At 63.5% G+C, this 55,904-nt stretch carries 53 protein-coding genes (2 of these 53 running past the window's edge); 28 read left to right on the forward strand and 25 right to left on the reverse strand.

Going from position 1 to position 55,904, the window contains the following annotated elements:
- The 3 genes in view from ACNFIC_RS09900 to ACNFIC_RS09910 are tightly spaced (at most 34 nt apart) and all read right to left on the reverse strand, a layout consistent with a single transcriptional unit that may run on beyond the window.
- Positions 1–161: the 5' end (the start) of a GMC family oxidoreductase N-terminal domain-containing protein gene (locus tag ACNFIC_RS09900; protein ID WP_416780909.1), read on the reverse strand. Its footprint begins 1,438 nt before the window's first position; the window shows 161 of its 1,599 coding nt (coding positions 1–161); its start codon is at positions 159–161; the stop codon falls past the left edge of the window.
- Between the two features lie 34 nt (positions 162–195).
- Positions 196–681, reverse strand: coding sequence for a twin-arginine translocation pathway signal protein (locus tag ACNFIC_RS09905; protein ID WP_138220493.1), 486 nt, complete (start codon positions 679–681; stop codon positions 196–198).
- Positions 682–694: 13 nt separating this feature from the next.
- On the reverse strand, positions 695–2,125 hold the full coding sequence (locus ACNFIC_RS09910) for a coniferyl aldehyde dehydrogenase (protein ID WP_416780910.1): 1,431 nt from the start codon (positions 2,123–2,125) through the stop codon (positions 695–697).
- A 169-nt stretch (positions 2,126–2,294) separates the two neighbouring features.
- On the opposite strand from ACNFIC_RS09910, the gene ACNFIC_RS09915 reads away from it, so the two are divergent.
- Positions 2,295–2,960, forward strand: coding sequence for a TetR/AcrR family transcriptional regulator (locus tag ACNFIC_RS09915; RefSeq protein WP_138220491.1), 666 nt, complete (start codon positions 2,295–2,297; stop codon positions 2,958–2,960).
- Positions 2,961–2,996: 36 nt separating this feature from the next.
- Entirely contained in the window at positions 2,997–3,851 is an 855-nt protein-coding gene (locus ACNFIC_RS09920) for a sulfurtransferase (protein WP_416780911.1), read from the forward strand.
- A gap of 21 nt (positions 3,852–3,872) precedes the next feature.
- On the opposite strand, the gene ACNFIC_RS09925 is transcribed toward ACNFIC_RS09920, so the two are convergent.
- From ACNFIC_RS09925 to ACNFIC_RS09950, 6 genes are all read right to left on the reverse strand, one after another.
- Positions 3,873–4,865 carry a hydrolase gene (locus ACNFIC_RS09925; RefSeq protein WP_138220489.1) on the reverse strand — a complete coding sequence of 331 codons (993 nt, stop codon included), beginning with the start codon at positions 4,863–4,865 and terminating at the stop codon, positions 3,873–3,875.
- A 62-nt stretch (positions 4,866–4,927) separates the two neighbouring features.
- Positions 4,928–6,265 (reverse strand): M16 family metallopeptidase, encoded by a 1,338-nt coding sequence (locus ACNFIC_RS09930; RefSeq protein WP_416780912.1) that lies wholly within the window; start codon positions 6,263–6,265, stop codon positions 4,928–4,930.
- Entirely contained in the window at positions 6,258–7,541 is a 1,284-nt protein-coding gene (locus ACNFIC_RS09935; RefSeq protein WP_416780913.1) for a M16 family metallopeptidase, read from the reverse strand. Before ACNFIC_RS09935 ends, ACNFIC_RS09930 begins: the two co-directional genes overlap by 8 nt.
- A gap of 95 nt (positions 7,542–7,636) precedes the next feature.
- Positions 7,637–8,230: a 16S rRNA (guanine(966)-N(2))-methyltransferase RsmD gene (gene rsmD, locus ACNFIC_RS09940; RefSeq protein WP_138220486.1), complete on the reverse strand. Its 594-nt coding sequence runs from the start codon at positions 8,228–8,230 to the stop codon at positions 7,637–7,639.
- A complete protein-coding gene (locus ACNFIC_RS09945) occupies positions 8,230–9,705 on the reverse strand; it encodes a M16 family metallopeptidase (RefSeq protein ID WP_416780914.1) in 1,476 nt (491 codons plus the stop codon). Before ACNFIC_RS09945 ends, rsmD begins: the two co-directional genes overlap by 1 nt.
- The gene (locus ACNFIC_RS09950) at positions 9,698–11,053 is read right to left on the reverse strand and encodes a M16 family metallopeptidase (protein WP_416780915.1); all 1,356 of its coding nucleotides are present in this window, start codon (positions 11,051–11,053) and stop codon (positions 9,698–9,700) included. Before ACNFIC_RS09950 ends, ACNFIC_RS09945 begins: the two co-directional genes overlap by 8 nt.
- Positions 11,054–11,287: 234 nt before the next feature.
- Here ACNFIC_RS09950 and ftsY point away from each other — a divergent pair, with 234 nt between their 5' ends.
- The 4 genes from ftsY (at position 11,288) to rpoH (ending at position 15,404) form a co-directional block, all read left to right on the forward strand.
- Positions 11,288–12,748, forward strand: coding sequence for a signal recognition particle-docking protein FtsY (ftsY, locus tag ACNFIC_RS09955; RefSeq protein WP_416780916.1), 1,461 nt, complete (start codon positions 11,288–11,290; stop codon positions 12,746–12,748).
- Complete coding sequence (ftsE, locus tag ACNFIC_RS09960) at positions 12,745–13,416, forward strand: cell division ATP-binding protein FtsE (RefSeq protein WP_011531723.1); 672 nt, start codon at positions 12,745–12,747, stop codon at positions 13,414–13,416. Before ftsY ends, ftsE begins: the two co-directional genes overlap by 4 nt.
- The gene (ftsX, locus tag ACNFIC_RS09965) at positions 13,413–14,441 is read left to right on the forward strand and encodes a permease-like cell division protein FtsX (protein WP_138220482.1); all 1,029 of its coding nucleotides are present in this window, start codon (positions 13,413–13,415) and stop codon (positions 14,439–14,441) included. Before ftsE ends, ftsX begins: the two co-directional genes overlap by 4 nt.
- 108 nt (positions 14,442–14,549) lie before the next feature.
- Positions 14,550–15,404 (forward strand): RNA polymerase sigma factor RpoH, encoded by an 855-nt coding sequence (rpoH, locus tag ACNFIC_RS09970; protein ID WP_138220481.1) that lies wholly within the window; start codon positions 14,550–14,552, stop codon positions 15,402–15,404.
- A gap of 122 nt (positions 15,405–15,526) precedes the next feature.
- On the opposite strand, the gene mtgA is transcribed toward rpoH, so the two are convergent.
- A complete protein-coding gene (gene mtgA, locus ACNFIC_RS09975; protein WP_138220480.1) occupies positions 15,527–16,237 on the reverse strand; it encodes a monofunctional biosynthetic peptidoglycan transglycosylase in 711 nt (236 codons plus the stop codon).
- 64 nt (positions 16,238–16,301) lie between these two features.
- Here mtgA and ACNFIC_RS09980 point away from each other — a divergent pair, with 64 nt between their 5' ends.
- The 4 genes from ACNFIC_RS09980 (at position 16,302) to trmB (ending at position 18,575) form a co-directional block, all read left to right on the forward strand.
- Positions 16,302–16,673, forward strand: coding sequence for a DUF423 domain-containing protein (locus ACNFIC_RS09980; RefSeq protein ID WP_138220479.1), 372 nt, complete (start codon positions 16,302–16,304; stop codon positions 16,671–16,673).
- Between the two features lie 103 nt (positions 16,674–16,776).
- Positions 16,777–16,977, forward strand: a complete 201-nt coding sequence (gene thiS / locus ACNFIC_RS09985) for a sulfur carrier protein ThiS (protein ID WP_138220478.1) — start codon at positions 16,777–16,779, stop codon at positions 16,975–16,977.
- A gap of 53 nt (positions 16,978–17,030) precedes the next feature.
- Positions 17,031–17,843: a thiazole synthase gene (locus ACNFIC_RS09990; protein WP_138220477.1), complete on the forward strand. Its 813-nt coding sequence runs from the start codon at positions 17,031–17,033 to the stop codon at positions 17,841–17,843.
- 9 nt (positions 17,844–17,852) lie between these two features.
- A complete protein-coding gene (trmB, locus tag ACNFIC_RS09995) occupies positions 17,853–18,575 on the forward strand; it encodes a tRNA (guanosine(46)-N7)-methyltransferase TrmB (protein ID WP_138220476.1) in 723 nt (240 codons plus the stop codon).
- 255 nt (positions 18,576–18,830) lie between these two features.
- On the opposite strand, the gene ACNFIC_RS10000 is transcribed toward trmB, so the two are convergent.
- From ACNFIC_RS10000 to ACNFIC_RS10040, 9 genes are all read right to left on the reverse strand, one after another.
- Positions 18,831–19,157, reverse strand: coding sequence for a DUF3392 family protein (locus ACNFIC_RS10000; protein WP_138220475.1), 327 nt, complete (start codon positions 19,155–19,157; stop codon positions 18,831–18,833).
- Between the two features lie 9 nt (positions 19,158–19,166).
- Positions 19,167–20,342 carry a radical SAM family heme chaperone HemW gene (gene hemW / locus ACNFIC_RS10005; RefSeq protein WP_416780917.1) on the reverse strand — a complete coding sequence of 392 codons (1,176 nt, stop codon included), beginning with the start codon at positions 20,340–20,342 and terminating at the stop codon, positions 19,167–19,169.
- Positions 20,339–20,935, reverse strand: a complete 597-nt coding sequence (gene rdgB, locus ACNFIC_RS10010; RefSeq protein ID WP_416780918.1) for an RdgB/HAM1 family non-canonical purine NTP pyrophosphatase — start codon at positions 20,933–20,935, stop codon at positions 20,339–20,341. The genes hemW and rdgB overlap by 4 nt, the downstream gene beginning before the upstream one ends.
- The gene (locus ACNFIC_RS10015) at positions 20,932–21,366 is read right to left on the reverse strand and encodes a DUF4426 domain-containing protein (RefSeq protein ID WP_138220472.1); all 435 of its coding nucleotides are present in this window, start codon (positions 21,364–21,366) and stop codon (positions 20,932–20,934) included. Before ACNFIC_RS10015 ends, rdgB begins: the two co-directional genes overlap by 4 nt.
- 25 nt (positions 21,367–21,391) lie before the next feature.
- Positions 21,392–22,012 (reverse strand): methionine biosynthesis protein MetW, encoded by a 621-nt coding sequence (gene metW, locus ACNFIC_RS10020; protein ID WP_138220471.1) that lies wholly within the window; start codon positions 22,010–22,012, stop codon positions 21,392–21,394.
- Between the two features lie 7 nt (positions 22,013–22,019).
- Positions 22,020–23,159, reverse strand: coding sequence for a homoserine O-succinyltransferase MetX (gene metX, locus ACNFIC_RS10025; protein ID WP_416780919.1), 1,140 nt, complete (start codon positions 23,157–23,159; stop codon positions 22,020–22,022).
- Between the two features lie 87 nt (positions 23,160–23,246).
- On the reverse strand, positions 23,247–23,837 hold the full coding sequence (locus ACNFIC_RS10030; protein ID WP_138220469.1) for a YggT family protein: 591 nt from the start codon (positions 23,835–23,837) through the stop codon (positions 23,247–23,249).
- Between the two features lie 11 nt (positions 23,838–23,848).
- Positions 23,849–24,667 (reverse strand): pyrroline-5-carboxylate reductase, encoded by an 819-nt coding sequence (gene proC, locus ACNFIC_RS10035; RefSeq protein WP_416780920.1) that lies wholly within the window; start codon positions 24,665–24,667, stop codon positions 23,849–23,851.
- 38 nt (positions 24,668–24,705) lie between these two features.
- On the reverse strand, positions 24,706–25,392 hold the full coding sequence (locus ACNFIC_RS10040; RefSeq protein ID WP_138220467.1) for a YggS family pyridoxal phosphate-dependent enzyme: 687 nt from the start codon (positions 25,390–25,392) through the stop codon (positions 24,706–24,708).
- Positions 25,393–25,457: 65 nt separating this feature from the next.
- On the opposite strand from ACNFIC_RS10040, the gene ACNFIC_RS10045 reads away from it, so the two are divergent.
- Positions 25,458–26,450, forward strand: coding sequence for a type IV pilus twitching motility protein PilT (locus ACNFIC_RS10045; RefSeq protein WP_416780921.1), 993 nt, complete (start codon positions 25,458–25,460; stop codon positions 26,448–26,450).
- 24 nt (positions 26,451–26,474) lie between these two features.
- Here the strand turns inward: ACNFIC_RS10045 and ACNFIC_RS10050 are convergent, their stop codons facing one another.
- On the reverse strand, positions 26,475–27,113 hold the full coding sequence (locus ACNFIC_RS10050) for a C40 family peptidase (RefSeq protein WP_138220465.1): 639 nt from the start codon (positions 27,111–27,113) through the stop codon (positions 26,475–26,477).
- A gap of 157 nt (positions 27,114–27,270) precedes the next feature.
- Here ACNFIC_RS10050 and ACNFIC_RS10055 point away from each other — a divergent pair, with 157 nt between their 5' ends.
- Entirely contained in the window at positions 27,271–27,696 is a 426-nt protein-coding gene (locus ACNFIC_RS10055; protein WP_416780922.1) for an NINE protein, read from the forward strand.
- 195 nt (positions 27,697–27,891) lie between these two features.
- Here ACNFIC_RS10055 and ACNFIC_RS10060 read toward each other — a convergent pair whose 3' ends face one another.
- The 3 genes from ACNFIC_RS10060 to ACNFIC_RS10070 all read right to left on the reverse strand — a co-directional run bounded on the left by ACNFIC_RS10060 (position 27,892) and on the right by ACNFIC_RS10070 (position 32,731).
- Positions 27,892–28,584: an SPOR domain-containing protein gene (locus ACNFIC_RS10060; protein ID WP_138220463.1), complete on the reverse strand. Its 693-nt coding sequence runs from the start codon at positions 28,582–28,584 to the stop codon at positions 27,892–27,894.
- Position 28,585: 1 nt separating this feature from the next.
- Positions 28,586–30,322, reverse strand: a complete 1,737-nt coding sequence (argS, locus tag ACNFIC_RS10065) for an arginine--tRNA ligase (RefSeq protein WP_138220462.1) — start codon at positions 30,320–30,322, stop codon at positions 28,586–28,588.
- 189 nt (positions 30,323–30,511) lie between these two features.
- Positions 30,512–32,731 (reverse strand): primosomal protein N', encoded by a 2,220-nt coding sequence (locus ACNFIC_RS10070; protein ID WP_416780923.1) that lies wholly within the window; start codon positions 32,729–32,731, stop codon positions 30,512–30,514.
- Positions 32,732–32,899: 168 nt separating this feature from the next.
- Between ACNFIC_RS10070 and rpmE the strand changes: the two genes are divergently transcribed.
- The 3 genes from rpmE to ACNFIC_RS10085 all read left to right on the forward strand — a co-directional run bounded on the left by rpmE (position 32,900) and on the right by ACNFIC_RS10085 (position 35,387).
- Positions 32,900–33,115: a 50S ribosomal protein L31 gene (gene rpmE / locus ACNFIC_RS10075; RefSeq protein WP_023378219.1), complete on the forward strand. Its 216-nt coding sequence runs from the start codon at positions 32,900–32,902 to the stop codon at positions 33,113–33,115.
- A gap of 2 nt (positions 33,116–33,117) precedes the next feature.
- On the forward strand, positions 33,118–33,939 hold the full coding sequence (locus ACNFIC_RS10080) for a thermonuclease family protein (RefSeq protein WP_416780924.1): 822 nt from the start codon (positions 33,118–33,120) through the stop codon (positions 33,937–33,939).
- A 179-nt stretch (positions 33,940–34,118) separates the two neighbouring features.
- Entirely contained in the window at positions 34,119–35,387 is a 1,269-nt protein-coding gene (locus ACNFIC_RS10085) for a malic enzyme-like NAD(P)-binding protein (RefSeq protein ID WP_138220458.1), read from the forward strand.
- 145 nt (positions 35,388–35,532) lie between these two features.
- Here ACNFIC_RS10085 and ACNFIC_RS10090 read toward each other — a convergent pair whose 3' ends face one another.
- Positions 35,533–37,983 (reverse strand): penicillin-binding protein 1A, encoded by a 2,451-nt coding sequence (locus ACNFIC_RS10090; RefSeq protein ID WP_416780984.1) that lies wholly within the window; start codon positions 37,981–37,983, stop codon positions 35,533–35,535.
- Positions 37,984–38,154: 171 nt separating this feature from the next.
- On the opposite strand from ACNFIC_RS10090, the gene pilM reads away from it, so the two are divergent.
- The 11 genes from pilM (at position 38,155) to ACNFIC_RS10145 (ending at position 53,211) form a co-directional block, all read left to right on the forward strand.
- Entirely contained in the window at positions 38,155–39,036 is an 882-nt protein-coding gene (gene pilM / locus ACNFIC_RS10095; protein ID WP_138220456.1) for a type IV pilus biogenesis protein PilM, read from the forward strand.
- Positions 39,033–39,572 (forward strand): PilN domain-containing protein, encoded by a 540-nt coding sequence (locus tag ACNFIC_RS10100; RefSeq protein ID WP_138220454.1) that lies wholly within the window; start codon positions 39,033–39,035, stop codon positions 39,570–39,572. Before pilM ends, ACNFIC_RS10100 begins: the two co-directional genes overlap by 4 nt.
- The gene (locus tag ACNFIC_RS10105; RefSeq protein WP_416780925.1) at positions 39,569–40,591 is read left to right on the forward strand and encodes a pilus assembly protein PilP; all 1,023 of its coding nucleotides are present in this window, start codon (positions 39,569–39,571) and stop codon (positions 40,589–40,591) included. Before ACNFIC_RS10100 ends, ACNFIC_RS10105 begins: the two co-directional genes overlap by 4 nt.
- Positions 40,551–41,759 (forward strand): type IV pilus secretin PilQ, encoded by a 1,209-nt coding sequence (locus tag ACNFIC_RS10110; protein WP_416780926.1) that lies wholly within the window; start codon positions 40,551–40,553, stop codon positions 41,757–41,759. Before ACNFIC_RS10105 ends, ACNFIC_RS10110 begins: the two co-directional genes overlap by 41 nt.
- Positions 41,760–41,763: 4 nt before the next feature.
- Entirely contained in the window at positions 41,764–42,282 is a 519-nt protein-coding gene (aroK, locus tag ACNFIC_RS10115) for a shikimate kinase AroK (protein ID WP_138220451.1), read from the forward strand.
- A 98-nt stretch (positions 42,283–42,380) separates the two neighbouring features.
- Positions 42,381–43,478: a 3-dehydroquinate synthase gene (gene aroB, locus ACNFIC_RS10120; protein WP_416780927.1), complete on the forward strand. Its 1,098-nt coding sequence runs from the start codon at positions 42,381–42,383 to the stop codon at positions 43,476–43,478.
- Positions 43,479–43,493: 15 nt separating this feature from the next.
- On the forward strand, positions 43,494–45,095 hold the full coding sequence (locus tag ACNFIC_RS10125) for an AAA family ATPase (protein ID WP_138220449.1): 1,602 nt from the start codon (positions 43,494–43,496) through the stop codon (positions 45,093–45,095).
- A 374-nt stretch (positions 45,096–45,469) separates the two neighbouring features.
- Entirely contained in the window at positions 45,470–49,915 is a 4,446-nt protein-coding gene (gltB, locus tag ACNFIC_RS10130) for a glutamate synthase large subunit (protein ID WP_138220448.1), read from the forward strand.
- A 108-nt stretch (positions 49,916–50,023) separates the two neighbouring features.
- On the forward strand, positions 50,024–51,442 hold the full coding sequence (locus ACNFIC_RS10135) for an FAD-dependent oxidoreductase (RefSeq protein WP_138220447.1): 1,419 nt from the start codon (positions 50,024–50,026) through the stop codon (positions 51,440–51,442).
- 215 nt (positions 51,443–51,657) lie between these two features.
- A complete protein-coding gene (gene hemE / locus ACNFIC_RS10140; protein WP_138220446.1) occupies positions 51,658–52,722 on the forward strand; it encodes a uroporphyrinogen decarboxylase in 1,065 nt (354 codons plus the stop codon).
- 141 nt (positions 52,723–52,863) lie between these two features.
- On the forward strand, positions 52,864–53,211 hold the full coding sequence (locus ACNFIC_RS10145) for a YgiW/YdeI family stress tolerance OB fold protein (protein WP_138220445.1): 348 nt from the start codon (positions 52,864–52,866) through the stop codon (positions 53,209–53,211).
- Positions 53,212–53,260: 49 nt separating this feature from the next.
- On the opposite strand, the gene ACNFIC_RS10150 is transcribed toward ACNFIC_RS10145, so the two are convergent.
- On the reverse strand, positions 53,261–54,502 hold the full coding sequence (locus ACNFIC_RS10150; RefSeq protein ID WP_416780928.1) for an MFS transporter: 1,242 nt from the start codon (positions 54,500–54,502) through the stop codon (positions 53,261–53,263).
- Between the two features lie 122 nt (positions 54,503–54,624).
- On the opposite strand from ACNFIC_RS10150, the gene ACNFIC_RS10155 reads away from it, so the two are divergent.
- Positions 54,625–55,530, forward strand: a complete 906-nt coding sequence (locus ACNFIC_RS10155; protein WP_416780929.1) for a LysR substrate-binding domain-containing protein — start codon at positions 54,625–54,627, stop codon at positions 55,528–55,530.
- A 52-nt stretch (positions 55,531–55,582) separates the two neighbouring features.
- Positions 55,583–55,904, forward strand: the start of a protein-coding gene (locus ACNFIC_RS10160) for a ParA family protein (protein WP_138220442.1). It continues 452 nt past the right edge of the window; 322 of the gene's 774 nt are visible here — the first part of the coding sequence; its start codon is at positions 55,583–55,585; its stop codon lies off the right edge, out of view.

Below are 55,904 nucleotides of genomic sequence, written 5' to 3' on the forward strand. Positions count from 1 at the left end.
AGGCCGGCGGCGCTGAGGGTTTCAGCCGTGGTGGCGCCGCCTGCGCCGCTGCCGATGACTGCGACGTCGGTTTCCAGGATTAGGTCGTGTTCCAGGCGTGAGCCATCATGGGTGGTCCAGCCTCGTTCGAGGCCTTGGCGAAACGGGTCTGGGACGGGCATCGGTTTCCTCGTGCAGTGGACGTCGTGCGTGGGCTCAGATCTTCGGCGGGCCGGGGTAGCCGCAGGCCGCCCAGGACTCGGGGCGTTCATACCAGGCCATCTGCAGCAGTTGCAGCAGCGAGGCATGGCCTTGGCGCAACAGGCTCAGCGAGCTGCTGCGCCAGCGCGCCAGAAACGCTTCGATATCGGCATGGCTGGCTGCACTCCAGCGACCCCATACGCCGGTCAGCGGACCGCGGGTCAACGGCAGGCTGAGCACGTCGAACAACTGCCGGGTGAGCCTGAGCATCGCTGGCGACAGTGCCGCGAGTTTGCCGTCCAGGCTTTCCAATACCGTGTGTGGTGTCGCCTGGGTGCCGGCCAGCAGCACCGGGATCAGCGCCTGCAACAGCGGCAGGTCATCGTCGCGCAGGACGTGATAGCCGTTGGCAGGCGTCTGCCGGGTGCAGCCGGCCAGGCTGGCTGTGCCAAGGAACAGGCTTGCGCCGAGGCCGAACTTGAGTAATTCGCGTCGTTGCATGAAGTCCCCCCGCTCAACGGATGAACAGCTTGTGCACCAGGCGCTGCAAGGCTCGGCCGTAGGGGGGGTAGATCAGCCGTGCAGCGTTCAGGCGCTGCTTGGCCAGGACCGCCTTGGCGTTGCTGAAGGTCTGGAAGCCTTCGCGTCCGTGGTAGTGGCCCATGCCGGAAGGGCCGATGCCGCCGAACGGCAAGTCGTCCTGGGCCACGTGCAGCAGGGTATCGTTGAGGCAGACACCGCCAGAATGGGTGTCGCGTAGCACCCGCGCTTGCTCGCTGCGGTCGTAGCCAAAGTAGTACAGCGCCAAGGGGCGAGGGCGTTGGTTGATGTAGTCCAGCGCCTGGTCGAGGTGGTCATAGGGCACCAGCGGCAACAGCGGGCCGAAGATTTCTTCCTGCATGACCTGCATACGGGGGTGGACGTCCAGCAACAGGTGCGGGGGCAGGCGTCTTCCCTGGCGGACTTCGTGTGGGTACAGATCGAGCACCTCGGCGCCCTGCTCACGGGCATCGTCCAGCAGGCGTTGCAGGCGCTCGTGCTGGCGCGGGTTGATGATCGCGCTGTAGTCGGGATTGTCGGCGATGCGCGGGTAAAGCCGCTGCACGGCCTGGCGGTAGGCCTCGGCAAACGCGCCCAGGCGCTCACGGGGCACCAGTACATAATCTGGGGCGACGCAGGTCTGCCCGGCATTGAGGGTCTTGCCGAAGGCGATACGCTCGGCGGCCGTGGCCAGTGGGACATCCTGCGAGACGATGGCCGGGGACTTGCCACCCAATTCAAGGGTGACCGGGGTAAGGTTCTGCGCCGCTGCCAGCATCACCTGTCGACCAATGCCGGTGGCGCCGGTGAACAGCAGGTGATCGAACGGCAGGCGAGCGAAGGCCTGGCCCACCGCCACGTCTCCGAGGACCACGCTGACCAGGTCTTGCGGGAATACCGTCCCCAGCAGTGCCTTGAGCGCTTCGCCGGTGGCCGGCGTGGCTTCGCTGAGTTTGAGCATCACCCGATTACCAGCCGCCAGGGCGCAGGTGAGTGGGCCGATTGCCAGGAACAACGGGTAGTTCCACGGCACGATGATCCCCACCACACCCAGCGGCTGGTACTCCACCCGCGCACGGGCGGGCTGGAAGGCCAGCCCTGCGCGGCGCCGGGCTGGGCGCATCCAGCGTTGCAGATGGCGTTCGGCGTGGCGTAGCCCTTGCACCGACGGCAGTAGCTCGGCCAGTAGGGTTTCGTCGCGGCTGCGCCCCTGAAAATCAGCATCGATGGCCTCGATCAGGGCCTGCTGCCCGTCCAGCAGCGCCTCGCGCAGGCTTTTCAGCCACTGCCGACGCTGCGCGGCGGGTGGCATGGGGTGGCGGGCGAAAGCCTGGCGCTGTTCGGCGAACACCGTTTCAACGGCGAGGTCCGAAGAGCGTACAGGCAGGTGGGCAGTCGAGGTCATGGCGTGGGCACCGGGGTGAAGAATGAATAGAGCCTATACTCTAATTCGTCATCCCGTGAGCGCTTTTTGTGCCAGATCAGCGGACATTTGCGCAGCTTTGACCTGACGCCCCCGGCCGCAGATCGTATGATGCGCCCATCCTTATGAAGCCCGGAGACTGGAGCTGAGCATGGCCCCGCGCATGAAGACCCAAGAGCGCATCGTGCAGAGCAGCCTGGAGCTGTTCAACCAGCAGGGCGAGCGAAGCGTCAGCACCAATCACATTGCCGCGCACCTGGAAATCTCGCCCGGCAACCTGTACTACCACTTCCCCAACAAGCAGGCGATCATCGCCGTGCTGTTCAGTCAGTACGAGGCGTTGGTCGACAGCTTTCTGCGCCCGCCCCAGGGCCGCCCGATCACCGTCGAGGACAAGCGCTTCTACTTGAAGGCGTTGCTGGCGGCGATGTGGAACTACCGTTTCCTGCACCGCGACCTGGAGCACTTGCTGGACAGCGACCCCGAACTCGCAGGGCGTTACCGGCGCTTCTCGCAGCGCTGCTTGCAGCAGGGCCAGGCGATATACCGGGGTTTCGTCGAGGCCGGCATCCTGGCGATGGACGCTGCGCAGATCGAATCGCTGACCATCAACGCCTGGATCGTACTGACCTCCTGGGTGCGTTTTCTCAGCACCACCCGCGAGCACTCGGCGCACTTGGGGGAAGAAGCGTTCAAGCGTGGCGTCTATCAAGTACTGGTGCTGGAGCAGGGTTTCGTCACCCCCACCTCGCGTGCGGCGGTAGACGCCTTGTGTGGCGAGTTCCACGTACCGTTCAACCAGGCGTTGGAGCGTTAAGCCTGCGCCTTCGCAAGCAACCATCAGGAGATTGTCATGCCCCTTGCGCAACTGATCACCCCGCAACAGCTGGCCGAGCGTCTGGACGCGCCGGGTCTGGTGGTCCTCGATTGTCGCTTTGCCCTGGAGGATGTCGACTACGGCCAGCGCAGCTATGCCTTGGGGCATATTGCCGGTGCGCATTTCGCCGACCTGGAACGTGACCTGAGTGGGCCCGTGATCAAGGGGCACACTGGTCGGCACCCGCTGCCGGAGCCCAAGCGGTTGGTTGAGCGCCTGCGCGAGTGGGGCGTGGATAACGACAGTGAAGTGGTGCTGTACGACGATGGACCCGGCGCTTTCGCGGCCCGCGCCTGGTGGCTGCTGATGTGGCTGGGCAAGCGCAGCGCAGTGTCTATTCTGGACGGTGGCCTCAAGGCCTGGCACGCGGCGCACCTGCCGCTGAGCCTGGACCCGCCGCCCAAGCGCGAGGGCAATTTCAGCGGCGCGCCAGACATGACGATGTTGATCGATGCCCGGCATCTGGCCAAGCGCTTGGACGATCCGGCACTGACCCTGCTCGATGCCCGGGCCCTGCCGCGTTTTCGTGGTGAGGTCGAGCCAATCGACCCGGTGGCCGGGCATATCCCCGGGGCGCAGTGTGCGGCGTTCACCGACAACCTGGGCGTGGATGGCCGCTTCTTGCCGGTTGCCCAGTTGCAGCAGCGTTTCGCGGCAACGCTTGCCGGTCGTGCGCCGAAGCAATTGGTGGCGTACTGCGGTTCCGGGGTGACTGCCTGTCACAACCTGTTCGCCCTGGCGTTGGCCGGGTATCCGTTGGGGCGCTTGTATGCGGGGTCCTGGAGTGAGTGGATCAATGATCCGGCGCATACGGTGGCGACCGGCGACTGAGCGGTAGCGCCCGGCGCGTGGCTAGAGCCCTTGCACCAGCCACTGTGGGATGCGCCGCTCCAGGTAATACCCTGGATTGCGCAGGCTGCCCTCGACGAACCCGACATGCCCGCCGCGACGGTGCAACTCGAACTGGGTCTGTGGCGCCAGTTCATCGGCTGTGGGCAGGCTATGGTCGAACACGAACGGGTCATCGCTGGACTGAATGATCAGCGTCGGCGTGCGGTTCTCGCCCAGGTAATAACGACTTGAGGCGCGCCGGTAATAATCGTGAGCATCGCTGAAACCATTGAGCGGGGCCGTGACCTTGCCGTCGAAGTCCCAGAACGTGCGCAGGTTGCGCAGCGGGCCCAGGCGTTCGAGTTCGGCCAGCCGCTCGTGTTGGCCCTGGGCGCGCAAGTGGCGTTGCTTGACCTGGACATAAGTGAGCATCTCGCGCATGAAATGCGCCTGATAGACCTTCGAGAAACCCTGTCCGATGCGGTCGGCGCACTGATCCAGGCGAAACGGCACCGACACTGCCACGGCAGCTTGCAGCTGGCTGGCCGAACCACTTTCTCCCAGGTACTTGAGCAGTACATTGCCCCCCAGCGAATAGCCGACCGCGTACAGCGGTGCCAGCGGCCGCTGGGCGCGCAGGTGGGTGAGGATTTCGGCCAGGTCGTCGCTGGCGCCGGAGTGGTAGCTACGCGCCAACCGGTTCGGCTCGCCCGAGCAGCCGCGCCAGTTCACCGCGACGCTCGCCCAACCCTGGCTGTGCAGCGCCTGTTGCAGACCTTTGACGTAAGGCGAGTTGGACGAGCCGGTCAACCCATGCAGCACCACGACCAAGGGCGCGTCGGGTTGATGAGGTCCGTGCCAGTCGAGGTCGATAAAGTCGCCGTCGCCCAGCCACAGGCGTTCACGGGTACGTTCGAGCGCGGGTAACTTGCGCCACAGCGGCCCCCATAAGGTCTGCAGATGCGGGTTGGACAGGCCGATGGCCGGGCGGAACGTGGCGGTGAGGCTGGGCATGCTGGGCGACTCTTGATGTGCACGCCTAGAGTGCCATGAAACACCGCCACTGTACCTGCGTATTAGTCGGTCGATGGCAGGGGCATTTGCGCAACGGCCGGGCCAACGCTGGCTACGACCTGGCGGGTCAGGTCGACGTTGAATTGGGTCAGCTCGCGCACCTCCCGGGTATCGATTGCGCCCAGGCATGGCAGGTAGGTGTTCAGGTAGTCATCGGCCAGGCCCAATTGAGCCTGTTCAGCCAGTATGCTGGCCAGGCGTTGGTTCTGCGCGACACCGCGTACCCACTGGCCGCCGATTTGCTGGCGGGCGAAGTGCAGCTCGGCCAGCGTGGGACCTTGCTGGTAGAAGGCTTCCAAGGTCTGGCGTACCAGCGCGAGCGAGGCATCGACGTGTGCCGAGGCCACCTCCCACTGGATCAGCAGCAGCCCACCGGTCTGCAATGGGACCAGATGTGACGAGATATTGTAGGTCAGGCCATGGCGCTGTCGCAGCGCCTGCATCAGGCGACTTTCCGGGCCGCTGCCGAGTACCTCGTTGGCCAGCACCAGCCTCAGGTAATCCGGCGTATTCACCGGTATCGAAAGTGGCAGGACCATCGCCAACGTGTTGCTCGCGCCGCTCTGTTCGATGTGAATTCTGGCCGGCTGTGCGGGTGGCGGAGCGGGCAACTCGATCGCCGCCCAGTTCTGTGGCAGGGCTTGGCTGATCTGTTCGGCGATCGCCTCGGCTTGCGCGCGCGACAGGTCGCCGACCATGACCATTTCCAGGTTGTTGGCCGAAAAAGCTTTTCGATGGAAGGCCCGAAGGTTGTCGGTATCGATGGCGGCAACGCTCTCTGGGGTGCTGCCTTCGGGAATGCCGTAGGGGTGCCCCTTGAACAGATGCCGGTAGATTTCGCTGCTTACCCTGGATTGCGTGTGGGTCCGGAGGCTGGCGTGATTGGCGAGCAACTGGCTTTTGACGGTTTCCAGCGCCAGGGCCGGGAAGTCGGGGCGGGCAGCCAGGTCCGTGAACAAGGCCATTGCGGGGACCAGCAGGTCCGGGCTGCTTAGGCTGCGTAGGCTCAACTGTGCGTAATCCAGGCGCACGCGCTTATCGACTACTGCTCCAAGCCGTTCAAGGCGCAGGGCATGCTCGTCGGCGCTCAGGCCGGCGCTGCCTTTGTCGAGGTTGTAAAGCGTCAGTGCTGCCAGACCGCTCTGGGGACCATCCTGGACGCTGCCGGCGCGAAAGCGCAGGACCAGATCGACCATCGGCAGCCCATGCGATTCGACGAACCGGACGCGGGTATTGGCCTGGGTCTTCCATGACTGGACCTGGGCGGCGATCTGCAGGGGCTCATCCAGGTCCAGGCCCTGGGCGCTCAGCAGGCGGCTTGGGACGTTGAGGTCATTCATCGGCGTCGTTCTCGTCGTGCATGAAGGTGATGGTGACGCGCTGGGCGGTGAGGTACAGCGCTGCCGCCTGGCGCACCTGTTCGGCGCTTACGGCCTCCACGGCTTGCTGTTCGTGGTCCATCAGGGCAGGGGCCAGGCCGATGGCGGCGCGCTGGCCGATGGCGTGCGCCTGGTCGGCGATATCGTCCCTGGCAAATACCTGTCTTGCGCGCAGGCGAGCCTTGGCGCGCTCCAGCTCTTCGGGCAACGGCGCGCTTCGCCCCAGTGCCTGGATCTCGTCGAGAAGGCGCTCGGCAGCCGCCTCTGGCGTGGTGGTGTCGGCAGTGAAGGCGTAGACATGCAGCAACGTGTCACCCCGCTTGAGAGGGTCGTATTGGCACGACAAGGCTTGCAGCAACGGTGTTTGATAGATCAGCCGGCGTTTGAGGCGAGCACTGCGGCCTTCGCCGAGCAGGTCCGGTATCAGGCTTAGCGCGAGGGTTAGCTCCGCACTGGCGGCCGTGCAGTGGCTGGGTACGTTGAAACTCATCAGCACGCCACTGCGCAGGCCTGCTTGGCGCAGGGTCTGGCTGCGTCGAGCAAGGTCGATGTCCGCTCGTGGCGCACGGGTTGGCGGTAAGGGCGCTGCTGCAATCGCTGCGAAGTGGCGCTGCACCAGGCTACGTAAATGACCCAGGTCGATGGCGCCGGCCACCGCCAGGCTCGCGTTGTTGGGGCGGTACCAGGCCTGATACCAGGCGCGGGCGTTGGCTTCGGTGAACTGTTGCAGGTCGGCCAGATGACCGATGACCGGATTGGCGTAACGGCTGCTGCCATGGGCCAGGATAGTGTGCTGTTCCAAGGCCCGCGCCAGCGGGTAGTTGTCGATGTCGCTGCGCCGTTCGGCGATCACCACGTTGCGTTCGCGGCCGAATGGCGCGGGGTCCAGCTTCGCGCTAGCCATCGCGTCGGCCATGGCTTCGAGGCCGATTTCAAGGCGATTGGCGGGCAGTGTCAGCGGGTAGACGGTCGCGTCATGGGTGGTGAACGCGTTCGGTTCGGCGCCGATGCGGGTCATCAAGGTCGAGTACTCGCCCGGTGCGAGTTTACTGCTGCCCTCGAACATCAAGTGTTCGAGCAGGTGCGAAATGCCCGTCTGGCCGGGTGTTTCATGGCTGGCGCCAACGTGGTACCACAGTTGTGCGCTGATCAGCGGGGCGCGGTGGTCCTCGCGCAGGTAGACCCGTAGGCCATTGCTCAGGGTGAAGCACTGCACCGAAGGAGGGAGGGTGGGCATGACTGGAACGCTCCGATTGGAAACCGGAAGGCAGTCTCAGTCATGCAGGGGGATAGCCTGCGGTAACTATCTATCCGCAGGCTGTGCGCGAGATGTTAGCCGCGCTGCCACAGTGCGTAGTGCACTTGGCCGGTCTTTTTCTCGCGGTGCAGGCGCCAGTTGCCGGGCATCGCCAGCGACGAAGGGGCGGCCTCGCTCTCGGTGTAGATCCACGCTTGTTCGCGTAGCCACAGCCCCTGCTCCAACAGGTTGCAGGTGTTGGCCAGCAGGTCCTGGTGGAACGGCGGGTCGAGGAACACCACGTCGAACTGCTGCTTGGTCGGGCCTTGCAGGTAGCGCAGTGCATCGGTCTGCAGGATTTGCCCGCGCGGGCAGCGCAGCAATTCGAGGTTGTGCTTGAGGTTGGCGATGGCTGCGGGATTGCTGTCCAAGGCCACGGCATTCTCTGCCCCGCGCGACAGGGCTTCGAGTACCAGTGCACCGCTGCCGCTGAAGGCGTCGAGTACCTGGGCGCCTTCGATGTAGGGCGCCAGCCAGTTGAACAGGGTTTCGCGCACGCGGTCGGGGGTCGGGCGCAGGCCTTCGCCTTCGGGCACTGCCAGGCGGCGGCTGCGCCATTCGCCGGCGATGATGCGCAGGTGCCCGGCCCCTTTGCTAGGGGCGTGGGTGGGTGTGGAGGGTCTGGCCATCAGTGCTCCGGAACGCCGAGGGGTTGCTCGGCGGGTTTGTCAGTGGGGGCTGGCAGCGGCTTTTGCTCGACCTTCGGGCCAACGGTGACGATCACCAGCTTGTCGGCCGCCAGGTGTTTGTTCATGGCCGCTTTCACCTGCTCGACGGTCAGCGCCTGGGATTGCTGCATGAAGTCTTCCAGCCAGCTCAGGGGCAGGTTGTAGAAACCGATGGCGCCGAGCTGACCGACGATGCTCGAGTTGCTGGCGTTAGAAAGCGGGAAGCTACCGGCCAGTTCGCGCTTGGCGTCATCCAGCTCCTGTTGCGTCGGGCCGGTCTTCAGGTAGTCGGTGAGGATGTCCTTGACCAGCGTGAGGGTGCCTTCGCTCAACTCGGCGCGGGTCTGCAGGTTGATCATGAACGGGCCGCGTACCTGCATCGGGCTGAATACCGAGTACACACCGTAGGTGAGGCCGCGTTTTTCGCGGACTTCGCTCATAAGGCGTGTGCCGAAGGCGCCGCCGCCGAGGATCTGGTTGCCCAGCGAAAGGGCCGCCCAGTCTGGATCGTTACGGTCGATGCCCAGCTCGGCCAGCATCAGGTGGGTCTGCTTGCTCGGGAAGTCGATGTGGGTGGCGCCCGGTTTGGGCTCGACTGGCTGCACGGGCTTGGCAAGGGCCTGGCCTTTGGGCAGGCCGGCGGACACCTGGGCGGCGATGGCCTCGGCTTCGTCGCGGCTGAGGTCGCCGACCAGGGCAATCACCGTGTTGCCGGCGGCGTAGGCCTTGGCGTGGAAGGCGCGCAGCTGCTCCAGGGTGATGCCGGGGAGGCTTTGTGCGGTGCCATCGCTGGGGTGGGCGTAGGGGTGCTCGCCGTACAGCTTGGCGAACAGCGCCTTGCTACCGATCTTGCCCGGGTTCTGCTTCTCGTACTCGAAGCCAGCCAGCAACTGGTTCTTGATGCGGGCCAGCGCATCTTGCGGGAAGGTCGGCTTGCCGACCACGTCGGTGAACAGTTTGAGCGCCGGCTCGCGCTTGTCGGCGGCGCTGAGGCTGCGCAGCGAGGCGACGGCCATGTCGCGGTAGGAGCCGTTGCCAAAGTCCGCGCCCAAGCCCTCGAACCCTTCGGCGATGGCGGTGACATCCTTGCCGGCCACGCCTTCGTTGAGCATGGCGTTGGTCAGGGTCGCCAGGCCGGGGCTTCCGCCGTCCTGGCTGCTGCCGGCAGCGAAGGTCAGGCGCAGGTCGAACATCGGCAATTCGTGGGCTTCGACGAACAGTACGCGGGCGCCTTCGGCAGTGGTCCAGTGCTGAATGTTCAACTGGCGCCGGCTGGGGGCCTTGCCGTCCAGCTCAGCCAGCGATTGCAGCGAATTGGCCGGGCGTGCGGCGGTTTCGGATTGGGCCGGACGTGCGAGCAGCACGGCGATGGCCACCACCAGCGCGATGATCGCAAGGCCGAACAGGGTGTAGCGCGGTGCGCTGCGATCACTCATCAGCGGACTCCTCGGGCAGTACGTGGGCAACGCTCAGGCGTTCGCGGGTGAAGTAGGTGCGGGCGGCATCCTGGATGTCCTGTGGGGTGACGCGCTTGAGGTCGTCAAGTTCGTTGTCGATGAGCTTCCACGACAGGCCCACGGTCTCCAGCTGGCCGATGGTGGTGGCCTGGCTGCTGATGGAGTCACGGTCGTAGACCAGGCCGGCGATGACCTGGGCGCGCACGCGCTCCAACTCTTCGGCGGTCGGTGGGGTGGTCTTGAGTTCGTCGAGCAACTGCCACACGCCTTTTTCGACGTCGACGAGGGTTTTGTGTTTCTGCACGTTGGGGGTGGCGGAGATCAGGAAGAGGCTGTCGCCACGGGTGAACGCGTTATAGCTGGACGACGCCCCGGCCACCAACTCCTGGCCACGCTCCAGGCGTGCCGGCATGCGTGCGCTGTAGCCGCCGTCGAGCAACGCCGAGATCAGACGCAGGGCATTGACGGTGCGCGGATCCTTGGCGGTGGCCATGGCCGGAACGTTGAAACCGTAGATCAGGCTCGGCAGTTGCGTGCGCACGTGCAGGGTGAGCTGGCGCTGACCGGGCTCGGCCAGTTCCAGCGGCAGCTTGCTGGGGGCAAGGGTATGTCGTGCGATAGCGCCGAAATACTTCTGCGCCAGGGTTTTCACCTCGTCGGGGGTGACATCGCCGACCACCACGAGCGTCGCGTTGTTCGGGGCGTACCAGGTTTCATACCAGTGGCGCAGCTCCTCGACTTTCATGCGTTCGAGATCAGCCATCCAGCCGATGGTCGGGGTGTGGTAGCCGCTGGCCGGATAGGCCATGGCGCGGAACAGCTCGAAAGCCTTGGCGCTGGGCTGATCATCAGTGCGCAGGCGGCGTTCTTCCTTGATGACCTCGATTTCGCGACTGAACTCGTCGGCAGGCAGGCGCAGGCTGGCCATGCGGTCGGCTTCGAGTTCGAAAGCCACCGGCAGGCGGTCGCGGGCCAGCACTTGGTAGTAGGCGGTGTAGTCGTCGCTGGTGAACGCGTTTTCCTCGGCACCGAGGTCGCGCAGGATGCGCGAGGCTTCGCCGGGGCCGACCTTGTCGCTGCCCTTGAACATCATGTGCTCAAGGGCATGGGACAAGCCGGTCTGGCCCGGCGTCTCGTAGCTGGAGCCGACCTTGTACCAGATCTGCGAAACCACCACCGGGGCACGGTGGTCCTCGCGCACGATCACTTTAAGGCCGTTGTCGAGCATGAATTCGTGGGTGGGTTGCACATCGGCGGCGAAGGCCGCCAGTGGCAGGCACAACGAGCCGAGCAACAGGCCAGCGGCGCGGCGGGCTAGAGCATTCATACAGTGTTCAACCTGTTCGGCGGCCCGCTTGGGTTTAGCGTCGGCGGGCCAGGAGGTGCTAGGATACTGATCCGGTTGCCTGGCGACCATGCCTGTCGCCGTTCTGGCCTGCAGGCTCTTAACGACAAAACGTTGCGCATGAACCAGCCGGTTACACAGTAGTCTGTTCTGCGTAAGTGAGAATTCCCGATGCGCCGCTAATGGCTCATCGCCACCCTGAGATAGCCGTCTTCCATGTTTGGTTCCAACGACGACAAGAAAGCGCCGGCCCCGGCCGGTGAAAAGAAAGGCCTGTTCAGCTGGTTTCGCAAGAAACCGGAGCAACCTGTCGCCGAACAGCCGCAACCCCCTGAAGCCCAGGCCCTAGAACAGGCTGCGCCGCAGGCTCCCGTCGAGCCGCCCGCTTCGGCCCAAGCGCCGCTCGAGGCGCCGGTCCAGGTGTCGCCCGAGCCGGTAGCGCCAGCAATGCCGGCAACTGAACCTGCGCCTGAACCGGTGGTAGCGCCGATTGCCGAGGTTCCGGCCGTACCGGTGAGCAATCTGGTTCTGCCAGTGGCCGAGGAACCGGTCGCCTTGGTGCCGGACCTGGAGCCCAAGGCCCCGCCAGTGATTCCCGAGCGCTCGGCCCCTGAGGCCGTGCTCGCACCTGTCCCTGAACCGGTGGTCGCGCCAGTGGCCGAGCCAAAGCCGGCTCAGGAACCGCCCGTCGCAGCGCCCGCGCAGGTCGCGCCAGTGCCTGTGGCGAGCGCGGTAGAGCCGGCCAAGCCGGGCTTCTTCGCGCGCCTCAAGCAGGGGCTGTCGAAGACCAGCGCCAGTATCGGCGAAGGCATGGCCAGCCTGTTCCTGGGCAAGAAGACCATCGACGACGACCTGCTGGATGAAATCGAGACCCGTCTGCTGACCGCCGACGTGGGCGTCGAGGCCACCTCAGCCATCGTCCAGAACCTCACGCAGAAGGTCGCCCGCAAGCAGCTGGCCGATGCCGGTGCGCTGTACCAGTCGTTGCAGGATGAGTTGGCCGCGCTGCTGCGCCCGGTGGAGCAGCCGTTGAAGATCCAGGCGCAGAGCAAGCCCTACGTGATTCTGGTGGTGGGCGTGAATGGCGCCGGCAAGACCACCACCATCGGCAAGATGGCCAAAAAGCTTCAGCTTGAAGGCAAGAAGGTCATGCTGGCCGCAGGTGACACCTTCCGCGCGGCGGCGGTGGAGCAGTTGCAGGTGTGGGGCGAGCGCAACCAGATCCCGGTGATCGCCCAGCACACTGGCGCCGATTCGGCCTCGGTGATCTTCGATGCCGTGCAGGCCGCCAAGGCCCGCAACATCGATGTGCTGATCGCCGATACCGCCGGTCGCCTGCACACCAAGGACAACCTGATGGAAGAGCTGAAAAAGGTCCGCCGAGTGATCGGCAAGCTCGATGCCGACGCACCCCACGAAGTACTGCTGGTGCTTGATGCCGGTACCGGCCAGAACGCCATCAGCCAGGCCAAGTATTTCAACCAGAGCGTGGAGTTGACCGGCCTTGCCTTGACCAAGCTCGATGGTACGGCCAAGGGCGGGGTGATCTTCGCCCTGGCCAAGCAGTTCAATATCCCGATCCGCTTCATTGGTGTCGGCGAGGGTATCGATGACCTGCGCACCTTCGAGGCCGAACCCTTCGTCAAGGCGTTGTTCGCCGAGCGGGAGCCTGCATGATCCGATTCGAACAGGTCGCCAAGCGTTACCCCAACGGGCACGTCGGCCTGCACGAGCTGAGTTTCCGAGCGCGCCGTGGCGAGTTCCTGTTCGTCACCGGTCACTCGGGTGCCGGCAAGAGCACCCTGTTGCGCCTGCTGCTGGCCATGGAACGCCCGACCAGCGGCAAGTTGCTGCTGGCAGGCCAGGACCTGGGTCAGATCAGCAACGCGCAGATCCCGTTCCTGCGGCGGCAGATCGGCGTGGTGTTCCAGAACCACCAGTTACTGTTCGACCGCACGGTGTTCAACAATATTGCCTTGCCGTTGCAGATTCTCGGCCTGTCCAAGGCCGAAATCGCCAAGCGCGTGGACTCGGCGCTCGAGCGTGTATCGCTGAGCGACAAGGGCGAGCTGTTCCCGGCCGACCTGTCCACGGGCCAGCAACAGCGCGTGGGCATCGCCCGTGCCATCGTGCACCAGCCGGCCTTGCTGTTGGCCGATGAACCCACCGGTAACCTCGACCCGCGTCTGGCTGCCGAGATCATGGGTGTGTTCGAGGACATCAACCGGCTGGGTACCACCGTATTGATCGCCAGTCATGACCTGGCGCTGATCGCGCGCATGCGCCACCGCATGCTGACGCTGCAACGCGGCCGCTTGATCGGCGATGGGGAGGCCGGGCAATGAGCACCACACGTACACCCAAGGTTTCCGAGCGCGTAGCGCCCAAGGCCGCCGAAGCTGCGCCAGCAAAGAAAAAACGCGGCGATCACGACGACGATGGCCCGGATTTTCGTACCCTGCTGCACGCCTGGCTGGAAAGCCATCGCGCCAGCCTGGCCGACAGCTTGCGGCGCCTGGGCAAGCAACCGATCGGCAGTTTCTTCACCTGTCTGGTCATGGCAGTGGCGCTGAGCATGCCCATGGGCCTGTCGCTGCTGCTCAAGAATGTCGAGAAGCTCGGCGGCTCCTGGCAGCGCGCCGCGCAGATCTCGCTGTACCTCAAACTCGACGCCAGTGGCCGCGATGGCCAGGCCCTGCGCGACGAGATCAAGGGCATGCCGGGGGTGGCCGACGCTCAGTACATCAGCCGCGAGCAGGCACTCGAAGCATTCCAGCAGCAATCTGGCCTGGGTGAGGCGTTGCGCGAGCTGCCGGACAATCCGCTGCCTGGCGTGGTGGTGGTGACGCCGACCGAGGTCGACAAACCTGCCCTGGAAGCCTTGCGTCAGCGCCTGGCGGAGTTGCCAAAGGTCGATGCGGCGCAGCTCGACTTGCTGTGGGTCGAGCGTCTGGCGGCGATCCTCAAGCTGGGTGACCGCTTTGTGTTCGGTCTGGCGGTGATGCTGATTTCGGCATTGCTGTTGGTCATTGGTAACACCATTCGCCTGCACATCGAGAACCGCCGCGTCGAGATCGAAGTGATCAAGCTGGTGGGCGGCACCGACAGCTATGTGCGCAGGCCATTCCTTTACATGGGCGCCCTGTATGGTCTGGGGGCTGGCATTTTGGCATGGGGCATTCTCGCGTTCGGCCTGAACTGGCTCAACGACGCGGTAATCGGGCTTTCGGGGCTGTATGGCAGCGACTTCGCCTTGGGCGGGGTGCCGGGCTCCGATGGTCTGTCGCTCTTGATCGGGGCGGTGTTGTTGGGGTATATCGGTGCATGGATCGCAGTGGCTCGCCACCTGAACGAGCTGGCCCCGCGATAATGTTTTTTTGCCAGCATTGACTTTTTTCATGCAGGAACTTAATTCACGGTTCCGGGTCTATGTTGGCAGTGCCCACAAGGCACGAGTCTGTAAGCCGGAGGTACTTGAATGACCACATCGTTGCAGCCTGCCTATGCCCTGGTTCCCGGTGCAAACCTGGAAGCCTATGTGCACACGGTCAACAGCATTCCGTTGCTGTCGCCCGAGCAGGAGCGTGATCTGGCCGAGCGTCTCTATTACGAGCAGGACCTTGAAGCCGCTCGGCAAATGGTGATGGCTCACCTGCGTTTTGTCGTACACATCGCCCGTAGCTATGCGGGTTACGGGCTGGCTCAGGCCGACCTGATCCAGGAAGGCAACGTTGGCCTGATGAAGGCGGTCAAGCGTTTCAACCCGGAAATGGGTGTGCGTCTGGTGTCCTTCGCGGTGCACTGGATCAAGGCCGAGATCCACGAATTTATTCTGCGCAACTGGCGCATCGTCAAGGTGGCGACCACCAAGGCCCAGCGCAAGCTGTTCTTCAACCTGCGCAGCCAGAAGAAGCGTCTGGCTTGGCTGAACAACGACGAAGTGCATCGTGTGGCGGAAAGCCTGGGCGTGGAGCCCCGCGAAGTGCGTGAGATGGAAAGCCGCCTGAGTGGCCAGGACATGGCCTTTGACCCGGCCGCCGAAGCGGACGACGACAGTGCCTTCCAGTCTCCTGCGCACTACCTGGAGGACCACCGTTACGACCCGGCACTGCAGTTGGAAGATGCTGATTGGAGCGACAACTCCACCAGCAACCTGCATGAAGCCCTGCAAGGTCTGGATGAGCGCAGCCGCGACATTCTTTACCAGCGCTGGTTGGCTGAAGAGAAGGCGACGTTGCACGAGTTGGCCGAGAAATACAGCGTTTCTGCCGAGCGTATTCGCCAGCTTGAGAAAAACGCGATGAACAAGGTCAAGGCGCTGATCACGATCTGATCGACCCCGCCTGGCTGGAACAAAAAAGCCGCTGTTCTCGCAAGAGACGGCGGCTTTTGTGTTGCTGGAGGGCTAAGGCGTTGGCCGGCTCGCACCGGTTCAGCGGTGTTATGCAGCCCAGCCTAGGGCCTGCGCGAGGTGTCCAATTGCATCAGGTAGCTCGGCCCACCCAACTGGCTCATCTGCCGCCGGATCCAGCCTGCGCGGCTGGCCACGTACGCACTAGGCCGGCTTGCGCTCCACTTGATCGGGCTGGGCAGCACCGCCGCCAGTTGGGCGGCCTGCTGGCGTGTCAGGCGGCTGGCATCCACACCAAAGTGATAACGTGCCGCTGCTTGGGCGCCGAACACACCTTTGCCCCATTCGGCGCTATTGAGGTAGACCTCAAGTATCCGCTCTTTGGACCAGAGCAGTTCCAGCAAGGCCGTAAACCAAGCCTCCAGTCCTTTGCGCAGCCAACTGCGGCCCGACCACAGGAACAGGTTCTTGGCCACTTGTTGGGTCAGCGTGCTGGCGCCGCGAATCTTCCCGCCACGCTCGTTGTAGGCCAGCGCCGCCTGGATCGCAGGAATATCGAACCCCCAGTGGCTGGCGAATTTCTGGTCTTCGCCGGCGATCACCGCCACTTTCAATTCGTCGGAGATAGCATCCCACGGGGTCCAGTCGCGTTGCAGGTCGATTGGCTCGCCGCTGACCCATGATTGAACCTTGCGCTCGACCATCAAGGCCGTGCCCGGCGGCGGCACCCAGCGTAGCACCAGGACCACGGCAATGCTGCCGGCAGCGAACCAGAGCAGGGCGCGGGTTAAGCGACGCAGGATAGATGACAGCATGGTGATGGCTTGGCCCGACGGATGGAACGGGCCATTATACAGACCCCTCTCGAGGAGTCGTCCCATGCTTCGTAGCTTCCTGATGCTTGCCGCGTTCTTCGGCTTTACCGGTGTGGCCCTGGGCGCGTTCGCTGCCCATGGCTTGAAAAACCGTCTGACGGCCGACTACCTGGCGATCTTCCATACCGGCGTCACCTACCAACTGGTGCACGCCCTGGCCATCTTCGGGGTGGCCGTACTCGCCGCGCATTTGCCCGGTCGGCTGGTCGGTTGGGCCGGCGGGCTGTTCGCCGTGGGCATTCTGCTGTTCTCGGGCAGCCTGTACCTGCTTACGCTCACTGGCATCAGCAAGCTGGGCATCATCACGCCCCTGGGCGGCCTGTGTTTTCTCGCGGGCTGGTTGTGCTTGGGCCTGGCCGCCTGGCGGCTGGGCTGACTTAGCGGTCCACAATCGCGACTAATGGCGTGGATCGCCCTTGGGTTGCAAGGCGGATCGGGGCTAGAATGCGGGCCCCCAAAGAACAATGGTGGCCGTGCGCATGCGCATTCAACTGAACGGTGAACCTTACGAGCTGCCTGCGGGCGAAAGCGTCGCGGCCTTGCTGGCCCGGCTTGAGCTGGCTGGTCGCCGCGTGGCGGTGGAACTGAATCTGGACATCGTGCCGCGTAGCCAGCACGAGAGCACGCCGTTGCGCGAAGGCGACCAGGTCGAAGTGGTCCACGCCATTGGCGGCGGTTGAGCGCGCCCCGGCAAGTCCCCCGCAAGCCCCGTAACCTTTCCAGAGGAACATCGATGAGCAACGTTCGCAGCGACAAGCCTTTCGTCCTGGCCGGGCGCACTTTCCAGTCGCGTCTGCTGGTGGGCACCGGTAAATACCGTGACATGGAAGAAACTCGTCTGGCCACCGAGGCTTCGGGTGCCGAGATCGTCACCGTCGCCGTGCGCCGTACCAACCTCGGTCAGAATGCGGGCGAGCCGAACCTGCTCGATGTGCTCTCGCCCGACAAGTACACCATCCTGCCGAACACCGCAGGTTGCTTCGATGCCGTTGAGGCGGTACGTACCTGTCGCCTGGCCCGTGAGCTGCTCGATGGGCACAAGTCCCATGAAACCCGCACCCTGGTGAAGCTGGAAGTGCTGGCTGACCAGAAAACCCTGTTCCCCAACGTGATCGAAACCCTCAAGGCCGCCGAAGTGCTGGTCAAAGATGGCTTCGACGTGATGGTCTACACCAGCGACGATCCGATCATCGCACGTCAGCTGGCCGAAGCTGGCTGTATCGCGGTGATGCCGTTGGCCGGCCTGATCGGCACGGGCCTCGGGATCTGCAACCCGTATAACCTGCAGATCATCCTTGAAGAATCGAAAGTTCCGGTGCTGGTCGATGCCGGCGTGGGTACCGCCTCCGATGCGACCATCGCCATGGAGATGGGCTGCGAAGCGGTGCTGATGAACTCGGCGATCGCCCATGCACAGCAACCGGTGCTGATGGCCGAGGCCATGAAGCACGCGATTCTCGCCGGCCGCATGGCGTACCTCGCCGGGCGTATGCCGAAGAAACTCTATGCCAGCGCGTCTTCGCCGCTGGAAGGTCTGATCAAGTAAGAGCCCCCGATGACTGAATCGCAAGAAACGCCGATCACCGCCGACGGCGAAGAGCGCCCGCACCGCCGTATCAAGAGTTTCGTCATGCGTGCCGGGCGCATGACCGAAGGCCAGCAGCGCGGCCTGGAGCAGGGCGGCCCGCTGTTCATCCTGCCACTGGCCGACAGCCCAGTCGACTACGACCAGGTGTTCGGTCGTTCGGCGCCGCGCACTCTTGAAATTGGCTTTGGCATGGGGCACTCGCTGCTGGAAATGGCAGCGGCCTCGCCTGAGCTGGACTTCATCGGTGTGGAAGTGCACCGCCCTGGTGTCGGCGCACTGCTCAATGGCGTGCTCACCCAGGGGCTGCAGAACCTGCGAGTGTACGATTGTGACGCCATCGAAGTGCTCAACCGCTGCGTGGCCGACAACAGCCTTGATCGGCTGATGCTGTTCTTCCCTGATCCTTGGCACAAGGCGCGTCACCATAAGCGCCGTATCGTCCAGCCGGCGTTCGCCGAACTGGTGCGCAGCAAGCTCAAGGTTGGCGGCGTGTTCCACATGGCCACCGACTGGGAGCCGTATGCCGAGCACATGCTGGAAGTGATGAAGGTGGCCCCGGGCTACCGCAATCAGGCGGCAGATGGCGCCTATGTGCCACGTCCGCAAGAGCGCCCGATCACTAAGTTCGAACGCCGTGGCGAGCGCCTTGGGCATGGCGTATGGGACCTGAAGTTCGAGAAGGTGGACTAAGACCGCTCTCGTTTGCCGTGCCTGCGAAACTGCGGGCGAAAAAAACCGCCTGAAAGGGCGGTTTTTTATGCAGGCTTCGGGTTACGAGTCCTTGGCCTGCGGTCTTCAGCTTTACTGGAGAGCCTTCGCGACTGGAATGCTAGAACCGCCCTGCCGCTACGTCAAAGTGAAATATCCCGCATCAACTGTGACGCCCACTAGGGCTCGATAAAGTGAGGGCCGCCCTGGTTCGCCGGGGCGGCTTTTGGCGAGTGCTCAGCCGCGCCGATCTGCCACTACGCCAATCAATACCAGCACCACCAACAACACCGGTGCCAACGCATAGTTATTGAACTGGCTGAGTCCACGTATCACCCAGGGCGTGGCATAGATCAGTGCCGCACCACTGCCAATCATCACCAGCAGGGCCATGAACGGTACGCGCAAGGCCCCGGCCAAGCCGCCCAGGCGCGCTTCGACCCAGCTTTTGATGTCGGTGCCGAACAGCACCAGCAGGCAGCCTACCAGGGCCAGCGAGATTTCCGACAGGTTGCTGCGGCTCCAGCGGGAAACGGTCGAGAGCAGGTCAAGTACCAGGTCCATGGGTCATCCTTAATTCAAGAAATACTGCAGCAAATCGTTGAGGAAGAGCTGGCCGCGAGGCGTGGCCGCCAGACGATCCGGTTCGACCTGCAAAAGGCCCTTTTGTTCGGCAGCGCGGCGTGCCTGGGCCAGTTGCGCCAGTGGCAGGCCGGTGCGTCGGGTGAACAGCTCGGCCTCTGCGCCGTCGGTCAGGCGCAGCACGTTCATCAGAAATTCGAACGGCAATTCGTCGGTAGGCAGCAGCTTTTCGCCCGCTTTGAACGGTTTGGCCGGGTTCAGGTAATCCTTGGGTAGGCGGGTTTTCCAGGTGCGCAGGATGCGCCCATCCGGGAACGACAGCTTGCCATGGGCCCCGGCGCCGATACCGATGAAGTCGCCGAAGCGCCAGTAGTTGAGGTTGTGGCGTGCGGCGCGCCCGGACTGGGCGTAGGCCGACACCTCGTACTGGCGATAGCCTTGCGCGGCCATCAGCGCCTGGCCCGCCTCCTGGATGTCCCAGAGGATGTCATCCTCGGGCAGTTCCGGTGGCTGGCTCCAGAACACGGTATTAGGCTCCAGGGTCAGCTGGTACCACGACAAGTGGGTCGGCCCCAGGTCGATGGCTTGACGCAGGTCGCCCAGGGCGTCGTCCAGCGACTGCTCGGGCAGGCCGTGCATCAGGTCGAGGTTGAAATTGTCGAAACCGGCTGCGCGGGCCATGCCTGCCGCGCGCACCGCTTCGTCGCCGTTGTGGATGCGTCCGAGCTTTTGCAGCTTGGCGGGTTGGAAACTCTGCACGCCAATGGACAGGCGATTGATGCCGGTCTGCCGGTAGGCTTTGAATTTCTCCTGCTCGAACGTGCCAGGGTTGGCTTCGAGGGTGATCTCGATGTCGGTTGCGAATCGGATACGCCGCTCGACACCCTGCAATAGGCGGCCAAGGGCTGTGGCGCTGAACAGGCTTGGGGTGCCGCCGCCGAAGAAGATCGTGCTGATCGCACGCCCCTGGACCGCAGGCAGCTCCTGGTCCAGGTCGGCGAGCAGAGCGTCGACGTATTCGTCTTCCGGCAGGTTCGGCCCGGCCTGGTGCGAGTTGAAGTCGCAATACGGGCATTTGCGCACGCACCAGGGAATATGGATGTACAGCGACAGCGGTGGAAGCTCGGGCAAGATCACGCCCGTGGTGTGCGAGGGCTTTACGGTCATGCCAGGCCCAGGCGTTGACGCAGCAGGGCCATGGCGCGGGCGCGGTGGCTGAGCTGGTTCTTGTCGGCCGGGGCCAGGTCGGCGCTGGAGCAGTTACGCTCTGGGACCCAGAACAGCGGGTCGTAGCCGAAGCCGTGCTCACCGCTGGCCTCGAACAGGATACTGCCGTGCCACAGACCTTCGCAGAGGATTGGCAGCGGATCGTCGGCATGGCGTACCAGTGCCAGGACACACACGAACTGGGCACCTCGCTGTGCAGGCGGTACGTCTTTGAGCGCCTCGAGCAGCTTGGCGTTGTTCGCCGCGTCGCCCTTGCCGTCAGCGTAGCGCGCCGAGTAGATGCCGGGTGCGCCACCCAGCGCGTCTACCGCCAGTCCCGAATCGTCGGCCAGCGCTGGCAGGCCGGAGATGCGCGCGGCATTGCGGGCCTTGAGGATGGCGTTCTCGACGAACGACAGGCCGGTTTCTTCCGGCTCGACCTGGCTGAATTCACCGATCGAACGCAGTTGCACGGACTGGCCGAGCATGGCCTGTAGTTCCTTGAGTTTGCCGGCGTTATGGCTGGCCAGCACGAGTTGCGTAAGGTTCATCATTCGCCTGGGAACACTTCCTGGTTGAAGCTGAGTTTATGGCTGACCCCGCCGGTCTCGACATTCAGGTCGAAGATCAGCGTCTGGGCCTGTTCGATCTTGAACTGGGCTACGTAGTACACCGAGCCCTGCTCGGTGATCTGCCTGAACGACAGCGGGCTGCTGCGCCCGGTGAGGTCCTTGACGATGCCGCTGACCACCGCCACGCCCGGCTTGCCGGCTTTGAGCACGGCAATATTGAGGACGCCCTGGTTCTTGCTGCGGGTCAGGCCCGTGGTGGCGGCGATATCCGGCTGGAGCATGCTTGAGGTGAAGGCGCTGTAGTGGACCGTCACATCGCCGAACACGGCCTTGCGTTCGGGCCTTGCGGCGTCGGTGGCCAGTACCGGCAGGGCCAGGCACAGGCTGATCAGAAACAGGGCGAGACGACGCATGATGCCTTTCCTCCGTTGCGGGTGGTCAGACCGCGAGCTGGTGCTCCTGCAGGCCCGGGCTGCTGACCCGATAGATACCGATTTCCCCTAGAAGATTAGGCCAAAGCCGGCCGCCCAATCCATTGCGGTGCAAGTGGTCCACAGCCAGGCGGTCGAGGACCTTGGCGTTGCGTGCGTGGCACAGGTTCTCGAAGTCTTCGAAGGTGCAGAAGTGGATGTTCGGCGTGTTGTACCAAGTGTACGGCATGAAGTCGGAGACCGGCATGCGCCCCTTGGTCGCCAGGTACCAGCGGCAGCGCCAGTGCCCGAAATTGGGGAAGGTGATGATGCACTGGCGGCCTACGCGCAGCATTTCGTCGAGAATGCGGTCAGGGTATTCCACCGCTTGCAGGGCCTGCGTCATCACCACCACATCGAAGCTGTTGCTGGCGAAGTTGCCCAGGCCTTTGTCGAGGTCCTGCTCGATCACGTTGACGCCCTTGGCCACGCATTCTGCGATGTTGTCGGCGTCGATCTCCAGGCCATAGCCGGTGACGTTCTTGCGATCTCGCAGCGAGGCGAGCAATTCGCCGTTACCGCAGCCCAGGTCGAGTACCCGGCTGCCGGCGGGGATCCAGTCGTGGATGATTTCCAGGTCGGCTCTCATGGGGTCCTCAGACGCTGATGCGGTTCATGTAGTTCGCGAAACCCTGCATGTAGCGCGGGGTCGGGATGAGGAAGGCGTCGTGGCCGTAAGGGGAGTCGATTTCCAGGTAGCAGACATTCTTGCGTGCCGCCATCAGCGCATCGACGATCTCCCGCGAACGGGCCGGCGAGAAGCGCCAGTCGGTGGTGAACGACATGATGCAGTAATCCGCCTTGACGTGGGCCAGGGTCGCCGCCAGGTCGCCGGCGTGGGCGGCGGCCGGATCGAAGTAGTCCAGCGCCTTGGTCATTAGCAGGTAGGTGTTGGCATCGAAGCGGCCGGAAAACTCCTCGCCCTGGTAGCGCAGATAGCTCTCGACCTGGAATTCGACGCTGTGGAAGTCGTAGTTGAGCTTGTCGCTCTTGAGTTCGCGACCGAATTTTTCACCCATCGAGTCATCCGACAGGTAGGTGATGTGGCCAACCATCCGTGCCAGCATCAGGCCGCGCTTGGGGATCACGCCCTGATCCTGGAACGAGCCGCCGTGGAATTCGGGGTCGGTGAGGATGGCCTGGCGCGCCACTTCGTTGAAGGCGATGTTCTGTGCCGACAGCTTGGGGGCCGAGGCGATGTCCACGCAGTAGCGCACCCGGTCAGGGTAGGTGATGGTCCACTGCAATGCCTGCATGCCGCCGAGGCTTCCGCCAACGATGGCGGCCCAGGTGTGGATGCCCAGGCGATCGGCCAGGCGTGCCTGGCTATGGACCCAGTCTTCGACCGTGAGCACCGGGAAATCGGCTCCGTAGGGCTTGCCGGTAGCCGGGTTGAGGCTGCTCGGGCCGGTACTGCCGTTGCAGCCGCCGAGGTTGTTCAGGCTGACCACGAAGAAGCGGTTGGTGTCGATCGGCTTGCCCGGGCCGATGCAGCTGTCCCACCAGCCCGGCTTGCGGTCGGTGGCGGCATGGTAGCCGGCGGCATGGTGATGGCCGGACAGCGCATGACAGATCAGCACGGCGTTGCTGGCGTTGGCGTTCAGCTGGCCATAGGTTTCGTAGATGAGTTCGTACGAGGCCAGCGAGCGGCCACAGGCCAGGGCCAACGGTTCATCGAACCGGGCGATCTGGGGGGTTACCAGACCGACGGAATCTTCGGGAAAGACAGTGGACATCGACCCTGCTCACGCTTGACGGAGGCGTAAGTCTAAAGAGCGCTACCCCCTGCGGCAAGCAATGGCTTGCCGCAGGGAAGCGGTGGGTCAGATCATCCGCCACAGCTCTTGTGGCATGCCGGCGTAGGCGGCCAGTTGCGGCATCAGGAACGACTGGATCACCTGGATGGCGATGAAGGCGAAGATCGGCGAAATATCCATGCCGCCCAAGTTCGGCACCAGGCGGCGGAACGGTGCCAGCACCGGTTCGCTGATCTGGTAGGCCAGCTCGGCGGCGGGGTTGTGGCTATTGGGCGCGACCCACGAGACGATCACCATCACGATCATCGCGACCCAGAAGATCTTCAGGAACAGCGAGGTGATGCCCAGGATCGCCCACATCAGCAAATGCAGGATATCGCCGAAGGTGCCGTAGGTGACCATCAGGACGAAGGCCATCAGCAGTGCCTGGATGATGATCGACAGCAACAGCGAGGAGGTATCCAGCCCTGCGATGCTCGGAATGACCCGCCGCAGCGGCTTGAGCAGCGGCTGGGTGGCGCGCACGGCGAACTGGCTGAGCGGGTTGTAGAAGTCGGCCTTGACCAGTTGCAGCACGAAGCGCAACAGGACGATCACCAGGTACAGACTGACCAGGGTTTGCACCACGAAAATCGCGGCGCCAGACAGTGCATTCATTCAGCGGCTCCTTATTTGCCCAGTTGTTCGGCCAGCTCCGCCGAGCGGCGGGCAGCGGCTTGCAGTGCCTGCTCGACGATTGCCTCGAAGCCGTTGGCCTGGAACGAGGTGATCGCCGCTTCCGTGGTGCCAGCCGGCGAGGTGACGCGGCGGCGCAGCTCCGCAGCGTCGACATCGCTGGCTACGGCCATGCGGGCAGCGCCCAGGGCGGTTTGCAGGGTGAGTTGCGAAGCGGTTTCACGCGGCAGACCGAGTTTTTCGCCAGCGGCGGTCATGGCTTCGATGAGCAGGAAGAAGTAAGCCGGGCCACTGCCGGAGACGGCGGTGACAGCGTCCAGTTGTGGTTCTGCATCCAGCCACAGCGCCGTGCCGACGGCCGAGAGCAGCTCACTGGCCTGTTCGCGCTGCGGGGCAGACACTTCGCCGGTGGCGTACAGCCCGCTCACGCCTTGGCGCAGCAGCGCCGGGGTATTGGGCATGCAGCGCACCACCGGTACTGCGCCCAGCCAGGCCTGTAGGCTCGCGCAGGTGATCCCGGCAGCGATGGACACCACCAGTTGGCTGACCTTGAGGCTAGGCTGCAGCGCTTGGCAGACCGCCTTCATTACCTGTGGCTTGACCGCCAGCACGATTACGTCGGCGCCCTCGATGGCCTGTGCATTGTTGTCGAAGGTTTCGATGCCGTGTTCGGCCTGAATGCGAGCGCGGGTTTCGGCACCTGGATCGCTGGCGCGGATCTGCGAGGCATCCAGGCCCTGGGCGCGCAGGCCGCCGATCAGGCTGGCGGCCATGTTGCCGGCGCCGATAAAGGCAATACGAGTCTTGCTCATGTCAGGTCCTTGAGGGGAAAGGTGGAGTTAAGCATGGATCAGCGTGGGCCGTAATCGCGGGCCCCGAACAAGGCGGTGCCGATACGTACCCAGGTCGCACCTTGGGCGATGGCGGCCTCCAGGTCGTGGCTCATGCCCATCGACAGCGTGTCCAGGCCGAGGTCGAGTTGTGCTTGCAGGTGGCGCAGGGTGGCGAACGCCGCTTCCTGTGCGGCGCGGTCCTCGGTCGGTTCAGGGATGGCCATCAGCCCGCGCAGGCGCAGGCCCGGCAGGGCGTTGACGGCCTGCGCCAATGAAGGCAGGTCGGCGGGTGCGCAGCCGGACTTGCTGTCTTCGCCGCTGACGTTCACCTGCAAGCAGATGTTCAGAGGCGCCAGGCCGGCGGGGCGCTGCTCGGAGAGGCGTTGGGCGATCTTCAGGCGGTCCACGGAATGTACCCAATCGAAATGCTCGGCGATGGCCTTGGTCTTGTTCGACTGGATGGGGCCGATGAAGTGCCAGATCAAGGGTAGGTCGCGCAGCGCCTGCTGTTTTGTCAGCGCTTCTTGTAGGTAATTTTCCCCGAAGTCACGCACGCCAGCGGCATGGACCTCGCGAATGGCGCTGGCGGGCTTGGTCTTGCTCACGGCCAGCAACTGAATGCTGGCCGGGTCGCGCCCGGCAACCTCGGCTGCCCTTTGGATACGGGCGGAAATGGCGCAAATGTTGTCTGCTAGGGTGGACATGGATCATCGCCGGCGGCTTTGGAGTCTGCGGCATTCTACCTGCTTGCTAGCGCTTGGGGAGTCTCATGGATGTGACCGACTTGCTGGCCCGAGCCCTGACGGCCGGCGCCAGCGACCTGCACTTGGCGGCTGGTGAGCCGCCACTGCTACGTGTGGACGGAGAGCTACACCGCCTGGAGCTGCCGGCGCTCACCGCCCATGCCTTGGAGCACGGGCTGGGCGCGCTGCTCGATGGCGCGCAGCGTGAGCAATGGGCGAGGGGCGATGAGTTGGACTTGGCGCTGGATTTGCCTGGGGTGGGGCGTTCGCGCCTGAACCTGTTTCGCCAACACAATGGCCCAGGCGCTTGCCTGCGGTTGATCCCGGCAGGTATTCCAAGTGTCGAGGCGTTGGGCCTGGAGCAAGTGTCCGAGGCTCTTGCGAGGTGTCAGGACGGCTTGGTCCTGGTGGGCGGCCCGACGGGCAGTGGCAAGTCCAGTACCCTGGCCGCGCTCCTCGACCGCCTTAACGAGCGCTGCGCGCAACACATCGTCACCCTGGAAGACCCGGTCGAGTTCCTCCACGCGGGGCGGCGCAGCCTGCTCAACCAGCGCGAGATCGGCCGTGACTGCCGTAGCTTTGCCCACGGCCTGCGCAGCGCTCTGCGTCAGGACCCGGATGTGATCATGATCGGTGAGTTACGTGATCTGCCGAGCATTCGCCTGGCGCTGCGCGCGGCTGAAACCGGCCACCTGGTACTGGCGACCGTGCACACACGCTCGGCGGTGAGCTGCGTGGATCGTTTGGTGGACGTGTTCGCTGCCGAGGAGAAACCGCTGGTGCGCGCGATGCTCGCCGAGGCGCTGCGCCTGGTGGTGGCGCAAGTGTTGTTGAAGCGCAAGGGCGGCGGGCGTGTGGCGGCACGCGAAGTGTTGGTAGCGACGCCTGCTGTGCGCAATCTGATCCGCGAAGGGCGCATGGCCCAGGTTCCTTCGCTGATGCAGACAGGGGCGGCGCAGGGGATGATAACGCTGCAGGCCGCGATGCAGGCGCTGCGGGAACAAGGGGTGATCGAGTAGCGCGATGCAGGCGCCCCTGCTGCGTCAGCGCTTGGCCAGGTTCAGCGCCTGTTGGTCTTTGGGCAGTACACGTTTGGCAACTACGTAGTGCTTCTGCCAGTACGGTTTCTCCAGGCTGTCGATGCTCACTCGCTTGCCGGTACGCGGCGCATGGATAAAGCGGTCGTTGCCTAGGTAGATGGCGACGTGGTTCACCCGGCGGCTCTTGATGTTGAAGAAGATCAGGTCGCCTGGTTTGAGGTCGCCACGGGCCACTTTGACGCCTTGGCCTTGAGCCATGGCGTTGGAAGTGCGCGGCAGGTCGACATTGGCCACGTCATTGAAGGCGTACTTGACCAGCCCGCTACAGTCGAAACCCTTCTTCGGGCTGCTGCCACCCCAACGGTAAGGGGTGCCGAGTACGTTCACCGCGCGGCTGAGCACTTGGCTGCTCTGCTTGGGTGACATGGCCACAGCCTGCTGCGCCTGCTGGCGGGCAGCGTTGCTAGGGCGCGCCTGCACGGTGGTGTTGCGGTAATGGAGCGGGGAGCGTTTCACCGAGGCATCGGCATTGCTGGTGTAGCCGGTGAAACCGCTGGGAAGACGTTGCTCACGGTTGGTGGCGTGGGCGGCCAGGGGCAAAAGTAGGCAGAGGGTCAGCCATGTCTTGAAGAAAGGCGGCATAGTTGAAGCTCTTATAAGTGTTGGCGCGCAACTTTATAACAGCTTTTTGATCAATTTCTGATCCGTTGGTCGTGTGGGCGCGTACCATATGTCGGGTGGAAACGGAAAAGTCACATTTTCCGTTAGAAAATTTTCAGCTATCCCACGAGGGCTTCGAATGAATGGTTATCAACAGGGTGGGGCAGTCAATGACACGCACAGCAAGGTACTAGGGTACTTGCTGTGGATTTTCGGCTTCACCGGAGCGCACCGCTTCTACTACGGCAAGCCCATCACTGGGACGATCTGGTTCTTCACCCTCGGGCTGTTGGGGATTGGCTGGCTGATCGACCTGTTCCTGATCCCGTCGATGGACCGCGAGGCGGACATGCGTTTCCAGTCTGGCAGTGTCGACTACAGCCTGGCATGGGTGCTGCTGACGTTCCTGGGGGTGTTCGGCGTGCATCGCCTGTACCAGGGCAAGTGGATCAGCGCGCTGATTTACCTGTGTACCGGCGGTGTGTTCCTGCTGGGGGTGCTGTACGACTTCTGGACCCTGAACAGCCAGGTGTCTCTGGTCAACGCCGAGCGGCGTAGGGCCTAAGGCAAGCGGCAAGCTTCAAGAAAAAGCGGGTCGCGTAGGCCTAATGCGAGTCCGTTAAGCCAATGGGGGCCGCTTTGCGGCCCCAACTACTGCAACACAGGCTTAACTGACGGGAATTAGTCGCGAACGCCCACTGCTTTTTCTGGCAGCTTGCAGCTTACGACTTGCTGCTTAGGGTTTGCAGCTTGCCGCCCGTCAGGGGCGGCGCTGTTGCAGCAGCAGGTTGCTGAAGCCTGCACCGGCCAGTTGTTTTTGCGCCACGGTCAGCTGTTCGCGATTGCTGAACGGGCCGACCATCACGCGGTACCAGGTCTCTTCCTTGACCGTCCCCGACTCGACCTTGACGGCTTGGCCGAGCAGGATGATCTGCGCGCGGACCTTGTCGGCGTCGGCCTGCTTGCGGAACGAGCCGGCCTGCAGGAAGAACTGGGTGGTGGCTGCCGGCTTGATCACCGGGGGCGCCGGTGGTGGCGTTTCACCCATCAGCGCAGCCTGGGCGCGGGCGGTGTCGATCTTGGCCGCCTCTGCCGGGGTGACAGGCGTGGTTGGCACCGCCGGCACCGGTGGGGTCTTCTCCGGTACGGCCTCTGGCGGCACGATCACTTCCGACTCGGGCAGCAGGGTATAGAAGTCATACTTCGGCTTCACCGGCTGCTGCGGTGTCGGGGTGGTGTTCTTGCTCGCCTCGGCGACTTTCTCCGGCTTCTGTTGCTCGGGCTTGGTGCGCTTGATATCACCGCCACCGGGTTCGAGCTTCATCAGGAAGACGATGAAGGCGCCGACGGTCAGGCCGACCGCCAGCCACACCCAGCCGGGGATCGGCTGCTTGGCGGGCGGCTGGTGGCGGCTGGCGCCGCGCTTGGGTGCGGGCTTTTTCTTCGCAGCCAACTTACATGCGCTCCAGGGTTTCCAGGCCCAGCAGCTCCAGGCCCTGCTTGAGGGTCCGGCCGGTCAGGGCGGCCAGGCGCAGGCGGCTCTGCTGCTGTTGCGGGGTTTCGGCGGACAGGATCGGGCAGTTCTCGTAGAAGCTGGAGAACAGACCGGCGAGGTCGTACAGGTAGCTGCACAGGACGTGCGGGGTGCCTTTTTCGGCGACGTTGTTCAGGATTTCGCCGAACTGCGCCAGACGCGCGGCCAAATCCTGTTCGTGGGCGGCTTGCAGCACGATGCTGCCGTCGACCTCGTCGAAGCCCTTGCCGAGCTTGCGGAATACACCCGCCACACGGGTGTAGGCATACAGCAGGTACGGCGCGGTGTTGCCTTCGAAGTTGAGCATCAGCTCGAAGTTGAAGCTGTAATCGCTGGTACGGTGCTTGGACAGGTCGGCGTACTTGACCGCGCCGATGCCTACCACTTCGCCGATGCGGCGCAGCTCTTGCTCGGCCAAGCCTGGGTTCTTCTCCTTGACCAGCGCGTAGGCGCGATCCTTGGCCTCATTGAGCAGGTCGATCAGCTTCACGGTGCCGCCGTCACGGGTCTTGAACGGACGGCCATCGGCGCCGTTCATGGTGCCGAAGCCCATGTGCTCCATCTGCATTGGATGGCCGACGAAGCCTGCGCGGCGCGCGACTTCGAACACCTGGTTGAAGTGCAATGCCTGGCGCTGGTCGACGAAGTACAGGGCGCGGTCGGCCTTTAGCGTGTTGCTACGGTAGCGCACCGCCGCCAGGTCGGTGGTGGCGTACAGGTAGCCGCCGTCGGCCTTCTGCACGATCACCGGCAGGGGCTCGCCTTCGCTGTTCTTGAATTCCTCGAGGAACACGCATTGTGCGCCCTGATCTTCGACCAGCAGGCCCTTGGCCTTGAGGTCGGCGACCACGTTGGCCAGGTCGTCGTTGTAGGCGCTCTCGCCCATCACGTCGGCCATGCTCAGCTTGACGTTGAGCAGTTCGTAGGTCTTTTGGCAGTGGGACAGCGAAATGTCCTTGAAGCGCGTCCACAGCGCCATGCACTCCGGGTCGCCGGCTTGCAGCTTGACCACTAGGCCACGGGCGCGGGTAGCGAAGGCTTCTGACTCGTCGAAGCGTTTCTTGGCGGCGCGGTAGAAGTTCTCCAGGTCCGACAGCTCATCGCTGGTGATCGGGTTTTCTTCGAGGTAGGCCAGCAGCATGCCGAACTGGGTGCCCCAGTCGCCTACGTGGTTCTGGCGGATGACGTCATCGCCGAGGAACTCCAGCACACGGGCGACGCTGTCGCCGATGATGGTCGAGCGCAGGTGGCCGACGTGCATCTCCTTGGCCAGGTTCGGTGCCGACATATCGATCACCACTTTTTGCGCAGGGCCGGCCTTGCGCACACCCAGGTGGCCGTCTGCCAGGGCAGCGTCCAGGCGGTTGGCCAGGGCGTCGGTGTTCTGGAAGAAGTTCAGGAAGCCGGGGCCGGCGATCTCGACCTTGCTCACGTCGGCGCTGGCCGGCAGGGCGTTGATGAGCTTTTCCGCCAGCTCGCGCGGCTTCATGCCGGCCGGCTTGGCCAGCATCATGGCGATGTTGCTGGCGAAGTCGCCGTGGGTCTTGTCCCGGGCGTTTTCCACCTGGATCGCCGGCGCCAGCCCTTCAGGCAGTACGCCGTCGTTGACGAGTTGGGTGAGGGCTTGCTGGATCAGCTGGCGAATGGTGTCTTTCATGGGGATCTCTTTTCGACCGCAAGCGCGGTGGGGCGCTTCGATGCGCAGGTGGAAAAACTTGGCATTATCCGTTGCCGGTGACGGGTTGCCAACCTTTCAGCGAGCTACAAGCTACGAGCTGCAAGCGACAAGTAGTCGATCCAGCGCAGGGCCGCTGTGGCTTGATGCTTGGAGCTTGCGGCTTGCAGCTCAATAAAGGTCCACCGGGTCGACATCCAGCGACCAGCGCACCTGTCGTCCGGATGGCATTTGCTCCAACACTAGCAACCATGCACTGATCAGTCGATGCAGCTGCGCCCGGGCATTGGCCTGGAGCAATAGTTGTGCGCGAAACCGCCCTGCTCGGCGTTCCATGGGGGCTGGCACTGGGCCCAGCAGTTCGATGCCGTGCAGCGCCTGTTCGTTCAGCAGGCGCTCAGCTGCCGCGCAGGCTTCGTCGAGGAAGCCTTCGGCCTGGCCCGGCTTGTGCGCATCGGCACGGAGTAGGGCCAGATGGGCGAATGGCGGCAGGCCGGCTGCACGGCGCTCGCTCAGCGCTTGCTCGGCGAAGGCGAAGTAACCTTGTTCGGTCAACTGAACCAGCAGGGGATGGTCCGCCAGATGGGTCTGTACGATCACCTTGCCTGGTTCTTCGGCCCGCCCAGCGCGGCCTGCGACCTGGACGATGAGTTGGGCCATGCGCTCGCCTGCACGAAAATCGCCGGAGAACAGCCCGCCGTCGGCATCGAGGATGGCCACCAGGGTGACTCGGGGAAAGTGGTGACCCTTGGCCAGCATCTGGGTGCCCACCAGGATGCTTGGCTGGCCGCGCTGAATGGTGGTGAACAGGTTGTGCATGGCGTCCTTGCGCGAGGTGCTGTCGCGGTCCACACGCAGGATCGGGTAGTCGGGGAACAGTACCTTGAGGCGCTCTTCGGCGCGCTCGGTGCCAGCGCCCACCGGACGCAGGTCGACGTGGGCACATTGCGGGCATTGCAGCGGCAGGTGTTCGTCGTAGCCGCAGTGGTGGCAGCGCAGCACTGCCGAGCGCTGGTGTACCGTCATGCGTGCGTCGCAGCGTGGGCATTCGGACAGCCAGCCGCAATCATGGCACAGCAGGGTCGGGGCGAAGCCGCGGCGGTTGAGGAACACCAGCACTTGCTGGCCGGCCTCGAGGGTCTGGCGAATGGCCTGTTGCAGCGGGCCGCTGATACCGCTGTCCAGCGGCAGGCTGCGCACGTCCAGACGCAGGAAGCGCGGCGCTCGGGCGCCACCGGCACGTTGGTTCATGCGCAGCAGGCCGTAGCGGCCAGTGTGGGCGTTGTGCAGGCTTTCCAGCGAAGGGGTGGCCGAGCCCAGCAGGATCGGGATGCCTTCCTGGTGCGCGCGCACCACCGCCAGGTCACGGGCGTGGTAGCGCAGACCTTCCTGCTGTTTATAAGAGCCGTCGTGTTCTTCGTCGATGATCATCAGGCCGGGGTTCTTCATTGGCGTGAACAAGGCCGAGCGAGTGCCGATGATGATGTCCGCCTCGCCGTCACGGGCCGCGAGCCAGGCATCCAGGCGCTCGCGGTCGGCGACCGCCGAGTGCAGCAAGGCGATGCGTGCGTTGAAGCGCTGCTCGAAACGTTGCAGGGTCTGCGGGCCGAGGTTGATCTCCGGGATTAGGATCAGCGCCTGCTTGCCGGCCTCCAGGGTTTCGCGGATCAGTTGCAGGTAGACCTCGGTCTTGCCGCTGCCGGTGACGCCCGCGAGCAGGAACGCGTGAAAAGCGCCAAAGCCTGAGCGCACGGCCTCGAATGCCGCGCGCTGCTCTTCATTGAGCGGCAATTCCGGCTGTGCCAGCCAATGCTCGTGGCGCGCCGCCGGCAAATGACGGCGCACTTCGATGTTGACCAGCTCCTTGGCCAACAGCAGGTCGAGGCTGTCCTTGTTCAGGCCCAGTTTGCCCAGCAGGCTGTGGGCCACCCCATGCGGGTGCTGCGACAGGGTCTTGAGGGCTTCGCGCTGGCGCGGGGCACGGGCGATGCGCGGGTCTTCCAGGCGTGCGCCTGGGGTCACGTGCCAGAAACGCTCCTGCCGGGCTTCGGCCGCCTCGCCCTGGCGCAGCAGGGTTGGCAGGGCCCAGTTCAGTGTGTCGCCAAGGCTGTGCTGGTAATACTGGGCGGTCCACAGACACAGCTTGAACAGCGCTGGCGGGATCGGCGAGACCGGGTCGAGCAGGGCGATGGCGGGCTTGAGCTTGTCGGCGGGCACTTCACTTTGTTGCGCCACTTCCACCAGCACGCCGATCATCTCGCGGCGCCCGAACGGCACGCGAATGCGCATGCCGGGCGTCAGGGGCTGGCGCGCCAGGCTTGCCGGCGCCCGGTAGTCGAACAGGCGACGCAGGGGCGAGGGTAGGGCAAGGCGCAGGATGACGTCGGACACGCGGAAGGTCTCTGGAGGGCATTTCGGCAATCCGGCGAGCCTAGCAGACGACGGTCGGTGCAAGCGACAACTTGCGCTGCGGCTGTGCTCTGGTATTATTCGCCGCCTAATTACGTGCGGTATTCAACAATGGTGTTGGGTGGCGGCACGCAGCTCGAGGAAGTGACCATGAAAGCAGATATTCATCCGAACTACGAAGTAGTTGCAGTCACCTGCAGCTGCGGCAACAAATTCGAAACCCGTTCGACCTTGGCCAAGCCGCTGGCGATCGACGTTTGCTCCCAGTGCCACCCGTTCTACACTGGCAAGCAAAAAGTCCTGGACACCGGTGGTCGCGTACAGAAGTTCGCCGATCGCTTTGGTATGTTCGGTACCAAGAAGTAATCATGCGCATGGCGAATCTCTTGAGGTTCGCACTGTTGCAAAAAAAGGCGCTCCTTGTGGGCGCCTTTTTTATGGGCGCGATCTGGCAGGCACAGGCGCAGGCCTTCTGTCCGCTCCCCGAGCGCGCCCAGCCGGTGGCGGTGCGACAGGTGGTCGATGGCGATACCATTCGGCTGGTCGATGGGCGCAGCGTGCGCCTGATCGGCATCAATGCCCCGGAGCTTGGTCGCAATGGGCGTGTTGCAGAGCCTTACGCCGAGGCCGCCAGGCAACGCTTGCAAGCCTTGGTCAAGGCCAGTGACGGCAAGTTAGGCCTGGTGCCCGGAGCGCAGTCCAAGGACAAGTATGGCCGGACCCTGGCGCATATCTACAGCCGGACTGGCAACAATCTCGAAGCACAACTGCTCAGCGAGGGGCTGGGCTACCGGGTTGCGGTCGCGCCAAATGTGCGTTTGTCCGCCTGCCAGCAGCAGGCCGAGCGACAGGCCCGGCAAGCCCGCAAAGGGCTGTGGCGCCAATCACCGGTGCGCTCCGCGCGGCGCCTCGATCAAGCCGGCTTTGCAGTGATAAGCGGCAAAATAAGCAAGGTCGAGGCTAATCGTGGCGGTATCTGGCTTGAACTGGATGGCGCCGTGGTGCTGAACATCCCCGCTCGTCTGCGTCGCCACTTTCCTCCAGGCTTTGTGGATAACCTCAAGGGACGCCAGGTCGAGGCGCGTGGTTGGGTGGTGGACCGTTCCCGAAAAGGTGGCCTCACGCCTGGGCAGCGACGCTGGCTGTTGCCATTGACCGATCCGAGCATGTTGACGCCGGTTTCTGGTTAAATAGTTGTAGACATTAAGCTGGCTAATTGTACACACTTGCCTTTCCAAAACCCCGTGGGTTTTAGCGTAAAGTCGTAGGCCAAAGGCCTTGACACTCGTGACCGGGCAGTCTTGTCGCCCTCCGGCACTTTGCGTATCCTCGGCGGTCCGTCAGAACAGTAAACAGCGGAATGCCCATCATGTCAGACCTGAAAACCGCCGCTCTCGAATACCATGCTCAGCCCCGTCCAGGGAAACTGAGCGTCGAGCTCACCAAGCCCACCGCCACCGCCCGCGACCTCGCCCTGGCCTACAGCCCAGGCGTCGCCGAGCCTGTGCGCGAAATTGGCCGTGATGCAGAGTTGGCCTACAAATACACCGGCAAAGGCAACCTGGTTGCGGTGATCTCCGACGGTACCGCGATTCTGGGTCTGGGTGACCTGGGCCCGCTGGCCTCGAAGCCGGTCATGGAAGGCAAGGGTGTTCTGTTCAAGCGTTTCGCCGGCATCGATGTTTTTGACATCGAAGTCGAATCGGAAAGCCCGCAAGCCTTCATCGACACCGTGCGTCGCATCTCCATCACCTTCGGTGGCATCAACCTCGAAGACATCAAAGCACCTGAGTGCTTCGAGATCGAGCGCACCCTGATCGAGCAGTGTGACATCCCGGTCTTCCACGATGACCAGCACGGTACCGCCATCGTTACCGCAGCCGGCATGATCAACGCCCTGGAAATCGCCGGCAAGACACTCGAAGACGCCAAGATCGTCTGCCTGGGTGCTGGCGCTGCGGCCATCTCCTGCATGAAGCTGCTGGTCAGCATGGGCGCCAAGGTCGAGAACATCTTCATGATCGACCGCAGCGGTGTGATCCACGCTGGCCGTGACGACCTGAACCAATACAAGGCCCAGTTCGCCCACGCCACCGATAAGCGCACCCTGGCTGACGCCCTCGACGGCGCCGATGTGTTCGTTGGCCTGTCCGGCCCGAACCTGCTGAGCGCAGAAGGCCTGAAGTCGATGGCTGCCAACCCGATCGTGTTCGCCTGCTCGAACCCGGACCCGGAAATCGCTCCGGAGCTGGCCCACGCCACTCGCAGCGACGTGATCATGGCTACCGGTCGTTCCGACTACCCGAACCAGGTCAACAACGTACTCGGCTTCCCATTCATCTTCCGCGGTGCTCTGGACGTTCGCGCCAAGCGCATCAACGAAGAAATGAAGATCGCCGCGGCCATCGCTCTGAAAGACCTGGCCAAGCTGCCGGTTCCGAAGGAAGTTTGCGAAGCGTATGGCGTCGAAGGTCTGGAATTTGGCCGTGAGTACATCATTCCGAAGCCGCTGGACGCTCGCCTGATCACCGTCGTTTCCGACGCTGTGGCCAAGGCCGCCATCGAATCCGGCGTGGCTACCCTGCCGTATCCGAAGCACTACCCGCTCAAGAGCGTGGATGACGTGTTCAACGGCTAATACAGCACGCAAAAAAGAACCGGCTCATATGAGCCGGTTTTTTTTGCTTCAGTTTCGAGCTTCAAGCGACAAGCCGTTCGATGTCTGCCGTTGCACCTGCGCAAGGCCGGACGCAGATCCGCTTGCCGCTCGAAACTTGCTGCTATCAGAACAGATCCATAGGCGCGGATTCATCTGCCGGCAGAGGGCTGCCCGGTGCTGCGCCATTGCCCAGCTCGTCCACCGACGGCGGCGAGTCTTCGGCCTTGAACAGCTCGAAGTAGGCGTTCGGCGTGCTCGGGGTGGCGGCGCGGCCACTGACCGGGTCGACTCGCAGGCTGAGAATGCCTTCTGGCTCAGCCGGGGCATGCTCAGGCTTGCCCTTGAGCGCCGCGCCCATGAAGTTCATCCAGATCGGCAGCGCCACGGTGCCGCCATATTCGCGGCGACCGAGGCTTTCCGGCTGGTCGAAGCCTACCCATACGGTAGTCATGTAGTCGGCGTTGTAACCGGAGAACCAGGCATCCTTGGACTCGTTGGTGGTGCCGGTCTTGCCGGCTAGGTCGCTGCGGCCCAGCGCCATGGCGCGGCGGCCGGTGCCGCGCTTGATCACGTCCTGCAGCATGCTGGTGAGGATATAAGTGGTGCGGCCATCGATGATGCGCTCGGCCACCGCTGGTGCCTGTGCTGCTGGGGCGACCTGACCCAGGGCCGAAGGCGCTTCGCCTGGCATGGGGGCAACGCTGATGGACTGTTCCGGGGCGGCAAGGCCGGCCTGGTCCTGAGCGCCTTGCGGGACGCGTGGCGGGTTGGCGGTGAACAGTGTCTCGCCGCTACGGCTCTCCACGCGCTGGATCAGGTACGGGTTGATCTTGTAGCCACCGTTGGCGAAGGTGCTCCAGCCAGTGGCGATTTCCATCGGCGTCAGCGTGGCGGTGCCCAGTGCTAGCGACAGGTTGCGCGGCAGGTCCTGCTTGTTGAAGCCGAACTTGGCGATGTAGTCGATCGTGCTATCTACGCCCATGGCCTGCAACAGGCGGATCGAAACCAGGTTGCGTGATTTGTACAGCGCTTCGCGCATGCGAATCGGGCCGAGGAAGGTGTTGGTGTCGTTCTTCGGACGCCAGACTTTGTCCAGGTACTCATCGACGAACACGATCGGTGCATCGTTGACCAGGCTGGCGGCGGTGTAGCCGTTATCCAGTGCGGCGCTGTAGACGAAAGGTTTGAAGCTTGAGCCTGGCTGGCGCTTGGCCTGGGTGGCGCGGTTGTAGTTGCTTTGCTCGAACGAGAACCCACCAACCAGCGCGCGGATCGCACCGTCGTAAGGATCGAGAGTGACCAGCGCACTCTGCGCCGCAGGTACCTGGCTGAACTTCAGCGTGCCCTCAGGCAAGCGTTGCAGGCGCACCAAGTCACCCACTTGGGCGACGTCGGCCGGTGACTGCGGCGTGCGGCCCTGTGCATTGGTGTTCAGGTACGGGCGAGCCCACTTCATGGTGTCCCAGGCGACGCTTTCTTCCTGGCCGGTGCGGGTCATGACCTTCAGGCCGGTCTTGTCGACCTGGGTGACGATGGCCGGCTCCAGGCCGCCCAGTGGGCGCTGCTTGCCCAGCTCTTGCAGCCAGGCAGCGCGGGTCTTGCCTGGGAAGCGCGCCTCCGGGCCACGGTAGCCATGCCGCTCGTCGTATTCGGAGAGGCCGTTGAGCACCGCGTCGTTGGCCATCTGCTGCATGTCGCTCGGCACCGTGGTGGTGACGCGCAAGCCTTCGGTGTAAGCCTCGCTGCCGTAGCGGCCGACCATTTCGGCACGCGCCATCTCGGCGACGTAGGGGGCATTCACTTCTGGCGTGGGCACGTGGTAGCTGGCGTTCAGCGGTTCGGCGAGGGCTGCTTGGTAGCTGGCCTCATCAATCTTGCCCAGCTTGTACATGCGCCCCAGGATCCAGTCGCGACGCTCCTTGGCGCGAATGGGGTTGGCCAACGGGTTGAAGCGCGAAGGAGCCTTGGGCAGGCCTGCGATCATCGCCATCTGCGCCAGGCTGACGTCGCGGATCGACTTGCCGTAGTACACCTGCGCCGCCGCGTCGATACCGTAGGCACGGTTGCCCAGGTAGATCTTGTTGACGTAGAGCTCGAGGATCTCGTCCTTGGTCAGCTCGCGTTCGATCTGCAGGGCCAGCAGGATTTCGTTGGTCTTGCGCGAGAAGCTGCGTTCGCTGGTCAGGAAGAAGTTCTTCGCCACCTGCATGGTGATGGTGCTGCCGCCGGTCTGGATGTGCCCGGACTTGAGCAACTGCGAGGCCGCCCGCATCAGGCTGCTGGGGTCGACACCGTAGTGATTGAGGAAATTATCGTCCTCGGCTGACAGAAGCGCCTGTATGAACTGTGGGGGAATTTCCTGGAATTTGATTGGAGAGCGGCGCATTTCGCCGAACTCGGCAATCAGCTTGCCGTCGCTGCTATAGACCCTCAAGGGGATTTGCAACTGGACGCTTCTGAGCGAATCGACCGACGGGAGGTTGGGGCTAAGATACAGAAACGCACCGCTCACACCGAGTACGAGCGCGCAGATAACTGCGACGAAAGACCACCAGAAGAACTTCAGCAGGCGTATCAAGGCTTTTGGGTGTCCAGGTTGAGGAGTGGATTGCACGCGAGGCCAGCGGACAGGAAAAAACGCTGGGCATTATAAGCATTTTTCGCTCCTCCGGGTGACCGGCCGGGGCGACGCCCCGACCGCTCGTGGGGTAATTGCACAGGCTCGGATGGCCAGGAAGGGAACGTCATGATTGGACGATTTGGCAGGGATGTCGGTTCACTGCTGGGGGTAGATATTGCCTGCGGCGCGGTAAGAATGCTTCATATGCGCCGTCAGCGCGGGCAGGCGCGTGTCGTCGGCTGGGCCTGCGAGCCGTTGCCCGATGGCGCCTTGCGCTTCGACGACAACCCTTCGCTGGTGCGCGCGTTAGGTGAGGCTCGGCGGCGCTGCGGATCGCGCCAGCGCCGGGTCGCACTGGCACTGCCTGCGGCGCAGGTAATCTGCAAGGTCGCGCAGTTGCCACGCGGCATCAGCGAGCAAGACCTGGAAGGGCAACTGCTGACCGAGGCGGAGCAATTGTTTCCATTTCCCCTTGATGACCTTGCCCTGGACTTTCAATTGATCGGGCCTGCACCGCGGGCCGCGGACAAGGTCGAGGTGTTGATTGCCGCGTGTCGGCAGAGTCAGCTCGACCCGCTGGAGCAGCTGTTTGCCCAGGCCGGGCTCGAGGTAGTCGCCGTGGAAGTGGACAGCTTCGCCTTGCGCCGAGTCATGGCGCGGCGCTCGCCACGTACGGCCTTGCTGCATATCGAAAGCGACCGGTTGGCGCTGCACTGTTGGTCGCAGGGGCCGGTTGCGCAATGCCGGCAGTGGTCGCAGGCTGATTCCAGCGGCTGGTTTGACGAGGTGGCGGCGTTGCTGGCGCCTGGCCAGGACCTGATCGGGGTCGATGCGCTGATGCTGGCTGGAGGTGCTGCCAATGCTGAATACGCTGCGCAGTTGAGCCGGCGGCTGAGTCTGCCATGCCACCTGGCGTGCTTGCCGGGGGTTGGCGCGGCGGGTCCTGAGCCTGCACTGCACGCCTCGATGGCGCTGGCGTGCGGGCTGGCGCTGGGAGGTTTGCGATGAACCTGCGCATGAACCTGATGCCTTGGCGCGAACGTCGCCGGGCAAGTGCGTTGCGCCGCTTTCATTTGAGCTTGGTCGCTACGCTGGTCCTGGCGCTGGCGTGCATGGTGGTGCTCGATCAGTGGGCGCGTGAGCGACTGGCGCGGCAATCCACGCTTACGGCCGGTTATCAGGCTCAATCGCAGGCTCTTGGCGATGTGCCTGAGGCCACGCAGCGGTTGCGCCGCGCACATGCCGAGGTGTTCGCGCAGTTGCAGCAACTGTCGCGCTTGCGCAAGGGGCAGAGCGTGCTTTGGCAATTGTTGTCAGGTGTGGAACGGGCCATGCCGGGCGGTGCCCGGCTCGGTGAAATCAGTGTGAAGGACGATCGCCTGCGTATCGCAGGCCTTGCGGCATCGGCCTCGAGTGTGGCGCAGCTGATGCGCGACCTGGAAGCGTTGGGTGTGGCGCGTGATCTTGAGCTGGTTTTCCTGCGTCGCCAGGCGAGTGGCGATGAGTTCCTGTTACTGGCTCGCTTGCCGGTCGACTGGTCATGAGCGGCTTGCCCAATATCAATTGGGGCGGGCTGTTCGCCTGTTCGCGGGCCTTGCGCGTGGCGGCCTTGCTGAGTGTCGTCATGGCGGTGGCAGGGCTGGCCTGGGGGGTGAGCCTGCGCGGTCTGGAGCAGGGCTATCGAGCGGCGCTGTTGCAGGCAGATCAGGCGCAGACGGCGTTGACGGCCCTTGAGCTGCAGGTTGCGGCGCTTGATGTTGAGCGCGCCACCCTGATCGATGTCCGGCAACAGTTGCAGGAGGGGCTTTGGCGTTTGGATGCCGGGGAAGGCATGAGTGAGCTGCTCGATCAGTTGGCCATCTCCGGGCATGAGCATGGGCTGGTCTTCGAGGCTGTCGACGTGCTGGACGTGCAGAGGCCGGCCGACAGCTACTGGCAGATGCCGTTGGCATTGCAGGTAGGCGGGCGTTATCCATCGCTACGCGCCTGGTTGCAGACGTGGACGGGGCAACTGCGATTGCTGGAGATCGCCGATTTGAAGTTGACCGCCAGGGGCGATGGCAGCGACTGGGTCAGCGCACAGATCCGGGTACATGCCTACGGTGCCAGCCAGGCGCTGGCGCCGCCGGCCTCGCTGGCCGATGAGCCTGCACGGGCGGCGGTCGAGGTTTCGTCATTCGACCCGTTCAGGCCTTGGTCGGTGGCGGGGGCCGAGGCGGGGCTCTCAGGCATCGCCCTGGAGCAGTTGCAGATGGTCGGCAGCCTTTCCCGTGGCGGGATTCACCAGGCGTTGGTGCTCGCCGGTGGGCGTTTGCATCGGATTCGGCAAGGGCAGCGCCTGGGCCGCGACGAAGGGCGGGTAGTACATGTCGATGCACAGCGCATGGTGGTACGTGAACGCGTGTACCTCGCCGGTGCTTGGCAGGAACGTTCGAGGTTTTTGGCGCTCGACGAGCGAGCGCCTGCGGAGGTCATGGATGAGGGTGAAGCAGTGTTTGATCGGGGGCGCGATAGCGGTGTGGATGAGCGCGTGTCTGGCTTCGGCAGGGCCCATTCAGGATGAGCCCATATCGCTGAATTTTCAGGACGTCGAGGTCCGTTCGGTGCTACAGGTATTGGCCGACTTTGGCGGCATCAATTTGGTGGCCAGCGACGCGGTGCAGGGGCGTATCACATTGCGCCTGGACGCGGTGCCTTGGGTGCAGGCGCTCGACCTGGTTCTCGGTAGCAAAGGGCTTGGGCGTCGTGTGGAGGGCAGCGTGATGGTGGTCGCGCCACTTGCCGAACTTGTTGAGCAGGGCGATCAACTGGCGCATGAGCCATTGCAGCGTGAATTGATCGCCATCCACCACGCCAAGGCCGCAGAGCTGGCGGAGCTGCTCCTGGCGAACCTGGCCGATGACGGCATTCTGTCCGGCCGTGGCAGTGTCGGTGTGGACGTCCGGACCAACACCCTGGTGCTCGCGCAGCCCGCGAGGCGGCTTGCCCAGATACGCGCCCTGGTGACGCAACTGGACATGCCCGTTCGTCAGGTCATGATCGAGGCGCGGATCGTCGAGGCGAGTATCGATTACGAACGGGTGCTGGGCGTGCGCTGGGGGCCTGAGCTGTACAAGGATGGCGCCCGCCTGGGCGAGGATGTATTCGTTGACCTGGGTGTTGAGCGTGCCACGTCCAGCCTGGGGGTGGGGCTTTTGCGCAGCGACATCTTGCTCGACCTTGAACTCAGTGCCATGGAAAAGAGTGGTCATGGTGAAATCATCTCGCAGCCCAAGGTGGTCACCGCCGACAAGGAAACCGCACGGATCCTCAAAGGCACCGAGGTGCCTTACCAGGAAACCAGCAAGAGCGGCGCCACCTCCATCTCCTTTCGCGAGGCTTCGTTGTCGCTGGAAGTGACCCCGCAGATCACGCCGGATGGCAAGGTGGTGATGCAGGTGCGGGTGACCAAGGATGAGCCCGATTTCGTCAATGCACTGAACAACGTCCCGCCGATTCGCAAGAACGAGGTCAATGCCAAGGTGCGAGTCACCGATGGGCAGACCATTGTGATTGGTGGCGTGTACTCGACGTCGCAGAACAAAGTGATCGACAAGGTGCCATTTTTCGGCGATCTGCCGTATGTTGGGCGGCTGTTTCGACGCGATGCATTACAAGAGAAAAAATCTGAGCTGCTGGTCTTCCTGACTCCGCGTATCATGAATGACCAGGCGATTGCTGTGAGTCGTTGATTCTGTGCGAAATTTGATACTTGTAGGGCCCATGGGCGCTGGAAAGAGCACCATCGGGCGCCTGTTGGCCAAAGAGCTGCGCCTGCTGTTCAAGGATTCCGACAAGGAAATCGAGCTGCGAACCGGCGCCAATATCCCGTGGATCTTCGACAGAGAGGGCGAGCCGGGCTTTCGCGACCGCGAGCAGGCGATGATCGCCGAACTTTGTGCGTTGGATGGCGTTGTGCTGGCCACCGGAGGTGGCGCCGTCATGCGCGAGGCGAACCGCGCTGCATTGCACGCGGGTGGGCGGGTGATCTACCTGCACGCCTCGGTCGAGCAGCAGGTCGGGCGTACGGCCCGCGACCGCAACCGGCCTTTGCTGCGCACTGCCAATCCAGAGGCCACCCTGCGTGCCCTGTTGGAGGCGCGCGACCCGCTTTATCGGGAGATTGCCGACCTGGTGGTTGAAACCGACGAACGGCCGCCACGCATGGTCGTACTCGACATTCTCGAGCGTTTGCAGCAGTTGCCGCCCCGCTAAACGGGGGTCTATCCTCGGCGACCAATGCCGAGCTGGGTTGAACGTCACCGCGCAGTGCTGCAGCGTCAGCACTGTGCCCAAGTACATTGTGGGGATACATGCAGACACTAAAGGTCGACCTGGGCGAGCGCAGCTACCCGATCTATATTGGCGAAGGGCTGCTGGACCAGCCTGAGCTGCTCAAGCCGCATATCGCCGGTCGGCAGGTCGCCATTGTCTCCAACGAGACCGTCGCCCCCCTGTACCTGGAGCGCCTTGCCAAGACCCTGGGGGCTTATAGCGTGCTGCCTGTGGTGCTGCCCGACGGCGAGGCGCACAAGAACTGGGAAACCCTTCAACTGATTTTCGATGCGCTGCTGACCGCTCGTCACGACCGGCGTACCACCGTTGTCGCCCTCGGGGGAGGGGTCATCGGTGACATGGCCGGTTTCGCCGCCGCGTGCTATCAGCGCGGTGTCGATTTCATCCAGGTGCCGACCACGTTGCTGTCGCAGGTCGATTCGTCGGTGGGCGGCAAGACCGGTATCAACCACCCATTGGGCAAGAACATGGTCGGTGCTTTCTACCAGCCCAATGCGGTGCTGATCGACACCGCCAGCCTCAAGACCCTGCCCGAGCGCGAGCTGTCTGCGGGTCTTGCCGAGGTCATCAAGTACGGGCTGATTTGCGACAAACCGTTCCTCGGCTGGCTCGAAGACAATATGCGTGCCCTGCGTACCTTGGAGCCTGTCGCGCTGACCGAGGCGATCCGCCGCTCTTGCGCAGCCAAGGCCGCAGTGGTCGGCGCCGATGAGCGCGAGTCGGGCGTACGTGCCACGCTCAACCTTGGTCATACCTTTGGCCATGCCATCGAGACCCACATGGGCTATGGCGTCTGGCTGCACGGCGAAGCCGTAGCGGCTGGCACGGTGATGGCCTTGGAGATGTCCATGCGTCTGGGCTGGATCGACCAGCCGGCGCGTGATCGCGGAATTCGCCTGCTGCAGGACGCAGGATTGCCGGTGGTGCCACCACAGGAAATGACCCCGGCGCATTTCATGGAGCACATGGCGGTCGACAAGAAAGTGCTCGACGGGCGTCTGCGTCTGGTGCTGTTACGCCAGATGGGTGAGGCCGTCGTCACCGACGACTATCCGAAAGAGATTCTTCAGGCCACGCTGACGGCGGACTACCGCGCGATCGTGGCCCAGCTTTGAGGTTGTGACAACGCAATGAGCACTCTGCATGCCGATGAGGCGTTCCTCGAACACTATCAACTGACCCACGATCCGTTCGCCCCCCGGGTGCCCGGTTTCAAGTTCTTCCCCGCCCAGCGCAAGCCCGTGTTGGGGCAGTTGCATCACCTGGCGCGCTACAGTCAGCTGATGCTGGTGGTCACCGGTCCCGTTGGCAGCGGCAAGACCCTGCTGCGCCAGGCCTTGGTGGCCAGTACCAACAAGCAGTCGGTGCAGAGCGTGGTGGTATCGGCCCGCGGCGCTTCGGATGCTGCCAGTGTACTGGGCCAGGTGGCGCAGTCACTGAACGTGGCTGAGCCCGAGGTACAGGCGATCCTTTCGCAGGTGGTGCAACTGGCGCTGACCGGCCAAGAAGTCTATTTGCTGGTGGACGATGCGGAACAACTCGACGAGTCGGCACTCCAAGCGTTGCTGGAGTTGGCGGCTGGCGTCGCCGAGGGGCGTCCGCATGTGTTCCTGTTCGGCGAGCCATCGCTGATCGCAGGGCTGGAGGAGATCAACATCGATGAGGAGCGTTTCCACATCATCGAGCTGGCCCCCTACAGCGAGGAAGAAACCCGCGAGTACCTGGAGCAGCGTCTGGATGGCGCGGGCCGGGGCATCGAGGTGTTCACTCGCGAGCAGATCGTCGATATCCACGAAAACTCCGACGGGTGGCCTGGGACCATCAACCAGGTCGCTCGCGACACTTTGATCGAAGCCATGATCGCCAGCCGTACCACGGCCAAGCGACCATCCATGGGGTTCAAAATGCCTAAGAAACACGTGCTTGCGTTGTCCGCTGTGGTCGTGGTCGCCGTTGGTGCAGCGGTTCTGATGCCCAAGAAGGGTGACAAGGCGCCGACCGAGGCGCCAGCCGCCCAGGCCCAACTGCCGCTCGGGCAGCAGGGCAGCGGCGCTCCAGCCATCGAATTTTCTGGCTCGTCGCAGCCGATGCCGCTGCCGTTGGTCGGTCAGTCGCAGCCGGTCATGCGCGAACCGCTGGCCCAGGCCGCAGGCATGGGTGAGGGTGAGGAAAGCAGCCCGGCAGGCAACACTGCCCTGCAACCGGCTGCGCCCTCGGCAGCCGTTCCGCCGACCGTGACCACCATCGCACCGCCCGAGGGTGCCTCGGCTAGCGCGGCCCCTGCTCCGGCGCAGCCTGTGACGGTGGCGCCTGCTCAGAAAAACGTCGCCACTCAGCCAGCCAAGCCGGTTGCACCTGCCAAGCCCGTTGCCGTGCCGACCCAAGTCGCCAGTGCGAAACCTGCGGCCAAATCGGTTGAGAGTGCCAGCGCTGGCGGGGCGGGCAACAGCAGCTGGTATGCCGGCCAGAAAGCCGGCAACTATGTGGTTCAGGTATTCGGTACCAGCTCCGAGGCGTCGGCTCAGGCGTTCGTCAAGGCGCAGGGTGGCGACTATCGCTACTTCCGCAAGAACCTGCAGGGCAAGCCCCTGTATGTGGTCACTTATGGTAATTTCGCCAACCGCGATGCAGCCGCTGCGGCAATCAAGAACTTGCCAGCCAAGGTCCAGGCTGGTAAACCTTGGCCACGTACCGTCGGCAGCGTCCAACAAGAGCTGGCCACGGCCCGCTGATACCTTCCGGGCGGCATTACCCCCGCCGCCCAGTTGCTGAGCGACTTCTAGCTTTCAACTAGCCTGCTGCGCCTGAGCGCGGCAGGCTTTTCTGTCCCAGACTGCCGGCCACAAGCCTTCCATTGCAGTCATGGCTGAAACGCTTCAGACTCATGCCAAGCCGATATCACGGCGCATGGCGCAAAAACATTCAAAATTGCGACATAAATTTTCAGTAATGAGACATGAAAATTTGTGGGCATCACTGTCGCTGTGCAACAATGGTTTTCCATGGCCACCGCAAAAAGCTGGCGTTTGATCGGCGTGGATGGTAAGTGGTTGTTAAAAAAGAGATTTGCCTCCGGTTGAGAGGTGAACCTGGTGAGAAAGTGTCTATGAAAACAGGTCTGTACCATCCCGAAGAATTCAAGGACAACTGTGGTTTCGGCCTGATCGCCCACATGGCGGGCGAGCCGAGTCACCACCTTCTGCAAACCGCCATGCAGGCACTGACCTGCATGACCCACCGTGGTGGCATCAACGCCGACGGCAAGACCGGCGACGGTTGCGGTCTGCTCATGCAGAAGCCCGATCAATTCCTGCGTGCCGTGGCCCAGGAGCATTTTGCCGTCGAACTGCCTAAGCAGTACGCCGTTGGCATGGTGTTCTTCAACCAGGACCCGGTCAAAGCCGAAGCCGCCCGCGCCAACATGGACCGCGAGATCGTCAATGCTGGCCTGAAGCTGGTCGGCTGGCGCAAGGTCCCGATCGACACCAGCGTCCTCGGTCGCCTGGCGCTGGAGCGCCTGCCGCAGATCGAGCAGGTGTTCATCGGCGGTGAAGGGCTGAGCGATCAGGAATTCGCGATCAAGCTGTTCAGTGCCCGTCGCCGCTCGTCCGTGGCCAACGCCCACGACGCCGACCACTACATCTGCAGCTTCTCGCACAAGACCATCATCTACAAAGGCCTGATGATGCCGCGCGATCTCGCGGCCTTCTATCCAGACCTCGGTGACGAGCGCCTGCAAACCGCGATTTGCGTGTTCCACCAGCGCTTCTCTACCAACACCCTGCCGAAGTGGCCGCTGGCGCAGCCGTTCCGCTTCCTCGCCCACAACGGCGAGATCAACACCATCACTGGCAACCGCAACTGGGCCATGGCCCGTCGCACCAAGTTCGCCAACGACCTGATCCCCGACCTCGAAGAGCTTGGCCCGTTGGTCAACCGCGTCGGCTCCGACTCTTCGAGCATGGACAACATGCTCGAGTTGATGGTCACCGGCGGCATCGACCTGTTCCGTGGCGTGCGCATGTTGGTTCCGCCTGCCTGGCAGAACGTCGAGACCATGGACGCCGACCTGCGCGCCTTCTACGAATACAACTCCATGCACATGGAACCGTGGGATGGCCCGGCCGGTATCGTCATGACCGAAGGTCGCCATGCGGTATGCCTGCTTGACCGCAATGGCCTGCGCCCGGCGCGTTGGGTCACCACCAAGAACGGCTACATCACCCTGGCGTCGGAAATCGGCGTGTGGGACTACAAGCCTGAAGACGTCATTGCCAAAGGCCGTGTTGGTCCAGGCCAGATCTTTGCGGTCGACACCGAGACCGGCCAGATCCTCGACACCGATGCCATCGACAACCGCCTGAAGTCGCGCCACCCGTACAAGCGCTGGCTGCGTCAGCACGCCACGCGTATCCAGGCGAGCCTGACCGACGACCAGGGCGTGGCCAGCTACGACGCTGACCAGCTCAAGCAGTACATGAAGATGTTCCAGGTCACCTTCGAGGAGCGTGACCAGGTGTTGCGCCCGTTGGGTGAGCAGGGCCAGGAAGCAGTCGGCTCGATGGGTGACGACACGCCGATGGCTGTGCTGTCGCAGCGCGTACGTTCGCCGTACGACTTCTTCCGCCAGCAGTTCGCCCAGGTGACCAACCCACCGATCGACCCGCTGCGCGAAGCGATCGTGATGTCGCTGGAAATCTGCCTGGGGGCTGAGCGCAATATCTTCCAGGAGTCTCCCGAGCATGCTTCGCGGGTAATCCTCAGCTCGCCGGTCATCTCGCCCGCCAAGTGGCGTTCGCTGATGAACCTGGAGCGCGAAGGCTTCGACCGTCAACTGATCGACCTCAACTACGATGAGAGCGTCGGCCTGGAAGCGGCCATCCGCAACATCGCCGATCAGGCCGAAGAGGCTGTGCGCAGCGGCAAGACCCAACTGGTACTGAGCGACCGCTACATCGCCCCTGGCAAGCTGCCGGTACACGCCTCGCTGGCCGTCGGTGCAGTGCACCACCGCCTGACCGAGCAGGGCCTGCGTTGCGACAGCAACATCCTGGTCGAGACCGCCACCGCACGCGACCCGCACCACTTCGCGGTGTTGCTGGGCTTCGGTGCTTCGGCGGTTTACCCGTATTTGGCCTACGAAGTGCTGGCCGACCTGATCCGCACTGGCGAAGTGCTGGGTGACCTGGACGAGGTCTTCAAGTACTACCGCAAAGGTATTTCCAAAGGCCTGCTGAAGATCCTGTCGAAGATGGGTATCTCCACCATCGCCTCGTACCGTGGCGCGCAGCTGTTCGAAGCCATCGGCCTGTCCGAAGAAGTGGTCGCGCTGAGCTTCCGTGGCGTTCCGAGCCGCATCAAGGGCGCGCGTTTCGTCGACCTGGAAAGCGATCAGAAGCTGCTGGCAGCTGAAGCCTGGAGCGCGCGCAAGCCGATCCAGCAAGGCGGGCTGCTGAAGTTCGTCCACGGTGGCGAATACCACGCCTACAACCCGGATGTGGTCAACACCCTGCAAGCCGCCGTGCAGCAGGGCGACTACGCCAAGTTCAAGGAATACACCACGCTGGTTGACCAGCGCCCGGTGTCGATGATCCGCGACCTGCTCAAGGTCAAGGTCGCCGACCAGCCGCTGGCCCTGGATCAAGTCGAGCCGCTGGAGGCGATCCTCAAGCGCTTCGACTCCGCCGGTATCTCGCTGGGCGCGTTGTCTCCCGAGGCTCACGAAGCACTGGCCGAGGCGATGAACCGCATCGGCGCGCGCTCGAACTCCGGTGAGGGCGGTGAAGACCCATCGCGCTACGGCACCATCCGCAGCTCGAAAATCAAGCAAGTCGCGACCGGCCGCTTCGGTGTGACCCCGGAATACCTGGTCAACGCTGAGGTGTTGCAGATCAAGGTCGCCCAGGGTGCCAAGCCCGGTGAAGGCGGCCAGCTGCCAGGCGGCAAGGTCAACGGCCTGATCGCCAAGCTGCGCTACGCGGTGCCGGGCGTGACCCTGATCTCGCCACCGCCGCACCACGACATCTACTCGATCGAAGACCTGTCCCAGCTGATCTTCGACCTCAAGCAGGTCAACCCGCAGGCGCTGGTTTCGGTCAAGCTGGTCGCTGAAGCTGGCGTAGGCACCATCGCCGCTGGCGTGGCCAAGGCCTACGCCGACCTGATCACCATCTCCGGCTACGACGGTGGCACTGGCGCTTCGCCGCTGACCTCGATCAAGTACGCGGGCGCACCGTGGGAGCTGGGCCTGGCCGAGACCCACCAGACCCTGCGCGGCAACGACCTGCGCGGCAAGGTGCGGGTACAGACCGACGGCGGCCTGAAAACCGGCCTGGACGTGATCAAGGCGGCCATCCTCGGCGCCGAGAGCTTCGGCTTCGGCACCGCGCCAATGATCGCCCTGGGCTGCAAGTACCTGCGTATCTGTCACCTGAACAACTGCGCCACCGGCGTCGCTACCCAGAACGACAAGCTGCGCAAGGACCACTACATCGGCACTGTCGACATGGTGATCAACTTCTTCACCTTCGTCGCCGAAGAGACCCGTGAGTGGCTGGCCAAGCTGGGTGTACGCAGCCTCGGCGAGCTGATCGGTCGCACCGACCTGCTCGACGTGCTGCCGGGCGACACCGAGCGTCAGCAGTACCTGGACCTCAGCCCGCTGCTGGGCAGCGCGCACATTCCGGCTGACAAGCCGCAGTTCTGCGAGGTGGACAAGAACCCGCCGTTCGACCAGGGCGAGCTGGCCGAGAAAATGGTCGAGATGGCGCTGCCAGCCATCCGTGACATGGCCGGTGGCGAGTTCAACCTCGACATCTGCAACTGCGACCGTTCCATCGGTGCGCGCATCTCGGGCGAAATCGCCAAGCTGCACGGCAACCAGGGCATGGCCGCTGCGCCGATCACCTTCCGCTTCAAGGGCACCGCGGGCCAGAGCTTCGGCGTGTGGAACGCCGGTGGCCTGAACCTGCACCTGGAAGGCGACGCCAACGACTACGTCGGCAAGGGCATGACCGGTGGCAAGCTGACCATCGTGCCACCTGCCGGTAGCCCGTTCGAAACCCAGCACAGCGCCATCGTCGGCAACACCTGCCTGTACGGTGCCACCGGTGGCAAGCTGTTCGCCGCCGGCACCGCTGGCGAGCGCTTCGCTGTGCGTAACTCCGGCGCCCACGCTGTAGTCGAGGGCACCGGCGATCACTGCTGCGAATACATGACCGGCGGCTTTGTCTGCGTCCTGGGCAAGACCGGTTACAACTTCGGTTCTGGCATGACGGGCGGTTTCGCCTACGTGCTCGACATGGACAACACCTTCGTCGACAAACTCAACCATGAGCTGGTGGAAATCCAGCGCATCAGTGGTGAGGCGATGGAAGCCTACCGCAGCCACCTGGCGCGGGTCCTGGGCGAGTATGTGGAAGAGACTGGCAGCGCGTGGGGGCGTGAGCTCTTCGAGAACCTGGACGACTACGTGCGACGTTTCTGGTTGGTCAAGCCCAAGGCGGCCAATCTGAAGCAACTGCTGTCCAGCACCCGTGCCAACCCGCAGTAAAAGCAGCTGCAAGTGGCAAGCCCCGTGCGCGGGGCCTGCCCGGCTTAAGTGATCGTCTTGCGGCTTGCAGCTTGTAGCTCGCAGCTGCTGTTAAGAGGTTTTGAAAAAATGGCTGAACGTCTGAGTAACGACTTCCAGTTCATCGAAGTGGGCCGCAAGGACCCGAAGAAAAAGCTGCTGCGCCAGCGTAAGAAAGAGTTCGTCGAGATCTACGAACCGTTCAAGCCGCAGCAGTCCGCCGAGCAGGCGCACCGTTGCCTGGGCTGCGGTAACCCGTATTGCGAATGGAAGTGTCCGGTCCACAACTTCATCCCCAACTGGTTGAAGCTGGTCTCCGAAGGCAACATCCTGGCTGCGGCCGAGCTGTCCCATCAGACCAACACCCTGCCGGAAGTCTGTGGTCGCGTGTGCCCGCAAGACCGCCTGTGCGAGGGGGCTTGTACGCTGAACGATGGTTTCGGTGCGGTGACTATCGGCTCGGTCGAGAAGTACATCACCGACACCGCATTCGCCATGGGCTGGCGCCCGGACATGTCCAAGGTCAAGCCGACCGGCAAGCGTGTCGCGATCATCGGTGCCGGCCCTGCGGGCCTGGGCTGCGCCGATGTGCTGGTGCGTGCCGGGGTGACCCCGGTGGTGTTCGACAAGAACCCCGAGATCGGTGGCCTGCTGACCTTCGGCATCCCCGAGTTCAAGCTGGAAAAGACCGTGCTGAGCAACCGCCGCGAAGTCTTCACCGGCATGGGCATCGAGTTCCGCCTGAACACCGAGGTGGGCAAGGACATCAGCATGGAGCAACTGCTTGCCGAATACGATGCCGTGTTCATGGGCATGGGCACCTACACCTACATGAAAGGTGGCTTCCCAGGTGAGGACCTGCCGGGTGTGCACGACGCACTGGACTTCCTGATCGCCAACGTCAACCGCAACCTCGGTTTCGAGAAGTCGCCGGAAGATTTCGTCGACATGCAGGGCAAGAAGGTCGTGGTACTGGGCGGCGGCGACACCGCCATGGACTGCAACCGCACCTCGATCCGTCAGGGCGCCAAGTCGGTGACCTGTGCTTATCGCCGCGACGAAGCCAACATGCCGGGCTCGCGCAAAGAGGTGAAGAACGCCAAGGAAGAAGGCGTTAAGTTCCTCTACAACCGCCAGCCCATCGCCATCGTCGGTGAAGACAAGGTCGAAGGCGTCAAGGTGGTCGAAACGCGCCTGGGCGAGCCGGATGCCCGTGGCCGTCGCAGCCCCGAGCCGATCCCAGGCTCCGAGGAGATCCTGCCGGCCGACGCCGTGGTCATCGCCTTCGGTTTCCGTCCAAGCCCGGCGCCATGGTTCGAGCAGCACGGTATCCAGCTGGACAGCCAAGGCCGCGTGGTGGCGCCGGAGAAGGGCAAGTTCAAGCACCAGACCAGCAACCCGAAAATCTTCGCGGGTGGCGACATGGTGCGCGGTTCGGACCTGGTGGTGACGGCGATCTTCGAAGGGCGTAACGCTGCCGAAGGCATCCTGGATTACCTCGAAGTCTGATCCATCCTGCGCTGCCTTGCAGCCCTTTCGGGCCGGTCCTACCCCTGTAGGAGCGGCCTAGTGCCGCGAAAGGGCTGCGAAGCGGCCCCCAAAGCCATTTTTTGTATACAAGATCGTTTGATCTACGGCACCCAATAGACAAAACGCATGGCCTTGGCCGTGCCTTTTGCGTCTGCGTCTGAGAAAATGCCCGCACTTTTTTTCCGGATGCCGACATGACTGCCCTGAAGAACGATCGTTTCCTGCGCGCGCTGCTCAAGCAACCCGTAGACGTCACCCCAGTCTGGATGATGCGCCAGGCCGGCCGCTACTTGCCGGAGTACCGCGCCAGCCGTGCCAAGGCAGGTGACTTCATGAGCCTGTGCATGAACCCGCAGTTCGCCTGCGAGGTCACCTTGCAGCCGCTGGAGCGCTACCCGCTGGATGCGGCGATTCTGTTCTCGGACATCCTCACCATCCCCGATGCCATGGGTCAGGGCCTGTATTTTGAAACCGGCGAAGGCCCGCGTTTCAAGAAGGTCGTCAGCACCCTGGCGGATATCGAGGCACTGCCGATCCCCGATCCGCAGAAGGACTTGGGCTACGTCATGGATGCGGTCAGCACCATCCGCCGCGAACTCAATGGCCGCGTGCCGCTGATTGGCTTCTCCGGCAGCCCCTGGACCCTGGCCACCTATATGGTCGAGGGCGGTTCGTCGAAGGACTTCCGCAAGACCAAGGCCATGGCCTACGACAACCCCGAAGCCCTGCACTTGCTGCTGGATAAGCTGGCCCAGTCGGTCACCAGCTACCTCAACGGCCAGATCCTGGCGGGCGCGCAGGCGGTGCAGATCTTCGACACCTGGGGTGGCAACCTGTCGGCGGCGGCTTATCAGGAGTTCTCGCTTAACTATATGCGCAAGATCGTCAGCGGCCTGATCCGCGAGCACGAAGGGCGCAAGGTGCCAGTCATCCTGTTCACCAAGAACGGTGGCCTGTGGCTGGAAAGCATCGCCGAAGCCGGCGCCGACGCCTTGGGCCTGGACTGGACCTGCGAGATCGGCGATGCGCGCCGCCGCGTCGGTGACAAGGTGGCCTTGCAGGGCAACATGGACCCGACCGTGTTGTACGCCAAGCCCGAGGCTATCCGCAAGGAAGTGGCGCGTATCCTGGCCAGCTACGGCAACGGCAGCGGCCACGTGTTCAACCTCGGCCACGGCATCACGCCGGAAGTCGACCCTGAGCACGCTGGCGTGTTCATCAACGCCGTGCACGAGCTGTCGGCGCAGTACCACGGGTAAACCGCTTACCTATCGCGGGGCCAGCCCGCTTCCACGTACAGGCGTGGAAGCGGGCTGGCCCCGCGTTTGTTTGGATTAAGTTTGAATTCAGTGATCGTCGGTAATCTGGGCGCATCAAAACGCAAACAGGACCCGATCATCATGAAAGCCCGTTACCTGCCCCTGATCCTCGCCCCGCTGTTCAGCACTGCCGCCCTGGCTGCCGGCTACACCGGCCCTGGCGCCCAGGCCGTGACCACCGTCGCCGCTGCCAACGACGCTGCCGACGATACCCCGGTCGTGCTGCAAGGCTTCGTCACCAAGAAGATCAACAACGACGACAAGTACGAGTTCAAGGACAACACCGGCACCATCACCGTCGAGATCGACGATGAAGACTTGCCACCCACGCCGTTTAACGAGAAGACCCGCGTCAAGCTGACCGGTGAGGTGGAGAAGCACTTGATGAGCCGTGAAGTGGATGTGGATATTGTCGAGATCATCAACTGATCCGAGGGCCTAGTCGCGGTGGTCGCAATGCCGGACCACCGCGAATGCCTTATGCCGACTTCGGCGCCAATCGACTCAGATGCACGGCTACTCCCAACGCCACGGCCAGCAAGCTGCCGATGAACAGCCCGATACCGTTCCAGCCCCACTGGTGCCAGAACATCCCGCCGGCGGTCCCCGCCACGCTAGATCCTGCGTAATAGCAGAACAGGTAGAGCGATGAGGCTTGCCCCTTGGCCTTGAAGGCCCGGCGTCCGATCCAGCTACTGGCTACCGAATGCGCGCCGAAGAAGCCGAAGGTGAACACCAGCATGCCAAGGATGATCAGCGTTAGCGGGTTGGCCATTGTCATCAGCAGGCCGCCAGCCATTACCACGATACTGGCCCAGAACACCTTGCGCCGACCCAGCTTATCGGCCAGTGCGCCGACCTGGGCCGAGCTGTAGATACCCGACAGGTAGACCACCGACAGCAGCCCGACCAGCGCCTGGTTCATGTGGTAAGGGCCAGCCAACAGGCGGTAGCCGATGTAGTTGAACAGCGTGACGAAGGCGCCCATCAGCAGGAATGCTTCGAGGAACAGCCACGGGAGCCCGGCATCCTTGAAGTGCATCACGAAGCCATCCAGCAGGCTGCGTGGGTTCATGGCCTGGGCGCGGAAATTGCGCGATTCGGGCAGCACCTTCCAGAACACCAGCGCGGCTACCAGCGCCAGGCCGCCAATCACCAGCATCGCGGTGTGCCAGCTGACGAAGTCGATCAGCACGCCGCTGATCAGCCGTCCGCTCATCCCGCCGATGGCATTGCCGCCAATGTACAAGCCCATGGCCAGGCCGATGTGCTGTGGGTGGATCTCTTCGCTCAGGTAGGTCATCGCGACTGCCGCCAGGCCGCTCAGCGAAAGGCCTACCAAGGCGCGCGTGGCCAGCACCAGTTCCCAGCTTGACATCACCGCGCTGGCCAGGGTCGACAACGCCGCGCACAGCAGCGCGAAGACCATCACCGGCTTGCGCCCGATACGGTCGGAAATAGGCCCGGTGATCAGCAGACCGATGGCGAGCATGGCGGTGGATACCGACAGCACCAGGCTGCTCTGGGCTGCGTTGATGGCGAACTCCTGCGACAGCAGCGGCATCATCGGCTGTACGCAGTAGAGCAGGGCGAAGGTGGCGAAACCGCCGCTGAACAGCGCCAGTACGGTCTTCATGAAGGCGGGGGTGCCTTTTTCGATCCAGCTGTCGTTCACGGCAGGTTCGGGTTCGGGGGCAAAGGGGGCTGCGGCGGTTCTCACGAAAGGGTACCTCGGGCGCGGGGCCGGTGCTGCGATGAAAAAAGCATATAGCTGGCTAATGATTAGATCCAATATATTGTTCGACCTGTTTAAGACGTTATACGACTTGTTCGGAGCCGATCATGGAGCTGCGTCACCTGCGTTACTTCATTGCCGTGGCCGAGGAGCTGCACTTTGGCCGCGCGGCCCAGCAACTGGGCATCTCACAACCACCTTTGAGTCAGCAGATCCAGGCTCTGGAGCAGGAGCTGGGCGCCCGCTTGTTCGAGCGTACCAACCGTCGCGTTGAACTCAGCGAGGCCGGGCGGCTGTTCCTGGAGGAAGCCCGCCAGGTGCTGGCGCAGGTAGAGAAGGCGGCCGACGTGGCGCGCCGCGCGCAATTGGGTGAGCTGGGTGAGATGAAGATCGGCTTCACCTCGTCGGCGCCGTTCACCTCGCGTATTCCCCGGGCGATTCACGCATTTCGCCAGCGCTACCCTTCGGTGCACCTGAACCTCAAGGAAATGAGCAGCCGTGAGGTGGTGGAGGCGGTGTTCGACGAATCCATCGAAGTCGGTTTGATGCGCCCGATGCCTTTGCCGGCAGGCATCCGTTGTACCGAACTGTTCCGCGAGCCGCTGGTGGCAGTGCTGAACGCCTCGCACCCGTTGGCAGCCGGTAGCGCGCAAGGGCTGTACATGCAGGCACTGGCACATGAGCCGTTCGTGTTCTTCCCGCGTAGCTACGGCAGTGGTCTGCATGCGCAATTGCTGCATTTGGCGCGCCAGGCAGGCTTCAGCCCGCACTTCGCCCAGGAGGCCGGTGAGGCAATGACGATTATCGGCCTGGTGTCGGCAGGGCTTGGGGTGTCGGTGCTACCGGCGTCGTTCCAGCGCATGCGCATCGAGGGCGTGGTGTACCGCACGCTGTTGGACGAGGAGGCAATGACGGCGGTCTGGCTGGTGCGCCGTGAGGCGTCGGCATCGGCCATGGCCAGCGCGTTCGTCGAGCTGCTGGCGGCTCTGGAAATGCCCGAAGGTGCTGGCTAAACCGCAGCACTGGTCACATACTCGGGCATTCGTTGAAACACGGAGGTCAATCATGCGGCGCGTGGTATTCAATCAGAAAGGTGGCGTGGGCAAGTCGAGCATTGCCTGCAACCTGGCGGCGGTGAGTGCCAGCGAAGGCTATCGGACCCTGCTGATCGACCTGGATGCCCAGGCCAACTCGACCCAGTACCTGACGGGGCTCACTGGCGACGATATTCCCATGGGCATCGCCGATTTCTTCAAGCAGTCGTTGTCCAGCGGGCCGTTCGCCAAGAAGAACACGGTCGATATCTACGAAACCCCGTTCGACAATCTGCATGTCGTCACCGCCACACCGGAGCTGGCTGACCTACAGCCCAAGCTTGAGGCCAAGC

Source organism: Pseudomonas sp. NY15463 (genome assembly GCF_048068415.1).
Lineage (GTDB): Bacteria > Pseudomonadota > Gammaproteobacteria > Pseudomonadales > Pseudomonadaceae > Aquipseudomonas > Aquipseudomonas mosselii_C.

Coding starts and splice junctions, on each gene's coding strand:
- argS (WP_138220462.1), bottom strand. CDS start 30,322: ATGAAAGACACCATTCGCCAGCTGATCCAGCAAGCCCTCACCCAACTC.
- ACNFIC_RS10030 (WP_138220469.1), bottom strand. CDS start 23,837: ATGAATGCACTGTCTGGCGCCGCGATTTTCGTGGTGCAAACCCTGGTC.
- hemE (WP_138220446.1), top strand. CDS start 51,658: ATGACTGCCCTGAAGAACGATCGTTTCCTGCGCGCGCTGCTCAAGCAA.
- ACNFIC_RS09980 (WP_138220479.1), top strand. CDS start 16,302: ATGCTTCGTAGCTTCCTGATGCTTGCCGCGTTCTTCGGCTTTACCGGT.
- proC (WP_416780920.1), bottom strand. CDS start 24,667: ATGAGCAAGACTCGTATTGCCTTTATCGGCGCCGGCAACATGGCCGCC.
- ACNFIC_RS10050 (WP_138220465.1), bottom strand. CDS start 27,113: ATGCCGCCTTTCTTCAAGACATGGCTGACCCTCTGCCTACTTTTGCCC.
- ACNFIC_RS09910 (WP_416780910.1), bottom strand. CDS start 2,125: ATGACCTCGACTGCCCACCTGCCTGTACGCTCTTCGGACCTCGCCGTT.
- rsmD (WP_138220486.1), bottom strand. CDS start 8,230: ATGGCCAGACCCTCCACACCCACCCACGCCCCTAGCAAAGGGGCCGGG.
- ACNFIC_RS10045 (WP_416780921.1), top strand. CDS start 25,458: ATGGATGTGACCGACTTGCTGGCCCGAGCCCTGACGGCCGGCGCCAGC.
- ACNFIC_RS10135 (WP_138220447.1), top strand. CDS start 50,024: ATGGCTGAACGTCTGAGTAACGACTTCCAGTTCATCGAAGTGGGCCGC.
- ACNFIC_RS09945 (WP_416780914.1), bottom strand. CDS start 9,705: ATGAGTGATCGCAGCGCACCGCGCTACACCCTGTTCGGCCTTGCGATC.
- ACNFIC_RS10085 (WP_138220458.1), top strand. CDS start 34,119: ATGTCAGACCTGAAAACCGCCGCTCTCGAATACCATGCTCAGCCCCGT.
- ACNFIC_RS10040 (WP_138220467.1), bottom strand. CDS start 25,392: ATGTCCACCCTAGCAGACAACATTTGCGCCATTTCCGCCCGTATCCAA.
- ACNFIC_RS10000 (WP_138220475.1), bottom strand. CDS start 19,157: ATGGACCTGGTACTTGACCTGCTCTCGACCGTTTCCCGCTGGAGCCGC.
- rpmE (WP_023378219.1), top strand. CDS start 32,900: ATGAAAGCAGATATTCATCCGAACTACGAAGTAGTTGCAGTCACCTGC.
- ACNFIC_RS09925 (WP_138220489.1), bottom strand. CDS start 4,865: ATGCCCAGCCTCACCGCCACGTTCCGCCCGGCCATCGGCCTGTCCAAC.
- aroB (WP_416780927.1), top strand. CDS start 42,381: ATGCAGACACTAAAGGTCGACCTGGGCGAGCGCAGCTACCCGATCTAT.
- ACNFIC_RS09930 (WP_416780912.1), bottom strand. CDS start 6,265: ATGAATGACCTCAACGTCCCAAGCCGCCTGCTGAGCGCCCAGGGCCTG.
- metW (WP_138220471.1), bottom strand. CDS start 22,012: ATGAGAGCCGACCTGGAAATCATCCACGACTGGATCCCCGCCGGCAGC.
- ACNFIC_RS09990 (WP_138220477.1), top strand. CDS start 17,031: ATGAGCAACGTTCGCAGCGACAAGCCTTTCGTCCTGGCCGGGCGCACT.
- rpoH (WP_138220481.1), top strand. CDS start 14,550: ATGACCACATCGTTGCAGCCTGCCTATGCCCTGGTTCCCGGTGCAAAC.
- ACNFIC_RS10125 (WP_138220449.1), top strand. CDS start 43,494: ATGAGCACTCTGCATGCCGATGAGGCGTTCCTCGAACACTATCAACTG.
- mtgA (WP_138220480.1), bottom strand. CDS start 16,237: ATGCTGTCATCTATCCTGCGTCGCTTAACCCGCGCCCTGCTCTGGTTC.
- metX (WP_416780919.1), bottom strand. CDS start 23,159: ATGTCCACTGTCTTTCCCGAAGATTCCGTCGGTCTGGTAACCCCCCAG.
- ACNFIC_RS10155 (WP_416780929.1), top strand. CDS start 54,625: ATGGAGCTGCGTCACCTGCGTTACTTCATTGCCGTGGCCGAGGAGCTG.
- ACNFIC_RS10055 (WP_416780922.1), top strand. CDS start 27,271: ATGAATGGTTATCAACAGGGTGGGGCAGTCAATGACACGCACAGCAAG.
- gltB (WP_138220448.1), top strand. CDS start 45,470: ATGAAAACAGGTCTGTACCATCCCGAAGAATTCAAGGACAACTGTGGT.
- ACNFIC_RS10105 (WP_416780925.1), top strand. CDS start 39,569: ATGAGCGGCTTGCCCAATATCAATTGGGGCGGGCTGTTCGCCTGTTCG.
- ACNFIC_RS10110 (WP_416780926.1), top strand. CDS start 40,551: ATGAGCGCGTGTCTGGCTTCGGCAGGGCCCATTCAGGATGAGCCCATA.
- ACNFIC_RS09905 (WP_138220493.1), bottom strand. CDS start 681: ATGCAACGACGCGAATTACTCAAGTTCGGCCTCGGCGCAAGCCTGTTC.
- ACNFIC_RS09915 (WP_138220491.1), top strand. CDS start 2,295: ATGGCCCCGCGCATGAAGACCCAAGAGCGCATCGTGCAGAGCAGCCTG.
- ftsE (WP_011531723.1), top strand. CDS start 12,745: ATGATCCGATTCGAACAGGTCGCCAAGCGTTACCCCAACGGGCACGTC.
- thiS (WP_138220478.1), top strand. CDS start 16,777: ATGCGCATTCAACTGAACGGTGAACCTTACGAGCTGCCTGCGGGCGAA.
- rdgB (WP_416780918.1), bottom strand. CDS start 20,935: ATGATGAACCTTACGCAACTCGTGCTGGCCAGCCATAACGCCGGCAAA.
- trmB (WP_138220476.1), top strand. CDS start 17,853: ATGACTGAATCGCAAGAAACGCCGATCACCGCCGACGGCGAAGAGCGC.
- ACNFIC_RS09920 (WP_416780911.1), top strand. CDS start 2,997: ATGCCCCTTGCGCAACTGATCACCCCGCAACAGCTGGCCGAGCGTCTG.
- pilM (WP_138220456.1), top strand. CDS start 38,155: ATGATTGGACGATTTGGCAGGGATGTCGGTTCACTGCTGGGGGTAGAT.
- ftsX (WP_138220482.1), top strand. CDS start 13,413: ATGAGCACCACACGTACACCCAAGGTTTCCGAGCGCGTAGCGCCCAAG.
- ftsY (WP_416780916.1), top strand. CDS start 11,288: ATGTTTGGTTCCAACGACGACAAGAAAGCGCCGGCCCCGGCCGGTGAA.
- ACNFIC_RS09935 (WP_416780913.1), bottom strand. CDS start 7,541: ATGCCCACCCTCCCTCCTTCGGTGCAGTGCTTCACCCTGAGCAATGGC.
- ACNFIC_RS09950 (WP_416780915.1), bottom strand. CDS start 11,053: ATGAATGCTCTAGCCCGCCGCGCCGCTGGCCTGTTGCTCGGCTCGTTG.
- ACNFIC_RS10080 (WP_416780924.1), top strand. CDS start 33,118: ATGCGCATGGCGAATCTCTTGAGGTTCGCACTGTTGCAAAAAAAGGCG.
- ACNFIC_RS10100 (WP_138220454.1), top strand. CDS start 39,033: ATGAACCTGCGCATGAACCTGATGCCTTGGCGCGAACGTCGCCGGGCA.
- ACNFIC_RS10145 (WP_138220445.1), top strand. CDS start 52,864: ATGAAAGCCCGTTACCTGCCCCTGATCCTCGCCCCGCTGTTCAGCACT.
- ACNFIC_RS10015 (WP_138220472.1), bottom strand. CDS start 21,366: ATGCGTCGTCTCGCCCTGTTTCTGATCAGCCTGTGCCTGGCCCTGCCG.
- hemW (WP_416780917.1), bottom strand. CDS start 20,342: ATGACCGTAAAGCCCTCGCACACCACGGGCGTGATCTTGCCCGAGCTT.